The 57,671-nt window shown below is 41.6% G+C and carries 53 protein-coding genes and 1 tRNA gene (1 of these 54 cut by a window edge); 15 read left to right on the top strand and 39 right to left on the bottom strand.

The annotated features are described in order from the left end of the window. The 12 genes from H9Y05_RS00955 to H9Y05_RS00900 all read right to left on the bottom strand — a co-directional run. Positions 1 to 334: the start of a hypothetical protein gene (locus H9Y05_RS00955; RefSeq protein ID WP_163492288.1), read on the bottom strand. The gene continues 407 nt to the left of window position 1, outside the view; the window shows 334 of its 741 coding nt (coding positions 1–334); its start codon is at positions 332 to 334; its stop codon lies beyond the left edge, outside the window. A gap of 1 nt (position 335) precedes the next feature. Next, the gene (locus H9Y05_RS00950) at positions 336 to 3,386 is read right to left on the bottom strand and encodes a hypothetical protein (protein ID WP_216713249.1); all 3,051 of its coding nucleotides are present in this window, start codon (positions 3,384 to 3,386) and stop codon (positions 336 to 338) included. A gap of 15 nt (positions 3,387 to 3,401) precedes the next feature. After that, positions 3,402 to 3,803 carry a GPW/gp25 family protein gene (locus tag H9Y05_RS00945; RefSeq protein WP_216713248.1) on the bottom strand — a complete coding sequence of 134 codons (402 nt, stop codon included), beginning with the start codon at positions 3,801 to 3,803 and terminating at the stop codon, positions 3,402 to 3,404. Then, the gene (locus tag H9Y05_RS00940) at positions 3,800 to 4,099 is read right to left on the bottom strand and encodes a PAAR domain-containing protein (RefSeq protein ID WP_163492285.1); all 300 of its coding nucleotides are present in this window, start codon (positions 4,097 to 4,099) and stop codon (positions 3,800 to 3,802) included. The genes H9Y05_RS00945 and H9Y05_RS00940 overlap by 4 nt, the downstream gene beginning before the upstream one ends. Before the next feature lie 152 nt (positions 4,100 to 4,251). Next, positions 4,252 to 6,087: a type VI secretion system tip protein VgrG gene (gene vgrG, locus H9Y05_RS00935; RefSeq protein ID WP_216713247.1), complete on the bottom strand. Its 1,836-nt coding sequence runs from the start codon at positions 6,085 to 6,087 to the stop codon at positions 4,252 to 4,254. Between the two features lie 6 nt (positions 6,088 to 6,093). Then, the gene (locus tag H9Y05_RS00930; RefSeq protein WP_216713246.1) at positions 6,094 to 6,735 is read right to left on the bottom strand and encodes a CIS tube protein; all 642 of its coding nucleotides are present in this window, start codon (positions 6,733 to 6,735) and stop codon (positions 6,094 to 6,096) included. Beyond that, entirely contained in the window at positions 6,735 to 6,896 is a 162-nt protein-coding gene (locus H9Y05_RS00925) for a hypothetical protein (protein WP_163492282.1), read from the bottom strand. Before H9Y05_RS00925 ends, H9Y05_RS00930 begins: the two co-directional genes overlap by 1 nt. Then, a complete protein-coding gene (locus H9Y05_RS00920; protein WP_163492281.1) occupies positions 6,887 to 7,342 on the bottom strand; it encodes a phage tail protein in 456 nt (151 codons plus the stop codon). The genes H9Y05_RS00925 and H9Y05_RS00920 overlap by 10 nt, the downstream gene beginning before the upstream one ends. Positions 7,343 to 7,360: 18 nt before the next feature. Further along, complete coding sequence (locus H9Y05_RS00915; protein ID WP_163492280.1) at positions 7,361 to 7,810, bottom strand: phage tail protein; 450 nt, start codon at positions 7,808 to 7,810, stop codon at positions 7,361 to 7,363. A 35-nt stretch (positions 7,811 to 7,845) separates the two neighbouring features. After that, the gene (locus tag H9Y05_RS00910) at positions 7,846 to 9,711 is read right to left on the bottom strand and encodes a phage tail sheath family protein (RefSeq protein ID WP_216713245.1); all 1,866 of its coding nucleotides are present in this window, start codon (positions 9,709 to 9,711) and stop codon (positions 7,846 to 7,848) included. Positions 9,712 to 9,731: 20 nt separating this feature from the next. After that, positions 9,732 to 10,409 (bottom strand): hypothetical protein, encoded by a 678-nt coding sequence (locus tag H9Y05_RS00905; RefSeq protein WP_216713244.1) that lies wholly within the window; start codon positions 10,407 to 10,409, stop codon positions 9,732 to 9,734. After that, positions 10,406 to 10,939 carry a Pvc16 family protein gene (locus H9Y05_RS00900; protein ID WP_163492278.1) on the bottom strand — a complete coding sequence of 178 codons (534 nt, stop codon included), beginning with the start codon at positions 10,937 to 10,939 and terminating at the stop codon, positions 10,406 to 10,408. The genes H9Y05_RS00905 and H9Y05_RS00900 overlap by 4 nt, the downstream gene beginning before the upstream one ends. 289 nt (positions 10,940 to 11,228) lie before the next feature. Between H9Y05_RS00900 and H9Y05_RS00895 the strand changes: the two genes are divergently transcribed. The 5 genes from H9Y05_RS00895 (at position 11,229) to H9Y05_RS00875 (ending at position 14,312) form a co-directional block, all read left to right on the top strand. Then, a complete protein-coding gene (locus H9Y05_RS00895; RefSeq protein WP_216713243.1) occupies positions 11,229 to 11,873 on the top strand; it encodes a hypothetical protein in 645 nt (214 codons plus the stop codon). A 7-nt stretch (positions 11,874 to 11,880) separates the two neighbouring features. Beyond that, positions 11,881 to 12,543 (top strand): hypothetical protein, encoded by a 663-nt coding sequence (locus H9Y05_RS00890; RefSeq protein WP_216713242.1) that lies wholly within the window; start codon positions 11,881 to 11,883, stop codon positions 12,541 to 12,543. After that, positions 12,501 to 13,250 carry a sensor histidine kinase gene (locus H9Y05_RS00885; protein WP_163492275.1) on the top strand — a complete coding sequence of 250 codons (750 nt, stop codon included), beginning with the start codon at positions 12,501 to 12,503 and terminating at the stop codon, positions 13,248 to 13,250. The genes H9Y05_RS00890 and H9Y05_RS00885 overlap by 43 nt, the downstream gene beginning before the upstream one ends. An 11-nt stretch (positions 13,251 to 13,261) precedes the next feature. Then, positions 13,262 to 13,939 (top strand): response regulator transcription factor, encoded by a 678-nt coding sequence (locus H9Y05_RS00880; RefSeq protein ID WP_163492274.1) that lies wholly within the window; start codon positions 13,262 to 13,264, stop codon positions 13,937 to 13,939. A gap of 73 nt (positions 13,940 to 14,012) precedes the next feature. Continuing rightward, positions 14,013 to 14,312 (top strand): hypothetical protein, encoded by a 300-nt coding sequence (locus H9Y05_RS00875; RefSeq protein WP_163492273.1) that lies wholly within the window; start codon positions 14,013 to 14,015, stop codon positions 14,310 to 14,312. A gap of 1 nt (position 14,313) precedes the next feature. Here H9Y05_RS00875 and H9Y05_RS00870 read toward each other — a convergent pair whose 3' ends face one another. The 7 genes from H9Y05_RS00870 to H9Y05_RS00840 all read right to left on the bottom strand — a co-directional run bounded on the left by H9Y05_RS00870 (position 14,314) and on the right by H9Y05_RS00840 (position 23,175). Continuing rightward, positions 14,314 to 15,645 (bottom strand): DUF58 domain-containing protein, encoded by a 1,332-nt coding sequence (locus H9Y05_RS00870; RefSeq protein ID WP_163492272.1) that lies wholly within the window; start codon positions 15,643 to 15,645, stop codon positions 14,314 to 14,316. 118 nt (positions 15,646 to 15,763) lie between these two features. Beyond that, on the bottom strand, positions 15,764 to 16,873 hold the full coding sequence (locus tag H9Y05_RS00865) for an AAA family ATPase (RefSeq protein WP_163492271.1): 1,110 nt from the start codon (positions 16,871 to 16,873) through the stop codon (positions 15,764 to 15,766). Between the two features lies 1 nt (position 16,874). Continuing rightward, entirely contained in the window at positions 16,875 to 18,569 is a 1,695-nt protein-coding gene (locus H9Y05_RS00860) for a DUF4350 domain-containing protein (RefSeq protein WP_216713241.1), read from the bottom strand. After that, the gene (locus H9Y05_RS00855; RefSeq protein WP_216713240.1) at positions 18,566 to 19,441 is read right to left on the bottom strand and encodes a DUF4129 domain-containing protein; all 876 of its coding nucleotides are present in this window, start codon (positions 19,439 to 19,441) and stop codon (positions 18,566 to 18,568) included. The genes H9Y05_RS00860 and H9Y05_RS00855 overlap by 4 nt, the downstream gene beginning before the upstream one ends. Further along, positions 19,438 to 21,333 (bottom strand): stage II sporulation protein M, encoded by a 1,896-nt coding sequence (locus tag H9Y05_RS00850; RefSeq protein ID WP_216713239.1) that lies wholly within the window; start codon positions 21,331 to 21,333, stop codon positions 19,438 to 19,440. Before H9Y05_RS00850 ends, H9Y05_RS00855 begins: the two co-directional genes overlap by 4 nt. 102 nt (positions 21,334 to 21,435) lie before the next feature. Then, positions 21,436 to 22,491, bottom strand: a complete 1,056-nt coding sequence (locus H9Y05_RS00845) for an inorganic phosphate transporter (protein ID WP_163492267.1) — start codon at positions 22,489 to 22,491, stop codon at positions 21,436 to 21,438. 33 nt (positions 22,492 to 22,524) lie between these two features. Continuing rightward, positions 22,525 to 23,175 carry a DUF47 domain-containing protein gene (locus H9Y05_RS00840; protein ID WP_163492266.1) on the bottom strand — a complete coding sequence of 217 codons (651 nt, stop codon included), beginning with the start codon at positions 23,173 to 23,175 and terminating at the stop codon, positions 22,525 to 22,527. 226 nt (positions 23,176 to 23,401) lie between these two features. Here H9Y05_RS00840 and H9Y05_RS00835 point away from each other — a divergent pair. After that, positions 23,402 to 23,483 (top strand) — tRNA-Leu (locus H9Y05_RS00835). Between the two features lie 34 nt (positions 23,484 to 23,517). Here H9Y05_RS00835 and H9Y05_RS00830 read toward each other — a convergent pair. The 6 genes from H9Y05_RS00830 to H9Y05_RS00805 all read right to left on the bottom strand — a co-directional run bounded on the left by H9Y05_RS00830 (position 23,518) and on the right by H9Y05_RS00805 (position 34,381). Beyond that, a complete protein-coding gene (locus H9Y05_RS00830; RefSeq protein WP_163492265.1) occupies positions 23,518 to 24,465 on the bottom strand; it encodes an ROK family protein in 948 nt (315 codons plus the stop codon). Positions 24,466 to 24,467: 2 nt separating this feature from the next. Next, positions 24,468 to 25,115 carry an HD domain-containing protein gene (locus H9Y05_RS00825; RefSeq protein ID WP_317170270.1) on the bottom strand — a complete coding sequence of 216 codons (648 nt, stop codon included), beginning with the start codon at positions 25,113 to 25,115 and terminating at the stop codon, positions 24,468 to 24,470. Positions 25,116 to 25,199: 84 nt separating this feature from the next. Continuing rightward, positions 25,200 to 27,482 carry a T9SS type A sorting domain-containing protein gene (locus tag H9Y05_RS00820; RefSeq protein ID WP_216713237.1) on the bottom strand — a complete coding sequence of 761 codons (2,283 nt, stop codon included), beginning with the start codon at positions 27,480 to 27,482 and terminating at the stop codon, positions 25,200 to 25,202. A gap of 133 nt (positions 27,483 to 27,615) precedes the next feature. Next, positions 27,616 to 29,157 (bottom strand): thioredoxin-like domain-containing protein, encoded by a 1,542-nt coding sequence (locus H9Y05_RS00815; RefSeq protein WP_163492262.1) that lies wholly within the window; start codon positions 29,155 to 29,157, stop codon positions 27,616 to 27,618. Positions 29,158 to 29,294: 137 nt separating this feature from the next. Beyond that, on the bottom strand, positions 29,295 to 31,562 hold the full coding sequence (locus tag H9Y05_RS00810) for an aconitate hydratase (protein ID WP_163492261.1): 2,268 nt from the start codon (positions 31,560 to 31,562) through the stop codon (positions 29,295 to 29,297). Between the two features lie 56 nt (positions 31,563 to 31,618). Continuing rightward, complete coding sequence (locus H9Y05_RS00805) at positions 31,619 to 34,381, bottom strand: bifunctional aconitate hydratase 2/2-methylisocitrate dehydratase (RefSeq protein ID WP_216713236.1); 2,763 nt, start codon at positions 34,379 to 34,381, stop codon at positions 31,619 to 31,621. Between the two features lie 447 nt (positions 34,382 to 34,828). On the opposite strand from H9Y05_RS00805, the gene fsa reads away from it, so the two are divergent. Both fsa and H9Y05_RS00795 read left to right on the top strand, forming a co-directional pair. Next, positions 34,829 to 35,485 (top strand): fructose-6-phosphate aldolase, encoded by a 657-nt coding sequence (gene fsa / locus H9Y05_RS00800; RefSeq protein WP_163492259.1) that lies wholly within the window; start codon positions 34,829 to 34,831, stop codon positions 35,483 to 35,485. 26 nt (positions 35,486 to 35,511) lie between these two features. Further along, positions 35,512 to 36,708: a glycosyltransferase family 87 protein gene (locus tag H9Y05_RS00795; RefSeq protein WP_216713235.1), complete on the top strand. Its 1,197-nt coding sequence runs from the start codon at positions 35,512 to 35,514 to the stop codon at positions 36,706 to 36,708. On the opposite strand, the gene H9Y05_RS00790 is transcribed toward H9Y05_RS00795, so the two are convergent. The 11 genes from H9Y05_RS00790 to H9Y05_RS00740 form a co-directional block, all read right to left on the bottom strand. Next, complete coding sequence (locus tag H9Y05_RS00790) at positions 36,701 to 36,985, bottom strand: hypothetical protein (protein WP_163492257.1); 285 nt, start codon at positions 36,983 to 36,985, stop codon at positions 36,701 to 36,703. The two genes, H9Y05_RS00795 and H9Y05_RS00790, sit on opposite strands and share 8 nt — an antisense overlap. A 71-nt stretch (positions 36,986 to 37,056) precedes the next feature. After that, on the bottom strand, positions 37,057 to 37,815 hold the full coding sequence (locus H9Y05_RS00785; RefSeq protein WP_163492256.1) for an SDR family NAD(P)-dependent oxidoreductase: 759 nt from the start codon (positions 37,813 to 37,815) through the stop codon (positions 37,057 to 37,059). Then, positions 37,808 to 39,277, bottom strand: coding sequence for a hypothetical protein (locus tag H9Y05_RS00780; RefSeq protein WP_163492255.1), 1,470 nt, complete (start codon positions 39,275 to 39,277; stop codon positions 37,808 to 37,810). Before H9Y05_RS00780 ends, H9Y05_RS00785 begins: the two co-directional genes overlap by 8 nt. A 64-nt stretch (positions 39,278 to 39,341) precedes the next feature. Then, positions 39,342 to 39,932 (bottom strand): DUF3109 family protein, encoded by a 591-nt coding sequence (locus H9Y05_RS00775; protein WP_163492254.1) that lies wholly within the window; start codon positions 39,930 to 39,932, stop codon positions 39,342 to 39,344. 40 nt (positions 39,933 to 39,972) lie between these two features. Continuing rightward, positions 39,973 to 41,511, bottom strand: a complete 1,539-nt coding sequence (locus tag H9Y05_RS00770) for a YifB family Mg chelatase-like AAA ATPase (RefSeq protein ID WP_163492253.1) — start codon at positions 41,509 to 41,511, stop codon at positions 39,973 to 39,975. 734 nt (positions 41,512 to 42,245) lie between these two features. Continuing rightward, a complete protein-coding gene (locus H9Y05_RS00765) occupies positions 42,246 to 42,590 on the bottom strand; it encodes a translation initiation factor (RefSeq protein ID WP_163492252.1) in 345 nt (114 codons plus the stop codon). A gap of 13 nt (positions 42,591 to 42,603) precedes the next feature. After that, positions 42,604 to 43,398, bottom strand: coding sequence for a glycerophosphodiester phosphodiesterase (locus tag H9Y05_RS00760; protein ID WP_163492251.1), 795 nt, complete (start codon positions 43,396 to 43,398; stop codon positions 42,604 to 42,606). Further along, positions 43,388 to 43,879, bottom strand: coding sequence for a hypothetical protein (locus tag H9Y05_RS00755; protein ID WP_163492250.1), 492 nt, complete (start codon positions 43,877 to 43,879; stop codon positions 43,388 to 43,390). Before H9Y05_RS00755 ends, H9Y05_RS00760 begins: the two co-directional genes overlap by 11 nt. A gap of 75 nt (positions 43,880 to 43,954) precedes the next feature. Further along, entirely contained in the window at positions 43,955 to 45,553 is a 1,599-nt protein-coding gene (locus H9Y05_RS00750; protein ID WP_216713234.1) for a hypothetical protein, read from the bottom strand. Positions 45,554 to 45,649: 96 nt separating this feature from the next. Continuing rightward, positions 45,650 to 46,471, bottom strand: coding sequence for a universal stress protein (locus H9Y05_RS00745; protein ID WP_163492248.1), 822 nt, complete (start codon positions 46,469 to 46,471; stop codon positions 45,650 to 45,652). Positions 46,472 to 46,575: 104 nt separating this feature from the next. Next, a complete protein-coding gene (locus tag H9Y05_RS00740) occupies positions 46,576 to 47,466 on the bottom strand; it encodes a DMT family transporter (protein WP_163492247.1) in 891 nt (296 codons plus the stop codon). Between the two features lie 116 nt (positions 47,467 to 47,582). On the opposite strand from H9Y05_RS00740, the gene H9Y05_RS00735 reads away from it, so the two are divergent. The 5 genes from H9Y05_RS00735 (at position 47,583) to H9Y05_RS00715 (ending at position 53,888) form a co-directional block, all read left to right on the top strand. Next, positions 47,583 to 48,740, top strand: a complete 1,158-nt coding sequence (locus tag H9Y05_RS00735; protein ID WP_163492246.1) for a hypothetical protein — start codon at positions 47,583 to 47,585, stop codon at positions 48,738 to 48,740. A gap of 158 nt (positions 48,741 to 48,898) precedes the next feature. After that, on the top strand, positions 48,899 to 51,661 hold the full coding sequence (locus H9Y05_RS00730; RefSeq protein ID WP_235992061.1) for a 2-oxoglutarate dehydrogenase E1 component: 2,763 nt from the start codon (positions 48,899 to 48,901) through the stop codon (positions 51,659 to 51,661). Between the two features lie 25 nt (positions 51,662 to 51,686). Further along, positions 51,687 to 52,952 (top strand): 2-oxoglutarate dehydrogenase complex dihydrolipoyllysine-residue succinyltransferase, encoded by a 1,266-nt coding sequence (odhB, locus tag H9Y05_RS00725; protein ID WP_216713233.1) that lies wholly within the window; start codon positions 51,687 to 51,689, stop codon positions 52,950 to 52,952. 214 nt (positions 52,953 to 53,166) lie between these two features. Then, complete coding sequence (locus H9Y05_RS00720; RefSeq protein WP_163492243.1) at positions 53,167 to 53,739, top strand: zeta toxin family protein; 573 nt, start codon at positions 53,167 to 53,169, stop codon at positions 53,737 to 53,739. After that, complete coding sequence (locus tag H9Y05_RS00715; protein ID WP_163492242.1) at positions 53,736 to 53,888, top strand: hypothetical protein; 153 nt, start codon at positions 53,736 to 53,738, stop codon at positions 53,886 to 53,888. The genes H9Y05_RS00720 and H9Y05_RS00715 overlap by 4 nt, the downstream gene beginning before the upstream one ends. Positions 53,889 to 53,970: 82 nt before the next feature. Here H9Y05_RS00715 and thiD read toward each other — a convergent pair whose 3' ends face one another. Genes thiD through thiM form a run of 3 tightly spaced genes read right to left on the bottom strand, consistent with a single transcriptional unit; the run spans position 53,971 to position 56,222 of the window. Next, the gene (gene thiD / locus H9Y05_RS00710) at positions 53,971 to 54,807 is read right to left on the bottom strand and encodes a bifunctional hydroxymethylpyrimidine kinase/phosphomethylpyrimidine kinase (RefSeq protein ID WP_163492241.1); all 837 of its coding nucleotides are present in this window, start codon (positions 54,805 to 54,807) and stop codon (positions 53,971 to 53,973) included. After that, complete coding sequence (gene thiE, locus H9Y05_RS00705) at positions 54,785 to 55,429, bottom strand: thiamine phosphate synthase (RefSeq protein WP_216713232.1); 645 nt, start codon at positions 55,427 to 55,429, stop codon at positions 54,785 to 54,787. Before thiE ends, thiD begins: the two co-directional genes overlap by 23 nt. Further along, positions 55,422 to 56,222, bottom strand: a complete 801-nt coding sequence (thiM, locus tag H9Y05_RS00700; protein ID WP_205729593.1) for a hydroxyethylthiazole kinase — start codon at positions 56,220 to 56,222, stop codon at positions 55,422 to 55,424. The genes thiE and thiM overlap by 8 nt, the downstream gene beginning before the upstream one ends. A gap of 259 nt (positions 56,223 to 56,481) precedes the next feature. Between thiM and H9Y05_RS00695 the strand changes: the two genes are divergently transcribed. Continuing rightward, complete coding sequence (locus tag H9Y05_RS00695) at positions 56,482 to 57,177, top strand: bactofilin family protein (RefSeq protein ID WP_216713231.1); 696 nt, start codon at positions 56,482 to 56,484, stop codon at positions 57,175 to 57,177. Between the two features lie 159 nt (positions 57,178 to 57,336). Continuing rightward, positions 57,337 to 57,540, top strand: coding sequence for a hypothetical protein (locus H9Y05_RS00690; protein ID WP_163492237.1), 204 nt, complete (start codon positions 57,337 to 57,339; stop codon positions 57,538 to 57,540). Positions 57,541 to 57,671 lie beyond the last annotated feature (131 nt).

The raw sequence follows: 57,671 nt of genomic DNA, 5'->3' as shown, positions 1-57,671 counted from the left end.
CGGTGACAATGGTTTTCGGAGAAGTAAGCAAAAGCGAAGGCGTGTTTCTTTCCGTTGTCGTATGATTATCTGCTTTTTTTCGTTCGATTAACAAGTCTTCTGTCTCGTTGATCGCAAATACCCACGAAGGTTCCGCTCCGGATTGCGGGCAAAAGGACAACAGTACATTGCTGTCGTTCTTGGGGGCGAGTTTCAAGCCATCTTTCCCGTTTTTGGAATAACCGTCATCCAGGATGTTGACAGAAGAATCAATCAGATCCTCAAACTCCTGTTGGGAAGGTCGCTTTCCGTTGCTAAAAAAATCTTTCAATATTTTTCTTCCGCGTACAGCCATATCATTTGTGTTTTTTCTTATTGGAAATAATAAAGTTTTTACCGATGCTCATTTCTTCGATTCCGAATTCATCCGGGATAATATCATTGTCCCAGTAGAAGATATGATCATCCGATGGAACAAGTACACCATGTGCCTCTGAGGGATGAATTACGTAGTTTTCATAGAACACTCCCGATTTTTTACAGATGAAGTCATGCAGCATGAATTCCCCGTTGTTTTTTTCAATCCGGATGGCCGAAAAATCAGAGATGGAGATCAACGTCCCGAATTCTTTTATAATCGCGTCGTGCATTTTTTCCAGGTTAACAGCATACCCGAAGAGCGGTAATTGATCCATGTATCGCCAGGGGGCGATGAATTCATTTATTCGTTGTGCCAGCAATTTTCGTCGCTTTACTGAAAAATATCCCTTTAATTCGATTCTGCAACGAATAATAATTTCTTCATAAACAGGATTGAGAATTGTTATTTCCTTTACATAGGAAGAAGCCAGGTTTCGGATATAGCGTTCGATGTTAAACAGTAAATGCGGAGGTGTCAGCGGATGTATTTTCCTGTCAGCCATATTTTTTTCAGGTAATACCACAATGTGAAGTGTCGCGTCCGATCCTTTCCTGTTGACAATGCATTTTGCCTTTGCAATTTCCGGAAATGCTTGTATAATTAACCGTTCATAGTCTCTTGGAGTAACCGCTCTTCCTTTGTGCGCGGCATATTCAGCCATCCGCATCAGTTTTTTATGCGCATCTTCCCCGGACCGGCCATCGTAAAAAGGAGTAATTCTCCTGATTTTATTCAGCCCCGGAATGAGGACGTCTTCCGTTAGATCTCCTGTTTCACAGTTCACAATCAGGTCTTCCTGTTCGTATTCAGGAAGTATCATTTCCAATTGTGCAGCATTGGTGTACACCGCTTTGATATCCGGGAAATTGACATCATCTACATCGTTGTACCCGATGCGTATCCAGAGTAGCCCATTGCTGTCAAACAATTGCGGGGAAAGGGTTTCGGGAAGTTGCATCTGCATACATCCGCTAATGAGCAAAGCAATCGTTTCATCTTTTCGGGTAAACGAAAGGGGCATCCGCTCCCAATAATGCGGGTTGCCAATGTACAACCTGACGTGTCTGATTTTTTCCCGTTGCCGGCGAATGGAATCTTGTTGCAGATCCTCATGTTCGTTGGCATAAACATCAAAAAACAAAGTCAGTAACATGTTTTCCTGAACGTTTGACAACGCCAGCAGCAAGTTGCGTTCCTGCATTTCCGGGATAAACGAAACAGTTTCAGGTACATCATGACCACTCACAGCAATTTCATCCAGAGGAATGATGGCAGAAACGGAGGACCTGCTTTCGTCTGAATGTGTGCGTATATCAATAATTTCCTCTGCTTCGTAATTGAGTGAAATCCGTTTCAATACCGGTTGAACAGGAGGTTGAATCGAAGGATATTTGTTCTTTTTTCGGGCATTTCTCAGCATCTGTTCGGTAAAGATTCTCCGGTAGACACTTTCTCCGAAGCCCATTTCAGGATTGGAGAGCGAAAAATTTAAAAATCCGTTCCGGGATTGCAGAGAATAGCTGTATTCCTGCTCGTCGATGGTGATTGTTGCCATTTTTTCAACATCGATGGGACCTATGCTGCTTGTTGTTGCGAGCAAATCGGTCCCTTTTTCGGAAGCAAACAACGGAAATTTTGTTCTTCCCCGAACAGGCTTCCATTGAAAGTCAGATAAATAGTTGACGGCTAATTCAAATGAATGATTGGCAATGTTTTTTTGATAATCTGAATAATGTCCTTTCAACCCGGATGGATGTTCCGGCAATTGTTCCCATTCAAAGTTGAGGGTAACGGTTTTTGTCGGCTTGATATTTATCTCATAATTTCCCACCGTGAACCAGGCGCCCCGTTCTGTCGTCATTCCGAAAGGTACAAATGGCTTGGAGTTGTCAATTTTCCCGAGCTCATTGTAAATTTGCAGGTTGGTGACATTTTTTACTTCGGACCGGAGCTTAATATGGCTAAGCTGAATCATTTCCAGTGAAGCATTGACGTAGTCGTCGGAATCGAGATTCAGACAGACATTTAATGCCGGATATGCGGATTGGAATGAATGAACTTCGTACGAACAAGGTGTAAGGGCAGGAAAAGAATCCGGAAGAGTGAACAGGACTTTTAGTTTTCCACGTTCTTTTTTGACCATGTATTCAGGGATATATTCCCAGCCGGTTTCTGTACTGATGTATAATTTGAATGCAGAGGTGAGTGTACTGTTTTCACTTACTTGATCATTCCATTGATCGTTACGGGGATAAAAGGTAACTTTTACGGTGCGAACTCCCTCTCTCAGCACCAACAGAGGAGAGCTGATCCGGATGCCGATTGTTGTATCTTTGTTTTTATACGTTGTAATCTGGTCGTTCTGAAGTTCCAGTTCATTTAACCGGATGGACTTAATGAACGGAGAATCGGTGGCAGGGCGTTTGTCTTTGTTGAAGTGCAGTAAAAACAGTTTTTCGAGGCGTACATTGTGTACCTCTGCTTCTTCTGTCAGTTGGTAATAATAGGTTTTATTTTTTTCCCTGCTGACCTTGAACCGGGTGTTTTCAGGAATGACAACAGGCTCTTGTCCGTTGTTTTCAAACACCACCCATACCTTGTCTCCGATAACCGGAAGTGGTTGAACTCCCAAAACAGACCGGAGGTACCATTCCGGGTATTCCTGCCAGCGAAGATTGAATTGTTCGGCAGTTTTATTCAGGTTTTCAATGAAATTGATCAGAACACTCCAGGAAGGTTCCGTTTCTCCTTCTGATAGTCCGGCGTGGTATTTTTCGGCAATGGTCATTCCATCCCTCCAATCGGTCAGCAACGCATCAAAATAGGTTTCCGGCAGTTGATCAGAGAGTTTTCCTGAATAGTAACGAAGGAAAGAAGCAATCATGACAGACCGGTTCAACAACGTTTTGACGTTGTTATCCAGTACCGCAGGATATCTTAAAGATTGAATCCTGTCAGATCTGCTATGTCTGTTTAATCCATCCATTGTTCAGTTTACTTATTAGCGTATACTTTCTTTAAAGTAGAAAGGAAATACAAGGTTGTCCGGTGTATTTGTTGTTATAATTGTATAGTCCAGGTTGATCCATAAAATTCCTTCCAACGCATCTTTGATTTCTACTGATACCTGGTTCAGTACAATGCGGGGTTCTCCTTTTTTAACAGCTTGTTTGATGGTGTCCGTAATTAATGTTCGTTCCGAGAGTGTCATTTTTGAGAACACCCATCTGCGAATGTTACACCCGTACTCCGGACGAAAAATGCGTTCTCCCTGCGTGGTGGAAAGTAAAATCCGCAGACTTTCCCGGATATCGGTATTGCTTTCAACCAGCCTGACACCTTTTTTTTCAAACGCAGGGGGAAATTCCCAGCCAATTCCTAAAAAATCGTTGTTGTTCATCATCCTCCAATCATTACAGTAAAACATCCCAATACAATTGTTCCGCCATGCGCACATGTATCACCCATGCGTGCAGCTGGCTTCCCGCCGATCAGAACCGTGGCAGAACCTTTCACGATGCTGTCCGGCGGACCGGTACAAGTGCATAGATCTCCCATGACGGATGCCGGCATTTTCCCGATCAGTACGGTCGGAACACCCGGTCCCGTTACCGGTCCTCCGACATGCGGAATAGGAGGGAGTCCCGGAGTAACCATCGGGCATATGTGCATATCTGTTATTCGTGCTGCTGGTGGCATAGAGTGTTGTTTTATTTAGTTATTAATTATCAATGGTTCAATTATCAATTATCAATTATTAATGGTTCAATGATCAGTTATCAATGGATAAATTGATGATTGAAGTAGTTATTTTTAGTAAAATAGCGATTCGGTTGTTTTGTTATTGCGGATCAATTGATCATCACCATGGCACCTTTGACAACGGTTTGTCCTCCGGCGGATAATTCTGCGGAAGCGCTTCCTTTTCCTGTAAAGGCAATATCTGCCTTTGCTTCAATATTTGCTCCCTGAATGTTGACAGCAGACGGGCCTTTGATGGCCACTTCCGTTCCTGCTTCAATGGAAATATTCGTTTGTGCTTTTAATGTCAGACTTTTGGAAGATTCTATTGAAATACCGCTTGTTGTCATGGCAATTTTATTGCTGTTTTGATCCGTAAGTGTAATGCTCTTTCCATCATCGCTGATCACAAGACTATTATTCCCGGGTGTTTGCAGGGTAATTACCTTTTTATCTTCGTCAAATTCAAGTTTCAGTTTTGATTTGGTGACAATACTCCGTATTTTATTCTCCTTTTCAATTGTATTTGCGGGAGCCTGGTTACTGCTGTATACACTTCCCAGGACAACCGGTTTTCCCGGATCATTATCAAAGAATCCGATGACCACCTCGTCACCGACATCCGGGATAAAGAAAGCTCCGTATTGCTTACTTGCCCAAAAGGTGGCTAATCGTGCCCAAACCTTATTGACTTCATCACTTTTAAAGAGTGGAATCTCTACTTGTATGTTGTACTCTTTGGATGGATCTTCTTCTATCTGCGCTACTTTCCCGATTTGAAGTCCACTGATCTTGTTCGAGTTATCATTGGATTCTGTATTCTTAGAGCCTGCTGCTCCCGTTGTATTTTCATCCTGGTACCCCATGGAAGCTGTGGTTTGCCAACTTCCGTCTTTGATTTCATGCTCAACAGCACCGCAGAATGCTTTTCCATCCATGTGTTTACTCACATTTTCAATAGAAACCATACATCCGGCGGTAATGACAGCGGTACCTTTGCAGCTGATGTCGCCCTGTACCCGTTTGAGTGTTTCTTCCAATAATTTGGCCGCTCCCCATTTTTTCAGTGAATCATCATCAATGTATTCACTTGTTTGCAGTGTTAACTCGTTGCTTCCTATTTTTTCAGCCAGTTCATCTGCCGTGAGGCCTCCCTGGTCATTATCCGTGACGGTGTTGTTGTCCACACTGACACTAACGAGTTTTTGTTCTTTGCTGTTCCAGGCGAGTACCTGTACTTTTGAAAGCTGTTTGGAGGCCTGCATTTTCCCTTTGATCCCGATAATGTTGTCACCAAATGAGAATGTATAGACAGGACTTGCAGATACATCCGGCTGATCAATCGTTGCTTCTTTTCCTTCTGTTATGATACAAAACCCACTGATCCGTGCACGCTGAAGCATAAAATCCCAATCGGAGGTATTGTACTGTGGTAGTTCTGTGTGCGTAGTGGAGGTGCTGCCAATGGTTGCACTGACCGGTTGATAATTTCCGGCGATGGTCGTGATCACTTTTTGATCGCTTACATTGGAAAAAACAGTGGTTTTAGGTACAATCGTTGCCGGGTAAAAATAATCCCTGCATTCGATTTTCAGTGTCGCTTCTCCCTTTAGTTCAATTTCCAGTTGCTGGGAAATGATGATTCCTTCAAAAATACTTGCTTCGGTAGTTGTATTCAAGTAACCTGCTTCGATACGAATGGAATTTCCGGGTGTAAACTCTTCATTGTCGCTGTCCGTGTCTTCCCCGCTTTCAATGGTACTCCATGCCTTGAAGGTCAATTCCGCTTTACCGATTTTATTAACTTCTTTCCGTACCCAGACGGAAGACAACCTGTATTTGGAATCCAACTGATTCCCATTGATATAGATAGCTACGGTAAGAACTCCTTCTCCCGGTTGTTCATCGTAGACTGAAAATGCTGTAAAACCGCTGCTCTGACTCATAGGCTGTTATGTTCGTGATTTGGAAGGAAACGCAATGATTGTCCCGGGTAAAATACCGCGAATACTGTCCAGACCATTTTCCATGGCTACGTCGGCGCAATAGGAAGCATCTCCATAGATGCTGTCGCAATAATCGGCGAGGGAATCTCCGGAGGTAAAGGTGACGGTACTTGCCGCTTGTGTGTTTCCTGTTCCCTGGGAAGAACTGCTTTCAAATGATCCGACGAACGACAAAGAAATTTTCACTCTTAACGGAGTCCCGTCCGGCGCAAACAGACTGTAATCGTAATCAATTGACTCGGCTCTTCCATGGAAGATGAGCGTTCCCCAGACGAGTACCACATAACCGGGTTCTTTTGACTCTGTCTGGATGGTATAGACGGCCGTTTCGAGTTGTTCAATCCGTTGTAAAATGGAAGAACCGTCGCTGGCGGGAATAGCTCCGGTATCGTCCATGTAGATTTCGAATGACAGGGTTGAGGGTTCGTGATTTTTGTACCGTGAGATGTACTCATCACTGACCATGGACTGAATCTTTTCATAGGAAATCTTTTTCCCGATCTTCACAGATGCCGGATTGATTTGCGTGACAAACCCGGCACTTCCTCCACTGTCATAGGCACTGGTTATTTTGATTTTATCAGCCATCAACGTTCATGTTTTCGTATGTATTCCCGATGCAGATAATCTTTCATATCTTTCATCAATTCTTTTTTCAATTGTATCAATTCATCCTTGCGAACAGTATCTTTCACCTGGTTTTTAACCACGGTTGTTTTCACCTGTATTTCTTTAATGACTATTGGCATGGCACCCGCTCAATTGATGTGTAAGTTAATTCCAGCGTTTCGATCAATACATTGTTTTTTTCAGCGTCCAGCGGTTCAGTTTCCCACTTTACAGGGTAGGCATTGTGACAGTTCCATGAATAAACAGGAGTTCCGTCACTTCTTAGTAGATTAACGGTAATAGAGATGGTTGAAATCGGGAAGGAAATGCTTCCGTTAAAAAAAGAAGACAGCCACTTAACATCATCCCGGTTGAATGGTTTTAAGGCTCTTTTTAATACCAGATTGCCGTGTTTTATATTTTTTGGAACTACATATACGGCGTCGTTGTTTCCTCCTTCCGAAATTGTTTCCGTTTCGAGTTCGGTTGTTAACCCCGATACCTCTTTAAATGAAAACTCGGTTCCCTGCATGAGTACCTGGAAGTAGAATGCAACAGGCAGATCCCAATTGAATGTAGCAGCCATCTTCTTTTTTTATCTATTTTAACTATTTGCGATTGTGAGACCTTCGTGTGCGACCTCTATGGTTTCTACAGCGACTTCATTACCATCCGACTTCATATCTGTCCCGGTAATTTTAGTCGGCCATGCATTGTTAAGTGTCCAGACCATTGTCGGATTTCCGCCTTCGTCCAGCAAGCTGATGACAACGGTTTTCCGTTCAATGGTATTCATGTTGATTTGACTGAACCAATCCCAGAACGCATTGTCTTTCACGAACACACCTTTTTTCAGCGTTACGTTTCCTGACTTTTTGATTCCGGGCATTTTAATAGTCGAAAACTCTTTGCTGTTACCGTGGCGGTACTCAATAATCTGTGCTTCGATATCCAATCCGGAAACTTCCTGGAAGGCCACTTCCGTATCTCCTAATTTTACCTGAAAGTAAAACTTCGGCAACGGCCATACATTATCTTGTGCTTCTCCTGCCATAATTTCTGTTTTTTAATGATTATTAATTGAATGAATTAGCTTTTCTGCATTTGTTGCTGGAACGTGATTTCAATGAATTCCGCCGGACGGACAATTGCAACCAGTACCGTGATGCGCATGATTCCCTCCAGTATATCTTCAGGAGTCATTGTTTCTCCCAGTCCGATGTGAACACTGAACGCATCATCCGGAATTGCTCCTGCAAGTCCTCCGCGTTTCCAGATTCCGTTGAGGAAATTGTTGATCATACTGCGGACACTTACCCATGTATTGGCAGTGTTAGGATCAAAAACGAATGCTTTTGTTGCGTTTTTAATGGATTCTTCCAACATGATCATTGTACGGCGTACATTGATGTATCTCCAATCCAGTGAGTTCCCGTCCAGTGTACGTGCTCCCCATACTTTGATTCCTTCTCCTACAAAGTAACGGATGGCATTCACCGCTTTTCCGTTCAACGGTACATTCAGATCTTCCTGGTTGACATGCGAAATATTTACCGTAGGGCTGATTACATTTGAAAGTCCGATGTTTGCAGGTGCTTTCCAGACCTCTTTTGTACTGTCGACCAGGGTATAAATTCCAGCCATAGCAGAGGAAGGTGGAAGGAGGTTCAGTTGCTGTAATTTTTCTTTGATGATCGATGCATAGATCGGGCTTTGTTTGGAGAATACCTTGTGAAGTGTAATCTCTTCATTTGCATCGGTTTGTTTTTTATCGGTAATTGCCGTAACCACGCGTTGCAGGTCTGCAATATACGATTTGAGATAGATGGAATGAACACTCAACAGCGGTTTCAACGCTTCCCAACTACCAAGCAAATTTTTGAAACTGATCTCGTTTTCCGAAACGATGGAGGTGTTCAGCCATGGATAGTAAGCGGCTCCGAAATCGAGGAATTCTGTCCCGATTGCTTCCCGGAAACTTGTTACTACATCTCCGTCCTCGTGATTTCTGTCCTGATGTCCCTTGTAAACATCGAGTATGGCTACACGATTTTTCATGTCACCTCCGCAATGTCTCAGAACTGCTGTCTGAATGTCGTAGCAATCCTGTGGGTTTTCCAGGTAAGCTGCTTCAGGAACAAGTACAATCGTTGGTTCCTGTTCTTTTAATAGTAAGGAGATTCCTTTTTCCAGTTTATCTTTTTCAAGATCCTGTCCATACTTTCCTACAGAAACGATGTAGCAAGGCCCGCCTCCGTTTGCAAAGAAAAAACGCAGGTGATAGTAGAGGTTGTAGTTGTCTTCTCTGGAAAGGGTATAATATTGTGATGGAACGGATTCAATATCTATTGCTAATAACAATTCATTGAATGCCTGATCAATCTTTTTTACAGCCTCCGTTGTTGCAATGTCATCCTTCAGTGAGGCGATCAAACTTCCGGTTTCTGTTACAATTACGTTTTTATCGTCATAAACCTCTGTTAAGCTATCGCTGAACACTTTTAATAACTCTTGAAGTGAATCAACAGCTTCCTTTACTTTAGCTTTTGCATTGTCAATTAATGGTTGATAATTCTTTTCACTGGTTGTATCTTTTGCTTTTGCGGCATTAATTTTCTCCAGATCCGCCACTGTTTTTTTGACCAATGCCAGTTTCCCATAGAGGAACGTTAGAGTTATTTTAACGGTATCCTTATCCACGAAAATACTGGTGATAAGATCCGGATCACTATTTTTTTCCAGTTTGAATTCGGGTTTAGGAGCTCCACCGAAGTACTGCTCATATTCCGCTAAGGAACTGATACGCCAGGGAGTGTCTAAGAGAGATTTACTTCCGTTTTTGGCGATTTCCGTGTACCCGATAAATGCAGGTACTGCTGTTGCCACTTCTACAACGGAGTTGGGGAAAGCGTTTTTTTCAACGACGTATACCCCGGGAGTTTTCATTGCACACATATATTCATTGGTTTTAATTATTATACTGTATAAAAAGCCGTAATTGCCTGATGCGGATCGTATAGTGATGCACTATTTGGCTTAGGAATAATCATGTTGTTTAACAAAATTCGTTCTCCATATGTTGATCGTTCGACAAGACTGAATTGCGATTTGTTTTTCCTGCTGAGGTTTATTTTTTCCTTGCTGATGCAACGGATTACTTTTTCTCCGTTTTCCCAGAAGGTAAATTGAGGCGCTTCAAATTCTACCAGTTTCGCAGCGTCTATGATTTCGATAAGTTGCTCCTCTTCGAGTTTTTTTGGAAATAAAATGTATTCGTAGTACTTCGCTACCGCGCTGATCCGGATGTTGACCAGTTCCTCCTTCGTGGAAATCCGAATTTTTTTCACAAGCGCATCTTCAAGTACTTCGTAATCCGGACAATTGACATCCAGTGCCTGTGAAACGAAATGATAAGCGGGATTTGTCGGTTTAATCAGAAATACCAGCGCCTCCGAATCACTTCTCAACTCATCCCTTTTTGCTGCTGTTCCGAACAAGTTCCAGGTGTTATTCGTGCGTTTCAACTGCAGGTTATATTTCGTAAATACATACGGATCTTCCGGTTGTAATTCCACCGGAACCGGTTGTTCGTCATAGTAGTCATGACCGACACGAATCCGAAGGATGGTTGTATAGCTTTCAGATGAACTCATAAGTTGATCTCCCGTTCTTTAACTGCAGTATCCAACTGCATAATGGAATCACCATCGATTTGTAATGTTTTGACTTTACAGAGAACAGAAGGGTAGTAGGTACCACCGGAAATACTCCAGAGATTCGATAATTCCTGGAAGGAGGTATTGACCGGTTCCAGTGTATATTGAGCCCCGGACTGATCAAATGAAATGATGTGATTGGCTTGTAAAATGCGCAGCATCTCGGCAATCAGTTTGAGCGATTCGGCGTATTGCTTTTTCGGAAAGACCACGGCGATGAGAATGTAAAAATTGATCTGCCAGGATGGATTTCCGAGACTACTGTGACTTGTAGAAAGGCTTTTCCTGTTAAATGAAATTCCGGCAGAAGTATCCCGTTCAATATTGGCGATTGAAATAGCAATGTGTCCTTCTGTTGCATTGCTGTCAACAGATTGTATTTTTACAAGATCCTGTTTGAGGTGGAAAGATAACTTGATATTATCATTGAGGATTGTACTGATCTTATGTAGAATCGCTGAAATCATCGTAGTAATTGTTCTGGATTGTAGTCTTCTGCAAAAATGAATCAAAACTGATTGATGGCTGAGGGAGGAAATACCTGATTTTGTAAAATGAGTGTTTACCCTGTCAGCCTGTTATTTTTGACAGAGACAAAATTTAATCGGGATTTAACAAACTAATTATGTGCTATTCGCAGTACTAAAATCTTGATACTGGGTATTTTTATGTTTAAAATTTTAACTTTTCCTTTTAAAATTTTAACTTTGGCACGATTGAAATTACTTAGATTTATTAACATCAATAATCCAAACTATGAAATTAAGTACTACGCCTCTCTCCTTAACGGAAATAAGTGATTGCATTAAAAACTGGGAGAAAATCAGAACGACTTATGAAGGAGTTAAAATGTTCCTGAATGCGGCCCCCTCTTATGTTTTTCAGAAAAGCAATCCTGAACAAGTAGAAAACTTTCACGTTTATCCGGGCGTTCATCCTGAAACAAATGCATGTTACATTTTTCTTATTTCGGAAGACAAAGACAAGAAACAGGATAGTAAAAAAGAACTTTACGATGCAATTATCCAATGTCCGCTGGGGCAGCTTTCAAATACTCCCCCGGATACAATTCCGGAGAAAGAAGCACTACACAGAATTGAAAGCTGGGCAAAAAATCGTCTCGATTGGGCGAAGATTCAAATGAAAAGCGCAACAGGAATGTTTATGGCGTATAACATGCCGGCATCTTATGTTCAGACAGATGTTAAATACGAAACATTTTTTGCCCTGAAAGACAAAGAAGATGCGCCGGATAACCGTGTCGCAGATTTGGTGACAGTTGAATACGAAGCTGTTCACAAGGTGTTTTATGATGTGGTGCGGCCTGTTCCCCCGTTTGATTTTGCTCCTATGAGCAGTTTTTATTTGTTAACGGGTGATTTTTTAGGTAGCGAAAATTAAACCTTGCATGAGCTTTTTCAGGCTGTTGAGTTTATTGACGTCCCTGGCCCCTGTGATACTGTCACTGGGGCTGATTCTCGGGGTGTATTATTATCCTTTTTTACAATCCAGATACAGGTACTTTCTGTTGTACATGGGAATCTGCCTCGTTACGGATATCGCCAGCCGTTTTGCCGGAGCATTGATGGGTAATAACCTGATCTTTTTTGTCGTATTCAGTTTGCTGGAGTTGCTCTTCTTCTCTGCTTTTTACCGAAAATTCTTTTTTGGCAGAAACAGGGTTAAACATGTGCTCCTGACAGCCGGAGCGGCTGTATATATTTTAAGTGAGGTGTACCTGCTTTTTCAAGTTACACCGGAAGAATTTCAGATGTATTCCAAGACCTTGAGCTCGTTTGTGATTCTGTTGATGGCGATTGACTTTTTATTTGAAATTTTGAAAAAAGAGCAGATTGATCCTGCTTTATTGAAATACAATTCAGTATTCATTATTTATTTTTCCGTCAGCCTGATTTTCTTTCTACCGGTTAACTTCCTGATTAATGTGCCCGAATCCTTTAAGTTTTATTTCTGGTGCGTTCATCTGTTATTGACGATCTTGTTGTATACATTCATACTTATAGAGATATGGAAAAATGGCTCGAAGCAAAAACAATTGCGACGTGGATAATCATCGCATTTGTCGCGGTTGCCATTCTTACGTTTTCAATCATCAAACTTGTTTATGTCAATTTTAAGAAACAAGTTGAAAGCCAGTTACAGGCATCACAGCTGAAATTGGATTACCAGCGTAAATTAATCGAAACAAGTGTCATCGTCCAGGAACGGGAACGAAACAGGATTGCCGCGGATTTGCACGATTCTCTGATCGGCAAACTGACCGCGCTGCGCCTGAAAAACCAACTGCAATACGATGCCCGACAATCGGACGCAATCCTGGAAGAAAGCATTACGGAAGCACGGAGAATCTCACATGATTTAAGTCCCCCGATGCTTGAGTTCATGGAATTGGAAGACGTGGTCGTGAATATCCTCAGTGCCTGGAACAGTCACTTTTCTATTTCGTTTTACAAACGGATTTTATCAACTGCTGCCCCTTCGAGTGAATTAAAACTTCAGATTACACGAATCATACAGGAGTTGTTGACAAATACCTACAAACACGCTGCTGCAACCGGAATTTTTATCGGTTTGAAGGTGACAACAAAGAATGTCTGTATCGTCCTGCGGGATAACGGGAAAGGATTTGATGCGCAGCAGGGACCGAAAGGATTGGGATTAAAAAATATTGAATTGAGAGTGATGTATCTGAATGGTGTTTATAAAGTGAAATCGGGACGGAACGGAACGGTTTCAATTTTTGTTTTTCACCTGTAAATTCAAACTGTATGGAAAAAATATCTGTTGCAATAACCGATGATGATAAGTTGATTTCTCAGCTTCTGAAAGACTTTTTGGGAAATTCAGGGACATATGATATCCTGTTTACAGCTTCCGACGGAGAAGAACTGATCGAACAACTCAACCGACCCGATGCCATTATTCCGCAAGTATTGCTGCTCGATTTGAAAATGAAAGGAATGAACGGTATCGATACCATTCAACACCTGAAAGTTCACTTTCCGGCAATTAAAATCATTGTCATCTCTTCTTTTTACCAGGATTCATTTATGGGATTTCTGTTCAAAACAGGAGCAGCGGCATTTGTTCCCAAGGAAATCTCCCCGGATCACCTGCGACAGATTATTAATACCGTACACCACCAGGGAATTTATTTCACCGATGACCAGGTAGCGAAAGTACGCGAGCAAATTTCTTCCAAATCCCCCAAACCGGCATTGAATGACGAATCTGAATTGTCAAAACGGGAAGTCGACGTGCTGAAACTGATTTGCTTGCAGAAAACCGCTAAAGAAATCGGAGAACTGTTGTTTATCACCACAAAGACAGTAGAGGGGCACCGAAACAGTTTATTTACCAAAACAGGAGCTAAAAATGTGGTGGGATTGGTAATTTACGCATTGCAGAATAACATTATTGAAATTGAAGACATTGCTCCCATTTAGGGAGCATAACTGCGAGATTCCGAACGAATGAAAAGAATTGCTCCTGCATATTCTTTTTTGTTATATTAGCATTATGATTTTAGCAGCGATTATTGGCGTGTTATTTTATCGCGCAGCGGTACAGCACGAACTGAACAAGGCCTTATGGGTGATTATTGGCATTCTGTCTTATTTTGCAGGACAATTTATTGCCGGATTTATTATCGGAATAGTCTCTCCCGGTTTATTGGATGATACGCTTTCCATGATTGTAGTCGGATTGATTTCGGGAATTATCGCTGTGGGTGTCACGTATTGGATGCTGCTGAATACCGCTAAAAAGAACGTGATTCAAAAAGAGAAAGAACAAAAGGATCTGATCGATAATTTCTGATCTACAGCATTCCTTTTGCTTTTAATTCCAGGTATTTATTAATGGATTGCAAGGACAGGTTTTCCGGCAGTGTAAGTACTGTCTGGATCCCGTTTTGCTTCAATTGAAAGGCAATTTTAGACTTTAACTCAGACATCTGTTCTGCGACAATGGTTTGGTAAATCTCCCGCATACTTTCCGGTTTTTGCAATGCTAGTGTTTCCAGGTCGCTGTTTTGAAACAGAACAGTCACCAAGACATGTTTTTGATTGATTTTTCGCAAGACAGGTAAGGCACGATTCATGGCTGCTTCTGTTTCAAAATTCGTAAACAGAACGATCAACGACCGTGTCTTTACCGTTCTGCGAATGGTTTGATACAGCAACTCGTAATTGGGTTCTTTAAACTCCGTTTTTTGGTTGTACAACGCTTCCATGATGAACCGCATTTGTCCTTTACTCTTTTCAGCCGGAAGTTGGATCCCCATCTTGTCGGAAAATGTAATCAACCCTGTTTTATCACCATTTCTCAACATGATGTTACTCAATACAAGAATGGAATTGATGGAATAATCCAGCAGTGACAATCCCTCGAATTCCATTTGCATCGAGCGACTCTTATCCAATACACAGAATACACTTTGGGATTTTTCTTCCTGGTACTTGTTGACCATCAGGTTCGCCGTCCGGCTGGTCGCTTTCCAGTTGATCGTTTTTACCTCGTCCCCCTGCACATAATCTTTAATTTGCTCAAACTCACTGTTGTTTCCAAGCCGCCGTAACCGCTTGATCCCTGAATTGATTTTTTGCTGATGAAAAACAAGTAATTCATACTTCTTCAACTGCAACACGGAAGGGTAGACACCAATGGTTTGACTGCTGGGGACTTCGTGTCTTCGCATAACCAGGTGAAACAGAGATGAAATGATAAAAAAAGCATCGTTGAATTGAACAGTTCCCCGTTGTTTGGGGATATATTCGTACGAGAATACCCGCTTTTTTCCGGATGCGATGATCGCTGAGAAAAACAGTTTGCGTTCCTGCATTTCTACCGGAAACCCTTCGTACAGGCGAAAGGAAATCGGCTGATTGGTGGTATTGAGTACTTCCAGTTTCACCGTATTCTTGTCTCCCAGGTTCAAGCGTTCATTCACCTGGCGTTTCAATGCTACGGGAGAAGTCGACGAGAACACAAGAATTGCATCGATCAGTGTAAGTCCGATTAGTGACAACAAGCCGATTTGTGCCGGATACAGCAACCATTCCGCAACCGAAGACAAGGCAAATAAAAGCACTCCTGCAAAAAACAACAGAAAGAACAGCCTGCTCAAATATATGTTTCTAATAACTTTCAATTATCAATGTTTAATTATCAATGACTCAATTATCAGTTATCAAAACCTCATGACAAGAAACCCTGTTGCCGGCATTTGATAATTTATAATTTCTCACTTTCAACTCTCCACTATCTCACTACCGCGGCACTTCCACCTGTTCAATAATCTCTGCGATTACTTCTTCCGTTGTTGTTCCGTCCATTTCGGCCTCAGGAGTTAAGATCAAACGGTGATTCAACACGTGAGGAGCCAGGAATTGAATGTCTTCAGGTGTTACAAAGTCACGACCTCTGATTGCTGCCAGTGCTTTGGACGATTTCAGCAAAGAAAGAGAAGCGCGGGGAGAAGCTCCCAGGTACACATTCCCGTGATTTCGTGTCTTGTGAACAAGTGCGGCAATGTATTTCAACAGATGCTCTTCTACAATAATTTGTTCCACAATTGATTGCACTTTGTGAATATCCGTTACGGAGAACACCTTATTGATTGCACTCAGATCAGTTGATTTAATCTGGTTTTTGTAGCGGAACAGAATTTCTTCCTCCTGGTTCAAATCCGGGTAGGTGATCTTAATCTTGAAAAGGAAACGGTCCAACTGTGCTTCCGGAAGATTGTAAGTTCCTTCCTGGTCAACCGGGTTTTGTGTAGCGACCACCAGGAACGGGAAATCCATTGGATAAAGCTGCCCGTCATACGTGATCTGGCGTTCCTCCATTACCTCGAACAATGCCGATTGTGTTTTTGCCGGAGCCCGGTTAATCTCATCAATCAGAACCACATTCGCGAAAACCGGTCCTTTGTTAAAGATAAAAGAACTGTCTTTCATGTTATAGACACTCGTACCGATCACATCTGAAGGCATCATATCCGGCGTGAACTGAATCCGTGAAAATTGAATATCCAGTGCTTTGGCAATGACTTTTGCAGAAAGGGTTTTAGCAATGCCCGGTACTCCTTCCAGTAAAATATGTCCGTTGGAAAAAATTCCCGTCAGCAATAATTCTACCATTTCATGCTGTCCGATAACATAGTTAGAGAATTCCCTTCTCAACTCATTTACCTTTTGAGCAACCCATACAATTTCAGCGTTTTCACGTTCAAAACCATACCCTGTAGAAGAAGATTCTGAAACCGGTTCAACAGGGTCTTCATTCACAGAAGGTGTGCCTTCCGGCTCCTGGTTCTCTTTCGGCATGAAGGACGAATAATCGTTTTCCTGTTCGTTGTTGTTTACATCTTCATTCATCTTATTTCATTTTATTGTGGGTTTCTGCAAAACGTTGTAATTGTTTCGCATCTGCCCGGTTTAACTCCCAATAATTCACTTTCAGGGTAACAGACTCAAAATGGAGTTGCACTTCCTTTCGATCCTGGTAGACAGACCTTAATTGTTCTAAATTAAACACTTTTTCCTTTCCGAAAAGCGGTTGAATACTTATTTCCCGGTTGGACCATGAAAGGTATGGTTTCATCAGGCGCATGACTCCGAATATGATCGGAATTGCTCCAATCGGCCAGAGAACAACACCAATAGCGATGGCATGCGTCAGGTAATAAGTTCCATAGGTAATCAGTCCTAATCCAACCAGAATCAGCAGCCCGGAAATCCATTCATTTCGGTACACCTGGTAAATTTTTACATCCAGTCTGTCCTGAATTTTTGTAGAAATCAGTCCTGACTTTCGATAGAAATTCAGGATCATTTTTCGCAACTCGGACAATTCATACTCAGAAGTATTGTACTCCCTCAATGCATTCATTTTTCGCAAAATTTCATTGATTTCAGATGGTTTTACATTGCTTTTCTGCGCCAATGATTCAATTTCTCTTTCTGTGACTTCTTTGGAAAGATCAATGTGGAAATGCTTGTGTATAATGCCGTAAAAATTCGCTCGCTGGATACGGACCATTGCAAATGGATTTCGCTGGTTGAAATAAATAGACGTGATCGTGTCTGCAAAGATCATGGTCATGTTGCGTTTTTTCGGAATGAAAGGAACGAACGGTTGCATTCGTTTAGCTCTGAACAGAACAAACAGGATTAACCCGGAAATCAACAGTAAAAGTGCAAGAATCCGTTGCCTGTCCTGGAAGATAAATTGCAGGTAACTGTCGTCCCGTTTTCCGTCTTCGCCATAGTATTCTTTCATGAAATCATATTCATACGGTTTGTACCGCGCAAATTCTAACCAGTAAACGGATTGATCTTTCGGAATTTCATTCAACCAGGTTTTTGCATACGCATAACCGGGGGTTGTCAGGTATTGATAATTGGTAAATAACTCCGGAGTTGTGTTTAAATAGATTTTTCCTGCACCATAATCAATCACACCACTGTTCATCAATGTACCATATCCGCTCAAGGATTTAAACGGAACTGAATCCACTGTTTGGGTAAATTTATAGCCGATCCATTTCTTTGCTACGGGAATAGCCTGATGAAGTGCTGTAAAAGGATATGTTTTAGTTGCTGTTGCAACAGTAATGGTTGTGTCATAGTAATACCCCATGACCACATCATCAAATAGGTATTCGTAGAGTAACCCGTCAACTTTTTCTGCTGAAATGAATAGTTTTGCACCCCTTCCGACTTTTGACAGCAGAGAATCAATTTCTTCTTCATACAAAGCAAAGTAATCCCCGATAAACAGGAAGGTGGGCTGTGTTTCTTTCGGAATAGTATCAATGCTATACAGGTAATCAATGGTAGAAATGGATTTGTTTTTCTGTAAATGCAGGCGCAATGTCGCACTCCAGTGAAACAATCCCTTCGGATCTTTACTGTCCGGAATATAGGCATCATCCCAGTTTGTGTAGGTCGTTGCGGTTGTGCTGTTCCCTCTGTTTTTCGATGCATTATTGCCCCCGGATGATAACCACACAATGAGAATAACCATCACGACGACAAAAGCAATCAATCCTATTTTAAACGTTCTGCTCATGCTTCAGGGTTTAAGGATTGATAATAATTTTCCAGCGTAGGCTTTAATTGCTCATAATCGCGACGGGTAATTTCATAGTCACCGTACCATACCAGGTCGTAAATACGCACACATTCACCAAAGTTGTCATATCCCTTGGATTTCCGTGTTTCCAGCAAGTAATCGTAATTGGTTTTTTCCGGTCTCCAATTGATGTGTTGCTTATTGATGAGTTCTTTCAGGATAAACATAAAATGAATGCGGACACACTCCCGGTAGTTGCTCCCCATAATTGCTTTCTCTAATTTTAATTCCAGCTCGGATTTGGTAATAACGGTAGGGTTCCATTCATCGTCCACATGGATGCGCACCTTTGCATCTCCCGGTTTGATCTGACGGATGATCAGGTACAAAATAAACAGCAATACCCCGATGACGAGAATCAACAAAACAACCTTCCAGAACTCCCAGGTTCCGATGGAAGGCATATCAAAATCAGGAAGGTCTACATCCGGAAGATCGATGTCCGGCATGTCGATGTCCGGCAACTCAATCGGATCCGGAGGAATCATGTTCGGATTGGGTTTCTTTACGACTCCGTTACTGTATTCACTCCCGTACTTTTCCCCGCGGCTTTCCCCCAGCTGTTCATCGGAAAGGATGGAATGCATGGGGTTATTTCCATCCGAATAGAAGTCCTCTTCTTCTTCCCAGCTTTGTTCATACAACTCACTCGGGTAGGATGAATTCCACTCTTTTGGACCTTTAAATTTTTTACTTTTTTCGTAAACGTTTTGCTGCTGTTGTTGTTTATGATAGCGGTCAATTGTGTTGTCCTGCGAAATCAGCAAGAATGGAAAAACGAAAAGTATGACAAGCAGCAAGTTTCTCATTCCTGGTTACGTTTACGTTTTCCAAACGATTCAAATTCTTTTTTCAACCCGATTGCTTCTTCTTTTTCTGTAACGTTGAAATAAGAAAGTCCAATCATCATGGCAAACAATGGTAGGGTGAACAGTACAAAAAACAGGTAGACCAATTGTCGGAATGAATTGGAATAATACATGTAATCTTCAGTGAAAAATATTGCTGCCCTGTTGATAAAATCAGTGACCATATCCAGTAAATCACCTACTAATGGTTCGTTGGTCCATGTTTGATGGATACTGAGCACCAACGCAATCGGCTGAATAAATAACACGAGCATCAACGAGAAAAATAAAATGATAATGATACTGGATCCGTATGCCTTTTTTCCGTACCGGAATGCTTTTTTCAATCTGTTAGTTCCATCATCTAAGCCGGCAACGGCAACATTAATTGTCAGGAGCGGAAGTAAAAACAACAAGATAAATTTGGCTTCAATCGGAACAAAATAGAACAACCAGTAAAAAAGTGCGAATGAAAGATAGATTTTCCAGAATCGCTGCCTCAGGTACCTGAAATAGTCCGGGTAAGAGACGCTAACTTTCGGAGATTTAACAGCCCAGAATACAGCCGAAAAAATCAGTGCGAACAGTAGTGACCAGGCAACTCCTGCCAACAGATCTGTGAGGTGGTATTTACCGAATCCGAACATGATTTGAGACAGTGCATACCAGTCGTACCAGTGCTGACTGAGCATTCTGTCCATGTGAACCTGCCCCTGGATGTATACAACAATTAAGGCAAGCGGAAGAACAATTGTCAGAATTACGGTCATGAATTTTTTGAAATACAGCCAGTACGCCTGGAATGCATCTTTGATAACTTCTCCTTCGGAACGTAGTTTGTGAAGAATCAGTTTCCGCTGAGGCCGGATGTCCGACATGTCTTCCTGGTTGACGAGGTGTGGATGCTTCCGGGCTACAAAAAACGGGTAAATGACATAATAAACAACAATGAGTGCAAATGAGAAAAAGATAATACACCATTTTGACCATTCGGGTAGTAACTGGTAATTGCGTGTTACGTAACTTTCGAGGAAACCTGCCGCAATGATAAACGGAATCAGGCTCAGCATGATTTTCAATCCCCGGATAGTAGAGATTTTCAATGATTGCATCCGGGTAAAACTTTTGGGGAACAGTAATCCGTTTCCTGCGGTAATTCCGGCTCCTCCTGCGAGTACAATGGCTGAAATTTCAAATGCTCCGTGAATCCAGATTCCCAAAAAAGAGGTGATCAATAATCCTTTGGTATGAAAGAAGTACTGGAAAGAACCGAGCATTACACCATTTGAAAACAAAAGAATATGGGTTCCGATTGTTGCAAAAAATCCTGCAAAAAAGGTGAGTAACGCTACTTTTAAGTTGTTGGTAGTAATGTAAATAAACATGGAAAGCTGCGACTGGCTTTCGTAGACGGCCAGCGGATTTCCGTTCGAAATGTTATCAACGGTCATGTCCACATACATGTCACCGAGAACAATGCGGGGAAAATCAGGATTGAAATAAGTGGTGACAACCCCGATGGCTGCATAGGCCAGAAAGGATATCAATGCGAAAAGCAATGTTTTTCTGGAGCGGTAAATTTCAATGGGAATTGAAACGGTGATTACTTCCAGGATCTTTTTCCACGTTTCACCACCTTGTTTGTGGACACCGGAAAATACTTTCTGAGCAAGTTGATTGAGGTATACGCGAACAGTTCTTCTGTTGTAGAATGTTTGCGCATATCCCAGGTCTTCAGTGATGTCGAGGTACAACTTACTTAACTCTTCCGGATTTTTCTGTGAAGAAGTGTAGGCTTTCTCAAAACGTGACCACTTTTCCTTATTTTGCTCTATGAATTTAGTTTCCTTCAATCAGTGTTCTTTCAAAAAGAACATAAATATAATGAAGAGATTGAGAATAGAGTGATTTTGGAGGAAATATTTATTTTCCTTTGAAAATCCGGGTGAATCCTGTTATTGGAATGCAGTTACGACCAGGTAGACAATTCCCGCAACGATTGCTGAAATCGGAATGGTTAAGATCCACGCCCACAGCAATTTTACGGTTACTCCCCATCGCACGGCCGATGTTCTTTTTGTAATTCCCACTCCGACAATACTACCAGTAATGGTATGTGTGGTAGAAACAGGGATTCCCAGGTGCTCTGCAACATATAATGTGATGGCACCGGCAGTTTCGGCACTCACTCCTTCCAGAGACGTTACTTTTGTGATTTTAGATCCCATTGTTTTCACAATTTTCCATCCGCCGCTCATTGTTCCCAAACCGATCACAATGAAGGATGTTAACGGAACCCATCCCCATTCTTCTACGAAGTGGGCAAATCTGTCCGGAGAATCAATCCATTCAGCATCTCCTGCCTGTACGTGGTAAAAGATTACTGCAGCACCGATGATTCCCATTACTTTCTGTGCGTCATTGGCTCCGTGTCCCAAACTAAACAAGGCCGACGATACCAACTGCATTCTTCTGAACCATACATCTGCTTTGTGCGGGGTTGTCTTTTTGCAGATGTGCATAATGATAACGGTAATGAGATATGCCATGATCATTCCCAACAGCGGGGCAACGAAAATAAACAATACAATCGGGAATACTTTTGCGACATTGATGACTCCCTGAAGCGTATCGTGTGTTATATAGGCATGTGTCAGGGCTGCTCCCATGAATCCTCCGATCAATGTATGTGATGAGGAAGAAGGAATTCCGAATTTCCAGGTTACTAAATTCCATGAAATGGCTGCGATAAGTCCGGCAAAAATCACTTCCAGTGTGATGTAGTCTTCAATAACCGTTTTGGCAATGGTGTTACCGATTTTAAATTCTCCTACAACGTATAGCGAGATAAAATAGGCCATGAAGTTGAAAAACGCAGCCCATAAAACTGCCTGAAAAGGCGTTAGAACTTTGGTTGCAACAATTGTGGCAATCGAATTGGCAGCATCGTGAAATCCATTGATGTAATCAAAGATAAACGCTAAGATGATGATCGAAATAAGTAATGTCATGAGTGTCTGATTACTTCAAAAAAAGAAACGTGATTAAGAGTATTTCACCATTACGGACTCCAGTACATTGGCAACAGCTTTACTCTTGTCTGTTGCTGTTTCAAGGGAGAATAATACTTCTTTGTATTTAATGATAATTTTTGCGTCTGTTTCTTTTTCAAAGATGTCTGCAATGGCTTTATCATGAATTTTGTCAGCTTTTACTTCCAGTTCATTGATTTTCTTACAAACAACAGCGATGTGTGTCAGTTTTTTGCTTCCTGCAAGACAGTCAATTCCTTTCTGAATCAGTTTACATGCTTCTACATTTATTTCGGTCAGTTTTTTAATTGACTTTGTAATGTCTTCCACCTGGTAAAAATTCATTCTGTTTGCGCTGTCAATCAGGTAATCAACCACATCCCCGATGGCAATGTTCAGCGCGTGGATGTCTTCCCGGTCAAAAGGTGTCAGGAAGTTACGGCTCAGTTCGAGGTTAATTTCACGGATGATTTTGTCGGACTCGATATCCAGTTCATTCATCTTGTTAAAAAATGCTTCCCGTTCTTTCTTGGGGGCATTCGACAATTCGTCCAGTTTAACAGAGACCTCCACAAGGTTGGTTGCCGCTGATTGTAATAAGGGAATGAATTTTTTGTCTTTCGGAACTAAGAACTGAAGAATCTTATTAATTGTGTTTGCCATGTCTATATTAATTACGTTGCGAAATTAACCGCCTAATATTAACCTAATGTTACCAAAATCTTATCAAAACAATTTTTAAAGAACACGGCAATTTTTAATTAGTTGAACAGGTAGTTTGCTGACAAATAGGGTGGTAGGTTTAATTGTGCTAAATATTCTCATTTTTTTTCAAAAATAATGCAGAGATATTTAAAAAATACTTATTTTTGCACCCAGATTTTGATATGCCCGGGTGGCGGAACTGGTAGACGCGCTGGATTCAAAATCCTGTGCCTTCGGGCGTGCCGGTTCGATTCCGGCCCCGGGTACCGCCAAAAGGAAGTTCGTAAGAGCTTCCTTTTTTTATTTAGTGATACCATTGAATACAATTGCAGCAGTACCCAATACAGCTGCATTTCTATCCTGCAATTCCGAGATTTTCACTTCTACTTTATTCTGGTAGATTTTTAACGCAGCCAATTCCATGTAGCTTTTTACTTTGTCGGAAAACGTCTTTCCTGCCTGTGCGCATCCTCCGAATAGGATGTATGCTTTCGGGTTGGAGAAGCAGAGGAAATCAGCCAGCGCATTTCCAAGGATTTTGGCAGTGTAATCCAGAATTTCTCTTGAAAATTCATCTCCGGCAACAGATGCTTCTGCGACGTCTTTACTGGTAGGGTTTTCAAGGGTTAACAAGACGGAATCTTTTTTGTAGTCAGATTCCAGTTCGCGAATACTTCTCACTACTCCGGTAGCCGACGCATAAGTTTCCAGGCATCCCTGTCTTCCGCAGCCACATAACCGACCGTTATCAACAACACGAATGTGTCCGTACTCTCCAGCCAATCCATCTTCGCCGTAAACAATTTTTCCGTCAATCACTACACCGCTTCCAAGGCCTGTTCCAAGTGTTATGGTGACAAAGTTCTTCAATCCGATGGCGGCACCAAACAGCATTTCTCCAACGGCTGCAGCATTGGCGTCATTGGTCATAATGGTTTTCTTGTTGAATTTTTCCATGAAGATTTTAGCCATCGGAACAATTCCTTTCCAATGTAAATTCGGAGCAAATTCAATGTTTCCCGTAAAATGATTGCCGTTGGGTGCACCAATTCCGATCCCGATCAACTGTTCCCGGAATGAATGCTCTCCTAACGTGTCAAAAATGAAGTCAGCTAACGATTCCGGCCGCTCATGACTTTTTGTTGAAGTAACTCCTTCAAAAAGAATAGTGCCTTTATGATCTACAATCCCAAATGCGGTGTTTGTTCCGCCGATATCTATCCCAAGAGCTAATCCAGGTTCCTCCATACTTAAAAATCATTGTTCCACTCACGATAAAACTGAGTGAGGAAGTTTTTCATATATTCCGTTCGGTTTTCAGCAATCAGTCTGGCGGTGTCGGTGTGCATTTTGTCGGATAAAAGTAACAATTTCTCGTAGAAATGATTAATTGTTGTTGACTTTGCATTTTTATATTCGTCAAATGTGTTGTGCAGTTTGTGTGGAAGCTCCGGATCGTAAATGGGATTTCCCACATGTCCTCCATATGCAAATGTCCGGGCAATTCCAATGGCACCGATTGCATCCAGCCGATCTGCATCCTGCACTATTTTTGCCTCAAGAGAAGTAGTTGTGTCTTCTACATTCGCACCTTTATAGGATACACTGTTGACAATGATTCTTACTTTTTCAGCTGTTTCGGAAGATCCGCCTGCGGAGATAACCGCGTTATAAGAAACATCCCCGCCTAATTGCTCGTTTCCTCCGTTGAATTTGTAATCGGAAATATCATGCAATAATGCCGCCAATTCGATTACTTCTTTGTCTCCGCCTTCTTGTGATTGAAGATACAATGCATTTTTGCGAACACGATCAATGTGATACCAATCATGTCCCGTTGCAATATCGCTATTTTGCGATTTAACAAAATCAGTGATTCGTTCTACTAAATTTTTCACACTATAGTCAGCTAAATTAAACATCCAAATATAAAAAAAGAGGATGCTCATTCGAGCATCCTCTTCCTGCTATTATAAAAAATATTACTTGATCACTTTCAATGTGTGCGTTGCATTGTTCGCACCGTTGAATGTTACAAAGTAAACACCTCTGTTCCAGGACAATGTGTTTACAGTTGCAACAGAACTGATCACAGCTGTTTCTGAAATAACTTTACCGTTGATATCCGTAATTGTATAGGTCACATCCATGTTACTGTAGTTATTGATCGTCAACAGCTCATTAACAGGGTTTGGATAAGCAACGATTGATTGTCCTAATTCTACGCTTTCAACAGACACTCCTGCTAACGCAACACATGCAGATGTATCTGCGCATGTCCCATTGTCGATGATTACCGCGTATGAACCAGCAGTAGTTGCAGTGTATGTGCGGTTTGTTGCTCCGGAAACAGGTGAGTTGTCAGCACAATTGATCCATTGGTATGTCATACCTGTAGCTGTAGCTGTAGCAGTCATACCCGCAGTTGTAACTGCCAGATTTGGCAAGTTAGCACCTGCACATACGATTTCAATTGCATCTGTACCGCAAGGTAACAATTGGTAACCGGAAGTATACGGACTTGAAGAATCAAACTGGGATCCGATTCCTGTTACGTTGAATGGTCCTTGCGGAGCCGGTGTTCCTCCTAAGTTTGTAGAAGTCAGGATACGGATCTGGAATGTTGTCGTTCCGTCTGTTACATCCAGGTTTGTATTTGTTGTCGGGAATGTCGCGATTGGTGTAACCAGTGTTACATTTTCCAATGTTACATATTGATTTTCCGTAGACTCGTTCAATGCTGTAACTACGATTGGAGCGTTTGTAGCGACACCGCTTTCCAACAATGTGATTGCGTGTGCACGTACTTGTAACAGTCCGTTGAATTGATCAATGATTCCTTTTACCTCGATAGAATCTCCGGCCATAGGAGTTGTATAGCCACTTACGTCATTTGTAGCGAAGATGTACATTCCTTCTCCTGAACCGTCGATGATCGCCATGTTGTATCCTGAACCAGCTCTGAAGTCCATACAGTGAAGAACACCAGTAATTGTTACCAATACATTCAATGAATCTGCTGCACCGTTTGCATCTGTCCCATTGATTTGATCGATTGTATAATATACATAGTCATCTGCGAAACCTGAAACAGCTACCGTATCGTTATCCGCACCTGTTGAAGACGCGATAATGTTTCCGGAGAGTGGTCCGTAAATTGCTGCGTTTCCTCTTGCGTGAACTGTTGTTGCAGCTACTGTTCCTGAAACAGGAGTCAATGTAACGGATGCTGTAAATGTTGTGTTGTCCAAAGAAACTTCAAAACCTGTCGGTGCAGTAACCGTTATGTCATCTGACAATGCGATTCCGGAAACCGTAAACGGTTGAGAAGCGGAAGGTGTTCCTACCTGGTGGTTAAATCCAGTCAATGTAGCTGGTGTAGCTGTGATAACAGGAACAGCTGAAGAACAAGATCCCGGATCTGTGATTGCTACATCTAATGTACATCCTGATTCATCCGCATCTGTGATTGTTACCGTAACGTTTCCTGCGCCTGCAGAACCGTCTTGTAATTGGAAAGACGTTGCAGCACCGTATGTACCTGTTGTGGGTGTGATTGTCCCGGAAGAAACAGAAACAGTATAAGTTGCCCCAAGCTGAGATCCTGTAGGATTCAATGAGAATGAAATGTAATCATCTGCAGGATCAGCAGTTGTTGTATTGTCATTACAAGTTAATGCAGTAAGATCTGCTGTTGCAATGTTACATCCAGGTGCAACATAAGGAGACCATGTAAAATCATCAACCATAATTCGCTCAGAAGCGGAGTAATTCAGATTTGATATTCTAATAAGAATATTATTGTTACTGTTATTGATTGTACCATTGAAAATTTTATAATTACTTGAATTATCTAGGGCCGCATTATTAATTAGTGTAACAAATGTCCATGACGTACCACCATTCGTAGAATATTCAATATCAAATTGCGGATTCGGACTATCATCCCAACGACGAATATTGACACTAAAAGTAGAAACACCTCCGGAACTGATTGTCGCAACAAAAGAAGCGTCATCCGCATTTCGAAGTCTATATGCGTAAGTACCATTTGCTCCAGGTAATCCTCCTCCAAGAGCAGTTGTCTCTCTTAGGCACTGTGTGCATGTTGATGAAAATGTACCGTCAACATAAGTATGATTGTCTCCATATGACCCAATTGGACTAGTACCATTTGTCCATTTAGCTGCGTCATCAAAGTTTACCGTTGTTTGTGCTGTGGTAATCATTGGCAACGCAAAAAATGCAAGTAATAATTTTTTCATTTTTAATGTTTTAAATAATATGCGGAGCAAAGTTACGAAAGAAGCCCCCTAAGAACCTACTTTTGGATGTAAAGGAATTATTAACAAATAAAAAAAAGCAACCCGGAGATTGCTTTTTTGAAGGTGTATTTTTCTATTTTGTCATTTGCTCATCTTCCTCTTTGTCCGGAGGAAATAATTTAGGTAAATCGGTTTTGTTCTGCAATCGGTCCATCATGTCTTCCAGTTGAGAGATGGAAATTTGCTTCGCAATGAATTTCTTATCCTTGTCTAAAACGAATAGGCGAGGTGTTGAAAAAATATCATAGGTCAAATGAATATTCATAGATTCCAAAGTGGTAAATCTCGGAATTAACATCCGTGCATCTTCTTTTCCTATTTTCAAAATCGTTTCTGTAACGGCTACGTTCAGAAAGTTCAGTTTGTTTTTAACGATGTAGTCTTTCCACTTTTTGTAATCATCACCTGAAGCTTTCCCGATGGCAAGTACTTCAATGTTTCTTCCTTTGAATTTCTTGTCGTACAATTCGGCTAATTTCGGAGTGATTTTTTTACAATGGCCACACTCCGGATCCCAAAAATACAGGATGGTGTATTCCGCGTTGATTTTGTGTAGATTGATCCAATTTAGTTTGTCCCACGGTCTGTCCAATGTGTCCGGCAGAATAATGTTTGGTGCTTTCACACCCATCACCAGGTTTTTTTGAACGGTAATCTTCTCACACAATTCTTCCAACTTGTCTTCTGTCATCCAGGAAGCAGGAGATTTTCCCTCTGCATTGCGTGTACAATAATATTTGTCTGCCATCATCACGTACACTTTATCCATCCCCATTTGTTTGCTCTTCCCGAATGAACTTGTTACGTATGAAACAACGTATTCGAATGCTTTGGATTTCGGATCCATTTGATCAATTACACGATAGGCATATTTGAGAATGGTATCCCAATGTTGTACCAGCATTTTATTGCCGAAAAAGTATTCTATTTTATTACCGAAAACAGATGTGTTGACCAACCCGTCCACAGAAAAGTCAGTGTTGTCAAAATAATGATCTCTGTAGTAATGATACCTGAAGTTGGAGTCAATGATATTTCCTTTTGCATCTACCGGTGGTTCCGGAATTTCAACTTCTAACGTCATTTTGATCATTTTCCCCACCAACATATTCGGATACGTTTTTACCAGGTTGTGCTGATAGGCAATTACTTCTTTGTTGATCGCATTGATTTGGTCTTCCAGTCCTTTGTATTTCGGATCTGTTTTTTCCAGTGTATTGATTTCCGTCGCTAATTTTTGCGCGGTCGTTTTGCGCTCGCTAATAAATTTTACATAGTCATTAAAAATCCTGTTTTCTTCGGATTTTTTTACTTTCATTGTTTCTACAAAATTTGGTTTCTGTGTTTCAATGTGCACTTCTTCCTTGTTGTAGATAAATTCGAATAATTGCTGTCCGGGGAGAAGAATCCCAAGCATTCCGGGTTGCTGTTTTGCTCCGTCAAACTCAACATATCCACCTTTTATTTCCGCGGTATCAGCATAGAATAACTTCGTGCCGCTATATTTTACAAGATGTACGGTCGTATCTGCCTGTCCGACGATTTTAAATTTTAGCTTCTGACCAAAGGTCACTACGGAAGTTAATACAATGAATATCGTTAGAATCGCTTTCATGTTGTTTTTGAATTTGTTTTGAAATTATACATACAGACGCAATATTTATTCCAAAGGGGATGAAGTTAACATTTATTTAACTATATAAAAAACAAGGCGGTCATTTAAACCGCCTGTTTCTGTCTGATACGTATGGATTACTGATTTTGCAATTTAATCAGATTCAAAGCAGAACCTGCTTTGAACCATTCAATTTGCTGATGGTTGTAAGTATGATTCAATTTGATTGTTTCTTTTGATCCGTCCGCGTGGACAATTTCCAACGTCAGTTGTTTTCCCGGAGCAAAATCAACCAGGTCAATGAAGTTAAAAGTATCATCTTCTTTGATTTTGTCATAATCTGCTTCATTTGCAAACGTCAACCCCAACATCCCTTGTTTTTTCAGGTTTGTTTCGTGAATACGTGCAAATGATTTAACGATTACCGCTTTTACCCCCAGGTGACGAGGTTCCATTGCTGCGTGCTCACGGGAAGATCCTTCACCGTAGTTCTGGTCACCGACAACGATGGATGGAATTCCTGCTGCTTTGTACGCTCTTGCTGTTGCCGGAACTTCTCCTTTTGCTCCTGTCAATTGATTGACAACTTCGTTTGTTGCCCCGCCGAATGCGTTAACAGCTCCGATCAACATGTTGTTGGAAATATTATCTAAGTGACCACGGTAACGCAACCACGGACCAGCCATGGAAATATGATCCGTTGTACATTTTCCGAATGCCTTGATGAGCAATTTTGCACCGGTAATGTTTTTACCGTCCCATGCCGGGAATTCTTCGAGTAATTGTAAACGTTCCGAATCCGGTTTTACATCTACGACAATACCTGATCCGTCTTCAGCCGGTGCCTGGTATCCGTTGTCATCGACATCAAATCCTTTCGGAGGTAACTCAAATCCTGTCGGTTCGTTTAATTTTACCTGCTCACCGTTTTGATTGGTCAATGTGTCTGTAATCGGGTTGAAATCCAATCTCCCTGCAATGGCAATAGCTGCGACCATTTCCGGTGATGCAACGAATGCGTGCGTGTTCGGGTTTCCGTCTGCACGTTTTGCAAAGTTGCGGTTGAAGGAGTGAACAATGGAATTCTTTTCTTGTTTTTCCGCTCCTTCACGGTCCCACTGGCCGATGCACGGTCCACATGCGTTGGTAAAGATGCGTGCCGATTCAAATTTCTTAAATGTATCAATGAATCCGTCTCTTTCGGCCGTATAACGTACTTGCTCAGATCCCGGGTTGATTCCCAGAATTGCTTTTGGTTTTACTCCCTTGCTAACAGCATCTTCTACAATTGAAGCGGCTCTTGATAAATCTTCGTAGGATGAGTTGGTACATGAACCGATCAATGCCCATTCAATGTCTAACGGCCAATCATTCGCGATTGCTTTTTCTCTGAATTCAGCAACAGGTGTTGCCAAATCCGGAGTGAACGGCCCGTTTAAATGCGGTGTCAATTCGGAAAGATTGATTTCAATCACCTGATCGAAGTATTTTTCAGGATTTGCGTATACTTCTGCATCCCCTGTTAAGTGCTCAGCTACCTGATCTGCAAGCGCAACTACTTCAGCACGACCTGTCGCATTCAGGTATCTTCTCATGGAATCATCATAACCGAACGTTGATGTCGTAGCACCGATTTCAGCTCCCATATTACAAATGGTTCCTTTACCGGTACATGACATTGCCTCAGCTCCTTCTCCGAAGTATTCAACAATTGCGCCTGTACCTCCTTTCACTGTGAGGATTCCCGCTACTTTCAGAATCACGTCTTTCGGTGCGGTCCATCCGTTCAGTTTTCCTGTCAGCTTTACACCGATCAGTTTCGGCATTTTCAACTCCCATGCCATTCCTGCCATTACGTCAACTGCATCAGCTCCACCGACACCCACAGCAACCATTCCAAGTCCACCGGCATTTACTGTGTGGGAATCTGTGCCAATCATCATTCCTCCCGGGAATGCGTAATTTTCCAGTACAACCTGGTGAATGATTCCGGCTCCGGGTTTCCAGAAACCGATACCATATTTATTACATACAGAACTCAGGAAGTTAAAGACCTCACTACTTTTGTTCAATGCGTCCTGCAAATCCTTGTCAGCGCCGATTTTTGCCTGAATCAGGTGGTCTGCATGTGCAGTGGAAGGAACAGCCACTTTCGTTTTTCCTGCCTGCATAAACTGCAACAACGCCATTTGGGCTGTTGCATCCTGCATTGCGACTCTGTCCGGCGCGAAATCCACATAAGATTTACCCCGCTCATATTCCGTTGTTGCATTTCCATCCCACAAGTGGGCATAGAGAATCTTTTCAGAAAGAGTTAAAGGCTTTCCTACAACTTTTCGTGCTGCAGCGATCCGTTCCGGATAACGCTCATACACTTTTTTAATCATGTCTAAATCGAATACCATATCTCTTCATTTTAAAATAGTTTGTTTCCAATCAATACAACAATAGCAACAGTTTATTAATTAGCTGCTATCGGTTTGAATTTCGTCAAATTAATGCCTTCCACTGCAGCTTTGTATTCTTCCACACTTGGAATGCGTCCAAGAATAGCAGACAGTACTACTACCGGAGTGGATGCCAGCAATGATTCCCCTTTTTTACGTTCCGAATCTTCAACAACTCTTCCCTGGAAAAGACGCGTAGATGTTGCCATCACAGTGTCTCCTTTAGCTGCTTTTTCCTGGTTCCCCATGCACAGGTTACAACCCGGACGTTCCAGGTACATGATGTTTTCGTATTCTGTGCGGGCAGTGCTTTTCGGGAAAAGGTCACTAAACTCAAATCCGGAGTACTTTTGTAATAATTCCCAGTCTCCTTCCGTTTTCAATTCATCAATAATATTATACGTCGGAGCAGCGACTACCAATGGTGCATTGAATTCAACTTTTCCTTTTTGTTTTTCAATGTTTTTCAGCATTTGGGAAACGATTTTCAAATCGTCTTTGTGTACCATACACGAACCGACAAATCCAAGGTCTACTTTTTTGTCTCCCCCGTAGTAGGAAAGTTCCCGAATCGTATCGTGGGTGTATCGTTTAGAAACGTCGGCATTGTTTACATCCGGGTCAGCAATCATTGGTTCATCAATGATGTCCAGGTCAATGACTACTTCCGCATAATACTTCGCATTTGCATCCGGGGTTAGTGCCGGCTTTTCACCGGATTTAATTTCAGCGATTCGTTTATTTGCTTTATTGATCAATCCCTGAAGTACCTGGTTTTTATTGTCCATTCCCTTGTCAATCATGATTTGGATACGGCTTTTTGCGATTTCCAGTGATTCAATCAGAGTGTCGTCCTGTGAGATACAGATGGATGCTTTTGCTTTCATTTCGGCTGTCCAGTCTGTGAATGTGAATGCCTGATCTGCGAGTAATGTCCCGATGTGAACTTCAATGATTCTACCCTGGAATACATTTTCACCATCAAATTGTTGTAACATTTGCAATTGCGTGGCATGAACAACATCACGGAAATCCATGTGTTCTTTCATCGATCCTTTAAATGTTACTTTTACAGATTCAGGAATCGGCATTGATGCCTCACCCGTTGCCAATGCCAATGCAACCGTTCCGGAGTCTGCTCCGAAGGCAACTCCTTTTGACATACGTGTGTGCGAATCACCGCCAATAATGATTGCCCATTCATCAATGGTGATATCATTCAGTACTTTGTGAATAACGTCAGTCATGGAATGATAAGTGCCTTTCGGGTCACGGGCAGTGATCACTCCGAAATCATTCATAAACTTCATCAGCTTCGGGATATTTGCCTGCGCTTTTTTATCCCACACAGAAGCGGTGTGGCATCCCGACTGGTAGGCGCCGTCAACGATTGGTGAAATAACGGTAGCCGCCATGGATTCCAATTCCTGGGCAGTCATCAATCCTGTCGTGTCTTGTGAACCTACGATATTGACTTCTACGCGCACATCAGAACCTGCGTGCAGGACTTTCCCCGGAGTTACACCAACCGCGTTTCGGTTGAATATTTTTTCAACCGCTGTCAGTCCTTGTCCTTCGTGTGAAATTTCTTTTGAAGGTGCAAATACTACCGGAGCTTCAACTCCCAACGTTTTTGCAGCAATGGTTTGGATTTTTTTACCAAATACAATGGCATAAGAACCACCGGCTCTGATGAATTCCATTTTTTGTGGCGTCAATGCTTTTGAAATATCAATTAATTCTGTGTCGCCGTTGTATAATTTCTTTGTTTTTGTATTGATTGTAAGAACAGTACCTGTTGCAACAGAATAAACCTCTTCCAGTACCGGGTCTCCATTTTCATTTCGAACAACATTTCCGTCCGCATCAACTTTCTTCATCCAGTTTTTAAGATCCAAGCCAATACCTCCGGTAACGTCAACCGTAGTCAGGAAAATCGGAGAAATTCCGTTTGTTCCGCCAACAATTGGTGCAATGTTTACAAACGGAACATAAGGACTTGCTTGTTTTCCTGTCCATAGTGCCACGTTGTTTACACCTGACATGCGGGAAGAACCAACTCCCATTGTTCCTTTTTCAGCAATTAACATCACACTCTTATCCGGATGTTGTTTTTGCAATGCTCTGATTTCTTCCTGTGCCTGAGGGGTAATCATGCATTTACCGTGTAATTCACGGTCGGATCGTGAGTGAGCCTGATTTCCCGGAGACAGCAAATCAGTAGAAATATCACCTTCGGCAGCGATGTACGTTACGATTTTAATCTCTTCCGGCACTTCCGGTAATTTCGTAAAAAACTCTGCTTTTGCATAGCTTTCCAAAATAGCTTTGGCAATTGGATTCCCGCTATTGTATGCTTCTTTCAATCGATCGGTATCTGCATCATACAGGAACACTTGTGTTTTTAGTACTTCAGCCGCTTGTTTAGCGATGGACTCATCATTGCCAAGTGCTAAATCCAACAATACTTCAATTGAAGGGCCGCCTTTCATGTGTGACAGTAATTCGAATGCAAAGACAGGAGAAATTTCTGCCACCACTGATTCACCAAGAATAATTTCTTTTAAGAATATTGCCTTCTCACCGGCAGCACTCGTAGTCCCGGGCAAGGTGTTGTAGATGAAATGGTGAATAGAGTCTGCTCTGTGGGGGTGTTCTGAATCCTTAATTTGTGCGATAATTTCACGCAATAATTCTGCTCCGTCAATTGGTTTTGGATGTAGTCCCTGCTCTTTTCGTTCGTCAATTTCTTTTATGTATTCGCTATAAGTGTTCATGTTGGGCAATCGTTTCTGTGTTTAAAGAAGTTTTAATTAAAATATTATTCCTGCTATGCGTGTTCTGAAGCGTTTACGTTCCAAAAGAGTGTGGATAGAATTGTACATGAGAATGCAAGAGGACGATGTGTCTGTGCTTCTTTGTTTTTGTCTGTGTCAAACACCATTTTTTGTGTAAATCGATCAAATTTTTAAGTCATGCGAAATTAACCATTTTCGATAATTTTAACAAGTTCATTCATGGAAAGTTTGTATAAAAAAAGCTAAAAAAGTTAATTTAGAATTATTCAAAACAAGGTAGTGATAGACAGGGGGGAACGATTGCTTGTTTTTCCGCCGGATTACAAGGAGTTTTCTGTTGAAATAGCGCAAAAACTGACCTGTTGCCTCGACCAATTGAAAAAGTTTCTCTACTTTTGTTGCAGCTAAAAAATAAAAAAACACCTCATGAAATTTTTCATTGACACTGCAAATTTGGACGAAATCAGGGAAGCAAATGATCTTGGGATTTTGGACGGAGTAACAACCAACCCATCGCTGATGGCAAAAGAAGGGATTACAGGAGCGCAAAACATCCTGAATCACTACGTTGAAATTTGTAAGATCGTGGACGGACCTGTTTCCGCTGAAGTGATTTCAACTGATTTTGACGGAATGATCAAAGAAGGTGAAGAGTTGGCGAAATTGCACGCAAATATCGTGGTTAAAATCCCAATGATTCCGGAAGGAATTAAGGCAATTAAATATTTTGCATCCAAGGGAATTAAGACAAATTGTACGCTGGTGTTCTCCGCGGGACAAGCGTTGTTAGCGGCAAAAGCAGGCGCGACGTATATTTCTCCGTTCCTGGGACGTTTGGATGATATTTCGTATGACGGACTGGAGTTGATCGCGCAAATCCGTACAATTTACGACAACTATTTGTTTGATACGGAGATTTTGGCAGCATCTGTTCGTCACCCGATGCACATCATTCATTGTGCGGAAATTGGTGCAGATGTAATGACGGGGCCGTTGAAAGCCATCAAAGCATTGGCAAACCACCCGCTGACAGATAAAGGACTGGAGCAATTCTTAGCTGATTACGCGAAAGGAAATCAGTAACAGTTTTTGTGGAATAACATACTGAGATGAATATCCCGAAGCTTAAGATAGAACGGTTTCAGCTGTTATTTTATGTATTCATCTGTTTATTCCTGGGGCTTTTTCTCACTGTAGAAACCGTAAATGGTAAGCTGTGGACAAATGATTTCGTTGTCTACTACGGTGCTGTGCAAGATTTTTTTAACGGAAATGATCCGTATGTGACCAATTACGGATTGGATACAGGGTATTTCAAGTACCCGCCTTTTACGCTTTATTTATTCGGGTATAATTTCTGGTTGCCCTTCCCTGTGGCAAAGATCGTTCACCTGGTATTGTCGTCTTTTGCCTTGCTGTATTCCATACCGGTACTCGCTGCAATGATCCGGGAAATGCTTGGAATACGCAGAAATTATGCATGGGTGTTATACCTTGGATTTTTCAGCGTCACGATCCACCTGGTACGTGAATTTCACATGGGGAATGTGAATCTGATCCTTTTGGGGTTGTTTGTCTACGGATTGTCACACCTGAAATCGACTACTGTGTGGTATACCGTTATTAGCTGGAGTCTGATGATCATTATAAAACCGATTACCATTGTGGCACTTTTCCCGTTGTTGTTCTTTCGTCAATGGAAGTATGTTTTTTATAGCGGGTTGTGTGGTATTTTCTTTTTTCTGTTCCCACTGGTGCATTTGGGGTGGGATGCCGGGATCAAATTATGGAGTGATTGGTTGACTGCTGTTTCCGGGCATGGAGAGTACATTGTCGGTTATAATTCGTTACGGTTTTTGGCGCTGACTTATTTTGGTGTTTCTTCCGAATGGGGACCGTCATTGATATTTCTTTCAGTATTATTGTTGCTGATGTTGGTAGATGTGAGCAAGCATAATCATCAACGACAATTGTTTCGATGGATGGTTGTGTTCATGGCGTTTGTACCCAATTTCTTTGTAACGGATACGCAACATTTTTTACTGTCTGTCCCGCTTATTCTATTTTTGATTTACGAATTGATTACCCGAAGATCTGTTGTTGCATGGAGTGTTTTTGTGTTGGGGTTCGGATTGTTTTCGCTCAATTCGAATGATCTTTTGGGGAGCCACATTTCAGATTTTATGTACATAAAAGGAATGCTGGGAATTGGTAACCTGTTGTTTATCGGGCTGTATATTTTTGTGTTTATGAGCAATGAAAAAAGAAGCCGCGTCTCTCAGGTAGTTACTTTCGGATCTATTTAATGCTGATGACTTTGATCAACCCGTCATTCGGATAAGCCATCATACAATACATGGCTGTGTCGTCACATTTTTTCAGGTGTTTGTAGGTCGCTGTTACAGAAATTCCATGATTGTATCCTGCCAGCTTTTGGTGGTTACAGACTTTATATTCTTTGTCACTGATACGAAGATACGTACCTGTACAGTTTCGGATAATCGTCGCATTGTTTTTACCGCTCTTTTCACAGGAGAAAAGGAGTGTCAGGAGGAGTAATACTGCAAAAGAAGGTGACTTCATACGGAATCAATTTTAATTCATATAATTAAGATAAACGCTGTGTTTCCTATTTTATTTGGAAGAAAAGTCGGTTATTCCTTGTGGAAGACCGTTGCGCTTGCCTGTGCGGTGGGCATAATTGTCAGGTCATTGATTGTGACATGTTGCGGGCGGGTAGCAACAAAATAAATGGTGTCGGCAATATCAGCTGCAACAAGCGGTTCGAATCCATCGTATGTGGCGTCTGCCTTGTGTTGATCTCCTTTGAAGCGAACCAGTGAAAATTCCGTTTCTGCTGCTCCCGGGGCAATGTTGGTTACTTTAATGTTGTAATCTACCAGGTCGATGCGCATGGCTCTCGAAAGTGCATCAACAGCATGTTTTGTACCGCAGTAAACATTTCCCATCGGGTAAACTTCTTTTCCCGCAATACTGCCGATGTTGAAAATATGCCCTTTCTGATTGTTTTTGAGAAAAGGAATGATGCTTTTTGAAACATACAACAAGCCTTTGATATTGGTATCGATCATTCGCTCCCAATCATCAATGTTTCCCTGGTCTATCGGCTCCCTTCCGACAGCCAGTCCTGCGTTGTTGATCAAAATAGAAATCTTGTTTTTAACTTCTTCCGGAAGCGATGAAACGGCTTGTTCCACTTCGGACAGGTTTCTCACATCAAAACAGAGGGAAATGATATTCGTTCCGTCTTTTCTTAATTCATCCTGAAGTTGTGTCAGTCGCTGTTCTCTTCTTCCCGTGATGATCAGGTTGTATCCTTCGGAGCTGAATTTTCTGGCGCAGGCTTCTCCAAACCCGGAGGTTGCCCCTGTTATAAAAACATAATTATCCATTTTTTAATCGTTTTGGATTGAATATTATTAACGTTGCCAACATCATGGCTAATTGAACCGGGACTTTGTATCGTATGATGGCACCCAGAACCGGGGTTGTCCAACCGATGAGCAAAGTCAGTATGAACGAAAATACAACCAAAGCGGCAATAAGGCTTAATTCTTTCCGGTTGATTTTCCGCCGGAAGAAGAAGAATGTCAGGATAAATAAAAGGCACAACCCCCATCCGTCGATGAGTGAGAAGTATTTAAAAACAGAAGCGGGAGGGTCTCCCGGATATGGTCGAATCGTTACGTTTTGTACTGCTTCCGGAATATTTTTCAGGAGCTGGATCCCCGATTCTTCTATCGGGGTGATTTCAATGTAGCTGCCACTGAATTCACCATCGTAATACATTTTCCAGGGAATCTCGTTGGGTTGAATAATGCAGCGTTTTTTATCTTTTTTTGCATTGGGAAGAATGTAATCACCCACGATTTCTTTTGTCAGAATAACGGTTGAATCAACCTGGTTGACGATCACATGTGGCATATCTTCACCTGCGATGATGTAGATGCAGGTATCTGCGCGGGCAAAAACTCCACCTTTTCCGATATTGATAAAATCAAATTGCTGGTCGGACAGTTTTTTTACGACTGGTTGAAGGGGAGTAGTTAGCAACGAAACAAGCGATCCGGCGATTAAAACAATGGTGATAATGAGTGCTGTTCGGGTTTGTTTCAGGTAATAAAAGAGTACGAAAATGAGAACTGCAGGAATAATGCAAAGGAAAATGTACGGCTTTATCCCAACCAGGCATAGAATTGAAAGAGCGATAAGCAGTACCTTTTTCACCAGGGAAGTGATGCTTAAAATGGAATAAATAAACAACCCGATAGAGAAGTAAATAAGTGGCTCTTTTAACAATCCTGATGACCAGAACAGGGCGTTGGGCATTAGCAGCAGCGCTAAAAAAACAACCGTTGTTTTCAATTGGGTATACGGAATGATAGCCAGTGTAATAAAACGCAGTCCTAAAAGAGAGATGAAGGAAACGACAAACAGATGAATTGCTGTTTGGTTAAATGAGATAAAGTGAATCAGTGAATGCAACCGCAATAAATTCCGCGTATCATTGAACCATTTGCTACTGCCTGCGTCCCATTGGGTTGTTTCACTCAGGTATTGAGCAACCAACGCTTTGTTGTCCAGGCCGGTTAGAAAACGAAGGTAAGCACCCGGAGATTCATAAAAAGTAGCATTCAAAATCTTACTTTCCACCATGAATGCACTGGGATCTGCGGTTAGTTCACCAACTCCATAGTGATAGGAATAGATGTAGAGAAAAAACATCCCGACAGCTACTTTAATCACGAATCCTGCAGGCAGTAACCACGGAGAGGAGTGAGGTATCCTTAGTCCCGGCACGTAGCGCAGTATGGCAGTGATAATTAGAAAGATAAAGATGATGTATGCGATCACTTTTTCTGTGTTTTGGCAAATATAATGTTTAACGTGAACAATGAATCAACCCGAAACAGACTTTTTATTCTTGCTCATTCATGGACTTTTTCCATTCTTCATCTACTTTACACAATTCTTCATAAAAGGGAACGCCCCAGGCGCGAATGATTGGTTCTTTCAGGAAGCGATAGACCGATACATCCAGTTTGTTTCCGCAATCACATGCAGGTGCACAAATAGGCCATTCGTCATAGTTAAGGGCTGTAAAATCATTGAATTTCTTTACCCGGATCGGGTACAGGTGGCACGAGATTGGTTTCTTAAAAGTTGTTTTTCCTTCCAGGTAGGCTTTCTCGATTGCACATTTTGTAATGCCGTTTTCATCGAAATAAACAAATGCACATGCTCCGCCGTTGATCAATGTTGTTACCGGTTCACCATCCTGGTCCATGTAAAACACACCGGTCTTGTTGACTGCTTCAATTCCTTCGGGGCGCATGTACGGGAGGTAATTTTCCAGGTCTTCTTCCATCTGGTCTACTTCTTCATACGTGAGCGGAGCCCCCGCATCTCCTTCCACACAGCAGGCACCTTTGCACGCATTCAGGTCACATACAAATTTTTGCTCAAACAATTGGGTGGATACTAATTTATCGCTAATCTCGACTAACATCTCAAAACTTTGTACAAAGGTCAGAAAAATAAATGAATTTTTAACTTCCCCAGTTCATTCGATCGAGGTTCCTGTACTGAATAGCTTCAGCAATGTGACGTGTTTCGATTGTTGTGCAGCGTTCGAGATCGGCAATGGTTCTGGAGACTTTCAGAATCCGGTCGTAAGCCCTGGCGGAAAGTCCGAGCCGGTCCATGGCATGTTTGAGTATGTTTTTGCTTTCTTCCGAGAGTTTGCAATGCTCTTTTATTTGTTTGCTTTCCATTTGGGCGTTGCAATAAATCCCCTTGTCTGTTGAAAAGCGCCCTTGCTGAAATAACCGGGCGTTGACAACACGTTCCCGGATGCTTTTACTCTGTTCTCCGTCTTGTTCCATGGCCAGTTCGTCAAAGGAAACAGGCGTTACTTCAATGTGCAGATCAATCCGGTCGAGTAAGGGGCCGGAGATTTTGTTCAGGTAATGCCGGACGGTTCCCTGATTGCAGGAGCATTCTTTTTCAGGGTGGTTGAAATATCCGCAGGGACAGGGATTCATAGCTCCAACCAGCATTACGCCTGCGGGAAAATCAATGGTGTAACGGGCTCTTGAAATGGTGACAACCCGGTCTTCTAATGGCTGCCGCATGACTTCCAGTGCGGATCGTTTAAATTCCGGAAGTTCATCCAGGAAAAGAACACCGTTGTGTGCCAGTGAGAATTCTCCGGGTTGCGGGAAGCTTCCTCCTCCGACCAGTGCAGTGTCGGAAATTGAATGATGTGGTTTTCGGAAAGGGCGTTGTGTGATTAATCCTTTTGCCTCTTTAATTTTTCCTGCAACACTATGTATTTTGGTTGTTTCCAGTGCTTCCTCCAGACTCATGGGAGGTAGAATAGTGGGAAGTCGCTTGGCCAGCATAGATTTTCCCGCTCCCGGAGGACCGATCAGAACGACATTGTGTCCCCCGGAAGCGGCGATTTCAAATGCACGTTTAATTTTATGCTGTCCTTTTACATCTTTAAAATCCACCTCAAATTCGTCCAGCATATTGGTAAAGGTCTTTTCCATGTCAATTTGGGTCGGTTCAACGGTTGCTGTACCATTAAAAAAATCAACAACTTCCCGGAGTGATTTCATTCCGTAAATTCTTAATCCGTCAACAACTGCGGCTTCCTGCGCATTTTCCTCCGGCAATATGATGGACTGAAATCCTTCTTTTTTAGCCTGTAGTACCATTGGAAGAACACCTTTTACAGGTTGTAGATTGCCATCGAGGGATAATTCTCCCATCAGTTGAAATGAATGCAATTGTTCCGGGTTGATTTGCTCGCTTACAGCAAGTATTCCGACCGCAATCGGCAGGTCGAAGACCGTTCCTTCTTTCCGGATATCTGCCGGTGCCATATTGATGGTGACTTCCCGTTGGGGGAATTTGAGGTTGTTGTTGGCAAGTGCCGCTTTGATTCGCAGGTGACTTTCTTTCACAGAAGAGTCCGGGAGTCCGACTAGAAAAAAATTAATTCCCTGCCCTAAATTTACTTCAATGGTAATGGTTGTCGCATCAATTCCAATCACGGAACTGCTATAGGTTTTTACTAACATAAAAGGTATGTTTTTCGGTTAAATTATACCTTAAGATAATTAAAAATAGGAGATTATGAAAGTTTTTTGTGAATTTTGAGTGCTGAATTTTTGAATTATGAATGATTAGTTGTCAATTATCAAATGTATGGATTTCTGTTTTTGGGATTAAAAATTGATAATTAACTCATTGATAACTGATAATTAAACCCCTACACTTATTACTCTCCACTTTTAGCTTCTCACTTCCACTAATCACTATATGGTGTTATGAATGATTGATGAATTGACTTGTTGACAGTATGACTGATTGATGAATTGACGATAGGACTTGTTGATATGATAACTATAAATGGCCTTACCAAAAATAACAGCTCACTTTCCACTATCAAACGTATGGATTTCTGTTTTTGGGATTAAAAATTGATAATTAACTCATTGATAACTGATAATTAAACCCCTATACTTATTACTCTCCACTTTTAGCTTCTCACTTCCACTAATCACTATATGGTGTTATGAATGATTGATGAATTGACTTGTTGACAGTATGACTGATTGATGAATTGACGATAGGACTTGTTGATATGATAACTATAAATGGCCTTACCAAAAATAACAGCTCACTTTCCACTATCAAACGTATGGATTTCTGTTTTTGGGATTAAAAATTGATAATTAACTCATTGATAACTGATAATTAAACCCCTATACTTATTACTCTCCACTTTTAACTAATCACTCTCCACGCCCCCTTACCCTCCTTTTCGCTTTGTCTGGTATCCCTCTGATTCCAGAATCGCAATGATTTTATCCCGGAAATTTCCCTGAACGAGAATTTCACCGTCTTTTACACTGCCACCGACTCCGCATTTGGTTTTGAGTAATTTGCCTAATTCTTTTAAATCATCTTCCGTTCCGATAAACCCTTCAATCAGGGTTACTTCTTTGCCTCCCCGTGATTTCTTATCGATGGAAACATACAGCTTCTGTTGATTTTTAGGAAGTGTTTCAGCTGTTTCTTCTGATTCAAATTCATATCCGAAATCCGGATTGGTAGAATATACCACATTGATTCGTTCTTTCTTATTTTTTCCCATAACGATGCATATTTTACGATGATTTTTCAATCAGTGCAGCCTTGATGTCGTCAACAAGTATTCCTTCCGGATGCTTTTTCAGCGCCTGACGAATAGGTTTTGGTGCACGGATGTCAAACAAAATTACTTTTTTATTCTCAGATTGTATGCGTGTCACATCATCTTTCCCGGCCGCGGAGTTGCGAATCATGATTCCGTGGAAATTCAGGTTGTAATGCTGAAGCTCCTGGAATTCGGACATCGATTCGATATCTGAATAAACGGTCCAGCCTTGTGCTGCAAACCCGTTCAACCATGGTTTGTGGTTGGTTGTTACTATAAAATGAACCGTTCCCCACGCTTCAATGATGGGATGTAGCGCATCAATGATTCGACTCTGATCAATCAAGGCTTCGGTACACCCATTGTAATGCCGGATGTCCAGGTAGAGTGTTTTTCCGGAATACAGCCCGAAGTTGAGGTCCGATAGCCGTACGAGTCGTTCTTTGTTGACCGTTTTGAACCGCACTTTCTTGAGTGTTTCGAATGTTGCTTCTGAGATACAGCCAGATCCGGTTGTTTCGGTTTCTAATTTCCGGTCATGGAGCAACCACAATTCGTTGTCCGCAGATAGTTGAAGATCAATTTCAACGCCTAAAACCCCTGCTGTTCCCAGTGCCAGTTCAACTGCTTCAAGGCTATTGGCATGATAAATAGAAGACGGATTTTTCAAGCCGTTTCCCGCATGTCCGATGATTTCAACAGGATGTACGTCCTGCTTGTTGCAGGAAAACAGGAATACTGTTATGATGAAGAGACTAAAACGCATAGATGCAATCAATTTGCAGGGTGAATCCCAATGTGCCGGATGTTACTGGCTGCTGATAAATGGTACTTCTGCCACGTTCCCACAATCCGCCGATAAGTAGTGTTTGTCCGATTTGCCAGTGTTGCCCGTATCTCCATCTGAGCCCACCGTTTAATTCATGATAACTGACAGTTCCATCGGGAATTTTACTGTATCGGAGGTATGCATAGCTGTATTGAATAACAGGTCCGAGGTTGAATTTTTCCTTATTTAATGCACGGTAATAAACGCCGCCTTTCGCCTTTGGGAAAAAGCGAGATTGAAACACCGTTCGATTGACGCCATATTCGAAGCCGGCAAAAAATGAACAGGTATATACATCCCTACCATATTCAATGCCATGAAAAAAATCGGTCTTTGTATAATTGAAGGAGGTGGAAATGGTGTTTTGACCAAAACTTTTCCCCCATACAAACAGCAATATGACAATTAATTTTTTCACAGGACAAAATGAAACAAAAAACCCGTTGTGTCATAATACAACGGGTTTAAAATTACTAATATTTTACGTAGAGAACTAATCCATAATGATTGTTACCATTACATCCTCTTTTCCTTTCTTGTAGCACTCTACTGAGAATGTCTTGTCGTTTACTTTTACGATTCTACCTGTGTTAAACTGAAACAATTCAATGCCCTTAGCGTCCCGGGTGTCAAACAACGAAATTTTTTCCGTTTCTCCGGTTTCCCGGTCAACCTTAAATCCGGTAAAAATCCCTCCTTTCCCATCGCGATGTGCTTTCGGGAATTGATTCATTGGTAATTGAATGTTGTTGATGTTGTCAAGGAACAGGAGATAGTCTGTTTCTCCGGAAGTGATGAGGTAATATCCCATACCACCACGTGCACTTCCCCCGACTTGATTTTTCGGGAATTTTTTCATCCATCTCAGATCTCCGTCAGCACTGATTCCGGCACCGATGATTTCCTGGTAGTAATAGGTGTATGTTGTTGTTTTTGTCTGTGGATTATAACTTGAAACAACATAATGTTTTTCACCATAAATGGTAATTCCTCCATCTTCACCATACGTAATTTCACGGAGTAACATGTTGGTCATTTTTAAGTCCTGTGTAGCATCTTTCTTTTCCATTTTTTCCTGTGCGCGATCTGAAAGGTACATTTTCATTACATCTACAGGTACTTCGTAATATTTAACATCCGCGATGTTGTCTCCCTGAAGTTTTGAAAGGAAGAAACCGTCGATTCCACCTTTTTTACTGTTTCCGTAAAATCCGGCAACCACAAGCTCACCATTTTTACCTTCGAAGAAATCAACGTCATCAGTAAATTTATCACCGATTTTGATCGGAGTGTGTGTCATGGTTTCGTCCGGACTGATCTTAATCAACTCCAGGCTGTAATTCGGCTCACCTTCTTTGGTGTATCTTTTCCTCAAATCATCGTTAAAAATTTCAGAAAGAATGTACGTATTTCCATCTGAATCGACAGAGTAGGACAGGTTGTTCATGCGTTTTTCTGTATACGGCATTCGAATGTCTCCCGACCATACTTCATTCATTTCAAAATCGTATACATGCATACCGATGACATCTTTATTGACATTGTCATTCTTACTTTCAGGATACTTTCGGTACTGGATGATCATTTTTTTATCATCATACGATTTAGTGAAGTGAAATTTACCACCACCGGATGAAGCACCGAAGCCGAAGAGAGACCCGGCATTGAATCCACCGGTTACTTTTCCATTCACTTTGATCAATCGTTTTCCTTCTCCGATAAATTTACAACCGTCAAAGTCAATTTCTCTTACAAATAATTGTTCGGTAGTAGCTTCTTTGTCCCATACGGAATAAAAGAAATAAAATTTACCGTTGATTTCTTCATACGATTCAGTAGTGAATCCTGATGTCTTATCTACTTCTACCCGCTTGATTTCATTCATCTTGTTTCCTCCGAACTTCTGAAATGTAAAGACGCCTCTACCGTATTTAACAGACAAGATTTCATTGTCTTTAGAAAAGTAATATTTGGATCCGTCAACTACTTTATACGGATTGCTTACCGTATAAGTAAAATCTGTGGAAGTGTTCAGCTGACCAAAAAGAACTTGCGATGCACATAGAACAAGTGCAAGAAGGGATTTTTTCATAATAAATTTGTTGATAGTAAATGATTTTTACGAGGGCGAATATAACAAAAAAAAGCGCATCTGTGTGCGCTTTCCTGTTTGAATATGTTTAACCCCTTAACCGTTAAAGTCAACAGCTAACGAAGAAATTCCTTCAATCGGGTTCATGATCAATGTCGGGATCTGAGCCTCATTGTTTAACAATGCCACCTCGTGATTTGCAGTCAACACACCAAGTAAGTTGTTTTTATTCAGGTTCATAAATGCAATCAGGTCTCCGCCTACTGCTACCGCATGTTTCACAATTTCATTATCAAAGTTATGACTTGGAGCTACGGTTGTTGTTACATCAATTCCGCGCTCACTGAAGAATTTGCTTGCAAAAAGAATGTTTGCTTTTACCTGTTTTTTCAAAAATTCGTCTGACTCATCCGGAGTTATTACGTGTACCCGTGACTTGAAATATGTTGCAATCTCAGCAACGACAGCCAGTTTTTGCTTGGTTTCTTTATTGAGATCCAGTGGGACGATAATGTCGTCGTACCCGGAATCTTTCGGACTTTTTTCCTGTACAATAATAAACGGTACGGAAGAACTGTTAATTACTTTCAATGCATTACTTCCCGTGATGTGTTGCCATCCCTGAATGCCGTGTGTTCCCATGAAAATCAATTCAGCATGTTTCTCCGCCGCAAAATCTCCGATGTCTTCAAAAATACTTCCGATCCGAACATTCGGAATCAGCTTCACAGAAGAATCAAATTTTGCTAAGACATTGGTTAGCTGTTGTTCAGCTTCTTTTAAATCTTTTCCTTTTGCGACTACATGAAGCACATTGATTTCAGCGTTTACATGTTTTGCGGTAGCGATAGCGTGTTCCAATGCAGTGTCTGCAACATTTGAAAAATCATGGGGAACGATGAAGTTTTTTGTTTTCATAGAAGAATATTCTGGTTTATAGTTTCATTTTCGGTGTAATATTAGTAAAAAAACACATTCTACAAGCACATTACACAGAAAAAACACACTGCAAGATAAACAAATTATCTCACTTTCTGACTGTATTTTGCTTTAATGACGGAATTGGCAATAACAACCAGTATGATCAACAGTGAGCCAACATAGAAATTAGGACCTAAAACCTTGTATTCTTGTAATAACACGATGGCTAACAGAATGGTGTAAACCGGCTCCAGGTTGATGCTCAGGGAAACGGTAAAGGCCCCCAATCGCTTTACGACATCAATCATCAATACAAACGCCAGACTGGTGCAAACAATTCCCAGGAAAAGCAGCCACCAGAAGTCCGATTGTGTCATGCTGACAGATTCCCAGGTGAGTTGCCCACTGGTATACATAATTACAGTTAGAAATGCAATTCCGGTGAGCATTTCATAGAATGTAATTTGTGGGGAGGGGATCGTTTTTGCCAGTTTTGCATTGGATACTGAGAAAAGTGCAGCAAGAAAAGCTGCCGTTAATCCATAGGCGAGTGCTTCATATTCATTGGCACTAAAGTCAGATGAAACAAAATAGATTCCATAGATGACGATAAGTCCCAATAAGAATTCAATCCAGGAAAATTTGCGCTTCATGATGAGTGGTTCTAACCAGGTGACATGTAACGTTGTGGTAGAAAGGCACAAAATTCCAAGTGATGCAGTCGATAAATCAATAGCTTTGTAGAAAGTGACCCAATGAAGACTGGTAATAACACCTACCAGGATCAGTTTCCAGATGTCCTTGGGGCGCTGTAAGCGAAACGAAACCTTGAATATCGGGAGTAAAAACAACAATCCGAAGGAAGCAATAATGACCCTGTACCAGACAATTACTTCCGGAGAAAGATCGATCAGTTTTCCCAGAATTCCGGTGAATCCCCAAACAAAGATGATGACGTGCATCAGGATGTGATATCGGTATTTTGTCATCATATTCAGCTGGATTTTCAGGATGCAAAGCTAATGAAAAGTTGCCGTTCGCCCTATAAAATTCATGGAGGATTGTTACTTTTTTCAGTGTGCACATTATCTGGTTAAATCACGGACCTATGCATTCATTTGTTGCTCTCTTATTATTGGTCGTTTTGCCACTGGTTGTTACCGGTCAAAAACGAACGGTGGAAACTATTTTAAACCAACAGGAAGTTAAAAAGAAAAGGTACCGGCTGGATGCAGGTTACCTGGATGCGATTGTGATCAATATGTCCTTCGGAGAAGCGGCGGTTGTCTCCATGATGGACAAGGCGAATTTAAAAGAAGCGACCGTTTTTCAGGTGGATATTGTTTATACGGATTATCCGAAAGGAGTGGACTTGAACAACCTGAATAAACAACGTATTCTAAAGGCACTTGAAGCAAGAAAAGACCTGGTGATTGATAGAAATGTAGCCTGGAAATTGATCCGGCAAATGGATTGTGGAAGTGAAGCAGAAGCAAAAACATTGTTTCACGGTGTTGTGATTCACTATAAAAAAGGTCAAACAGAAAAAGTACGGGAAACAGATCAGGTATTTTATGACTCAATTTTACCTAAAAGCGATTCTGTTCCGGCTAAAGCAGAGCAATTGAAGCAATTCAGGGATACGACTGTTACAGCAGTGTTCAGAAGGAACAAGCAATGGAAAAACGCAACTGTTGTTGCTGATGTGACCGGAAGTATGTCTCCCTATATCAGTCAGCTCGCACTCTGGTTTCTCTATAAACTGAATCACAAGGAAGTGACAAACCTGGTTTTGTTCAATGACGGGGATAATTTGAAAAATGAACTGAAAGTGCCCGGAAAGACAGGCGGTATTTATACAAAATCAACCGATAACTACCGCGATTTCGTGGAGCTGTTGCAACTGACAACTTCTATGGGGTTCGGAGGGGATATGCAGGAAAATGCAGTGGAGGCGATCCTGAAGGCTCAGGAATTGTATCCGGATTCAAAAGAAATAATTTTTATCGCGGACAATTATGCCCCGATACGGGATGCCGGACTCATTTCCAATGTAAAAAAACCGGTTCGGGTAGTGTTGTGTGGTACACACCTGTTTGCAAATTCACAGTACCTGAACCTGGCCAGGAAAACAGGAGGCTCTGTTCATTCGATGGAACAGGATCTGATTGATTTGTCCAAATTAGTAGAAGGGAAGGTGTTTACCTTTAACCGGCAGATGTACATCATTAAAAACGGGGAGATCATCCCCTATGAACGAACGTAAGTGAAACCAAAAATAAACCGGGAGGTCGGAGAAATCCGGCCTTTTTTGTTTTTTACGTAATTAATTAACGAAAAAGAAGAAGTTGGTATTGAATTATAACATTTTGGTGGAAATCTTCAAAATATTTATCCTTTTTTATAAGACTCCAATCGATTAATATGTCTAACTTTGTCGTTCCAAAAAATGCGCACATAGACATGGATAAGATTTCATACGTTGGGAATGCAGATGTAAATGCAATTGATCATCTGTACAAAATGTATCAACAAGACCCTGAAAGTGTTGATATAGGTTGGAAACGATTCTTTGAAGGATTTGAATTTTCCAAGACTAACTACGATTCAGACAACGAAGTTCCAGAAAATTTTCAAAAAGAACTAAAGGTATTAAACCTCATTAACGGTTACCGTACACGCGGGCATTTGTTTACACGGACAAATCCTGTACGCGAACGCCGTAATCACCAACCGACACTTGATTTGGTTAACTTCGGGTTGGAGGAAAGCGACCTGGATACCGTTTTTAAAGCGGGTGAAGAAATCGGACTCGGAGCAGCTACGCTGAGAGCAATCATTGATCATTTGAAGAAAACCTATTGTCAGTCAATCGGGATTGAATTCATGTACATGCGCGAACCGCACATGATCAAATGGATGTTGAATGCCATTGAACTTACAAACCGTCCGACATATACAAAAGAACAAAAAGTTGAGATCTATAAAAAACTGGTGCAGGCTTCCGGTTTCGAGAATTTCTTAGGAAAGAAGTTTGTCGGTCAGAAGCGTTTTTCCGTGGAAGGATTGGAATCATTGATTCCCGCATTGGATGTGTTGATCAAAAAAGGGACAGATCTGGGGGTTCAACATTTCGTTATGGGAATGGCGCACCGCGGACGTTTGAATACATTGGCGAATATTTTCGAAAAACGTCCGAAAGATATTTTTGCAGAGTTTGAAGGAAAAGAATTTGACTTCAACGAAGAATTTGACGGAGACGTAAAATACCATCAGGGATATACATCTTTTGTAGAGAGAAACGGGAAAAAAGTGAACCTGACACTTTCGCCGAATCCATCGCATCTGGAAGCAGTAAACCCGGTTGTTGAAGGAATTTCAAGAGCAAAACTGGATGAAAAATATGCTGGCGACCTGAGAAAGGTATGTCCGGTATTGATTCACGGGGATGCGGCAATTGCAGGACAAGGAGTTGTTTATGAAACAATTCAGATGGCTGCATTGGACGGATACAAAACAGGTGGAACCATCCACATTGTAACAAATAACCAGGTTGGATTTACAACCAATTACCTGGACGGGCGTTCATCCACGTACTGTACAGATGTTGCCAAAACAACACTTTCTCCTGTATTCCATGTGAATGCAGATGATGTGGAAGCTGTTATACAGGCAATTGAAATCGCTGTGGCATACCGTCAGGAATTTGAGTCGGATATTTTCATTGACTTGTTGGGATACCGTAAATACGGACACAATGAAGGAGACGAACCGAAATTTACACAACCGAATTTGTACAACATCATTGCGAAGCATAAAAATCCAAGTGAATTGTACCTGGATCGTTTGATGCCGGAAGGAATCATTACAAAAGAAGATGCCGATAAGCTGATCGCCGGATACCAGGAGTTTCTGGATGCGGAATACGATGAGTCTGCGAAGCAGACCAAAGCAACGGTGTTCGATTTCATGAAAGACGAATGGGAAGGCTTAGGGCGTGCGAGACGCGAAGATTTTGAATCTTCTCCCGAAACAGGAGTCGCAAAGAAAAAATTGTTGGAATTGGGTCGTAAACTGGCGACACTTCCGGAAGGAAAAAAATATTTCAGAAAGATCCAGAAAATCTTCAATGACCGATTGGAGGCAATTGAATCAGATCAGTTGGACTGGGGAAGCGCGGAAATGTTGGCGTATGCTACATTGCTGGATGAAGGACACCCGGTGCGTGTTTCCGGGCAGGATGTAGAGCGTGGAACATTCTCCCACCGTCATGCTGTTGTAAAAACAGAAGACAATGAGGAAGAAGTGATCACATTGAATTTATTGAACGAGCAACAAGCGCCATTTTACATTTACAACTCATTCCTTTCTGAATATGCAGTCTTAGGATTTGAATACGGATATTCGATGGCAACTCCGAATGCACTGACGATCTGGGAAGCGCAGTTCGGTGACTTCTTCAACGGAGCACAGATTATGGTCGACCAGTTTATTACTGCCGGAGAAGACAAGTGGTCAACACAAAGCGGATTGGTGATGTTGTTGCCACACGGATACGAAGGACAAGGAGCTGAACACTCTTCAGGTCGCATGGAGCGTTTCCTGCAGCAAGCAGCAGATTTGAACATCCAGGTGGTGAATACATCCACTCCTGCGAATCATTTCCACTTATTGCGCAGACAATTGAAACGTTCGTTCAGAAAACCGTTGGTGGTGTTTTCTCCGAAAATGTTGTTGCGTTACCCAAGCGCTGTTTCTTCACTGGATGAAATGGCAAAAGGAAGCTTCCAGGAAGTCATTGACGATCCGAATGCAAAAGCAGCCAACATTGATACGGTTGTATTGTGTTCCGGTAAATTCTATTACGAAGCATCTGAAAAAGCTGCTGAAATGGGAGTAGACAACATGGCGTTTGTCCGTGTAGAACAATTATACCCGTTCCCGGAAAAACAAATTGATGCGGTATTGAAAAAGTACAAAAACAACAAACGCATCGTTTGGGCACAAGAAGAACCTGAAAACATGGGAGCATGGCAATACATGTCAATGCGCATGCGCGATAAGAACCTGATCGGTGTTACACGACCACCGTCAGCTGCAGCAGCAGAAGGTTCAAAAGAATTACATTTAAAACGATTGGCTGGATTGTGGAAGAACTTGTTTCAGTTCGCATCCGTTAAAGCATAATACAAATTAATAAAAACCAAGGACAATGTCAGTATTAGAAATGAAAGTACCAAGCCCGGGAGAATCGATTTCCGAAGTGGAAATTGCTCAGTGGCTGGTGTCAGATGGTGATTATGTAGAAAAAGATCAGGCAATTGCGGAAGTAGATTCTGATAAAGCAACATTAGAGTTGCCTGCGGAAGCAAGTGGAGTAATAACATTAAAAGCTGCGGATGGTGATGTGGTAAAAGTTGGACAAGTTGTATGTCTGATTGACACATCTGCTGAACGTCCTGCAGGGTCTGTGGCTCCGGTAGCAGTAGAAGAGAAAAAAGCGGAAGCTCCTGTTGCAGTTCCCGTACAGGAAACAAAGAAAGAAGTAGTTCCGAACCCGGATCCTGTTGCAAAAAATTATGCAACGGGAACAGCATCTCCGGCAGCAGCTAAAATTGCAGCAGAGAATGGTGTCAATACATCAAGAATCAACGGAACGGGAAAAGATGGTCGTGTAACAAAGCAGGATGTACTGGCAGCGATGGCAGGAGGTTTTGCAGCTGATTCTGTACAAGGTTGGGGTGGAACACGTGATCAAAGCCGTGAGAAAATGTCCATGTTGCGTCGTAAGATTGCAGAACGTCTGGTTTCCGTGAAAAATGAAACGGCGATGTTGACGACGTTCAACGAAGTAGATATGAAACCGATCATGGACTTGCGAAACAAGTACAAAGATCGCTTTGCAAAGCACCACGAAGTGAATTTGGGATTCATGTCCTTCTTTACAAAAGCAGTAACAGAAGCATTGAACTTGTTCCCTGCGGTAAATGCACAGATCGATGGAAACGAAATGGTATTTCACAACTATGCGGATATCGGTATTGCGGTATCTTCACCGAAAGGATTGATGGTACCTGTTGTGCGCAACGCAGAACAAATGACATTGGCGGAGATCGAATCTGAAATCAAACGTCTGGCGGTAAAAGCACGTGACGGGAAGATTACTCCGGATGATATGGCAGGTGGGACATTTACCATTACCAACGGTGGAGTATTCGGTTCCATGATGTCTACACCGATCATCAACCCGCCGCAATCTGCCATTCTGGGAATGCACAACATTGTTGAGCGTCCGGTTGCCATTGACGGGAAAGTGGAAATCCACCCGATGATGTATTTAGCGTTGTCTTACGACCACCGTATCATTGACGGAAAGGAATCGGTAGGTTTCCTTGTAAAAGTAAAAGAAATGATTGAGAATCCGGAGCGAATGATTTTCGGAGGAAAAGATCCATACGAAGTATTGCTGGGATTGTAATTCAATTATTCAGGATAATGGAAAAGCGACGGGGAACTGTCGCTTTTTTTGTTGATTGATGTTTTTCAGGATGGGTGTTGTCTTCTCCTTTTGGAGGGAATGAAGGAGAAAAGAACAAATAAACCTGCAGGTAGTGGGAGGTAGACAGAGAAGTTCATACGCTTTCTGACTTCCTCTTAGAAAAGCTTACTTAATATTTCCTATTTTTGTGGATGTGTCAGACAAAAAGTTATATATTATTTCCGGATGTAACGGAGCGGGTAAAACAACTGCTTCATTTACGATCTTGCCTGAAATTTTAGAGTGTAAGGAGTTTGTCAATGCGGATGAAATTGCCAAAGGACTGTCTCCTTTTCAACCAGAAAAAGTAGCAATAGAAGCAGGAAGGATCATGCTGAACAGAATCAATGAACTGTTTGCTGACCATGAAAATTTCGCATTTGAAACAACCCTTTCAACAAGGAGTTACCGGAATAAAATAACGGAAGCCCGAAAGAACGGGTACGACGTAACACTCTTGTTTTTCTGGCTCCAATCAGTTGAATTGGCAAAAGAACGCGTAAAAACGAGGGTTTCTGAAGGCGGACACAACATTCAACCGGAAGTAATTGAACGGAGGTACCTGAAAGGGATCAGAAATCTTTTCAACATATATTTGCCTATCGTTGATAATAGTTATATCTTTGATAACTCGGAAGGAGTGCATGAGTTGATTGCCGAAAAGGAATTTGGAGAATTGATCATCGCTAATGACGAGAAGTTTAATTTGCTTAAAAGTTATTTATGACGAAAATTGAGCGGCAAAAAGAAGAGAAAGGAAAGATCCTGAAAGGATTGGAAAAAGTTTACGAAAAACTGTTGGAATTTAAAAAGCAGAAAAACAGTGAATTGGTTGTCCTGAAAAATAACCAGATCGTACGAATCAAACCAGAATAAGTTTATTGGTGAAAATAGTGTGAAAGCGACGGGTTTTTATCTCGTCGCTTTTTTGTTTTCAAAAGGAAATAATGCAGATCCATCAGACAGTTTTCAGAATTAGTTTTTTAGGATCAAAAAAGTGATTCAATGGCCCGTTTCCTTTTCCGATGATGAGATCTTTGCTCGTTTCAATGGCTTGTTGAATGTAGGCTTGTGCTTGTTTAACACTCTCACTGAGCGAATATCCCTGTGCCAGGTAACTGGCAATTGCCGAAGAGAGGGTACAACCCGACCCGTGGGTGTTTTTAGATGCAATGCGCTGCGATTTGAACTGCTCTGTCGGTTGATTGCTTCGTACCAGGAAAGAAGTCAGTTCTTCCTGCTGCAGATGACCGCCCTTTACCAGTACAGCCTGCGTTCCCATTTCTACAATCTGTTTCCCGGCTTCCTCCATTTGTTCAACGGTACTGATCTTTTTATTGACCAACACGCTTACTTCATCCAAATTGGGAGTGATCAATGTGGCCAATGGGAATAAATGAGTTTTACAGGCATCAATCGTTTCATCTTTGATCAGTTGATGTCCGCTGGTGGAAATCATCACCGGATCAAAAACAACCGGACCGGTATAATTTCTCAGATGTTTCGCAATGATTTCGACCAATTCAACGCTGTGAACCATTCCGATCTTAATTGCATCCGGATAAATGTCGTCCATAATGGATGTAATCTGTTGATCAATTGCTATTCCCGGAATTTCAAAAATAGTTTGTACGCCCTGTGTGTTCTGAACAGGTAAGGCTGTCAGTACATTGGTCGCATAACAACCCAGTGAAGAAATCGTTTTGGTATCAGCCTGGATTCCTGCTCCGCCACTTCCGTCAAACCCGGCGATGCTCAATACTGAAATGGTTTTATACTGTTTGTTGTGTGTCATGAATAATCTGTTTTAATTGATATGCCGCTTCAAGCGGTGCTTTACTTCCGCAGATGGCTGAAACGACTGCTAAACTGTCTGCTCCCGCTTCGAGTACGGCTTTTGCATTGTGCGAATGAATGCCTCCGATGGCAATCAGTGGAATGGAAGTCTGTTCTTTCAATTGTCGGATACCGTTTAACCCCCATTCAGTAATGGTATTTGTCTTTGTCGGGGTTGAAAATACAGGACTTACCCCCAGATGATGCACAAATTTCAACTCGTTACTGTCCAATTGTTCAATCACTTCCAGTGACCAGCCGATATGCACAGGATGACCTGGTAATTGAGTGATTTCAGAAGGTCGCATATCCGATCTTCCGACATGAATTCCCCAGGACTGAACCTCCATTGCAACATCAACAGCGTCGTTAATAATTAGCGGAATGTTGTGTGCATCCGTTAGTTCTTTTAACTGCTTTGCCTTTCGCAGATACGCGTCAAATGAACAATTTTTTTCTCTCAGTTGCACGATGTCTACCCCTCCTTTTATTGCTTGTTCCGCTACTTCCAGCCAATGTAAATGGGTGCAATCTTTTTCTGAAAGCACCAGGTACAATGGGTATGGAAAGGCATTATTCATATTTAGACATTCTGATGTGCTTTAAAATGGTTGTTTCATCCAGATTGAACAAGATGTCGTACAATTCCATTTGCAAGCTTCCCGGTCCTTTTGCTTGCTTGAATGCCAGTTCTCCTGCCAGGCTGAACAAAGTTACTCCACTTACAGCTTCCGTAAACGGATCACTGTTTAACCCGAGAAAACCACCGATTACAGCACTAGAAGAACATCCTAATCCCGTTACTTTGGTCATCATGGGATGACCGTTTTTCACCGCAATAATCAACGGTTCAGTTACAATATAATCCACTTCACCCGAAATGCACACGATTGATCCGGTTGCAGCTGTTAATGCCTTGGCTGCATCCAGTGCCTGATCACTTGTATTGGTGCTGTCGACACCTTTTCCACTGTTCATTGAAAATTGATGCAATGCCATAATTTCAGATGCATTTCCTCTTATGACAGTCGGACGGTAAGCAATTAATTGTTCCAGTGTCTCATTTCTGAATACCGATAATCCTGCTCCTACAGGATCCAGGACCCACGGTTTTTGTAATTCCTGTGCTTTTCGTGCCGCTTTTAACATGCTTTCCGCCCAGTAGTCATCCACGGTTCCTACATTGATGACCAGTGAACTGGCAACTTCTACTCCCGCTTCCACTTCCTTGTGTCCGTGTACCATCATCGGAGAAGCTCCGATTGCCAACAGTGCGTTGGCGGTAGTATTCATCACTACGAAATTGGTAATGTTGTGCACCAATGGATTTTTCGCTCGTAAGTCATGTAATGACCGGATGATTTTTTGTTCCATTCTCAATTATCTGTGTTTGTATTAAACAAATGTAAGTGAGATTTAACAAAATTGCTACGTTTTTTGTGAATCATTGTCAGGCTGACAACTGTTGTATTCGACCTGTTGGTTCCGAGTAATTTATCAATGAATTGTTTTTTTAGGACGTTTATCTCTGAAAAAGCAATTGCAGTTCTGCTTTTTTGAGTAAATTTAGCGGTGTTTGGTAAGAGACCTTCGTCTCTGAACATAATACAGCTAACAATTAAATCGTAGAAAAATGAGACTACTTAACACGAAGAGTGTTCTAAAACAGGAAATTACTCCCGAAGAAATTAAAGCATTAATAACAACTTTTCCTCTCAAAGATCCCGGAATTGTACATGCCCATCTGGATGGGATTGCCTATTTTGAAGAAGATACAATCGTGTGTGAAGGCGACCTTATCATTGAAGGGAATTTTGACATGTATGAAAGTGGAATTTGCAATCTGATTGTCACCGGAGATTTGATTGTCAATGGAACACTCGAACATTTTGATGACCCTTCAACACTGATACTTGTCGGAAACAACCTGAAAGTAGAAAATCTGATCACTGCAGGAACGCTGATTGTCTGTGGAAACGTTGAAATTGAAAATGCATTGATCGGAGACTACAATGATTACAGTGCAACGATTTACGGAAATGTACAGGCAGCATTCTTTTACCCGGAGGAGCACTTCTTTGAAATTCAAGGTGAAATCCGTTTTGATCGTGCGTATGGAAATACCTGGCGGGTAAATAACAAAGAAAATAACATTCAATTTATGAGTAATTTTGAAGCATATAAAGTTCTTCAGGAAGACCTTTTGAGCGAGTGTCAGCCAGTAGAAATTATCAATGAATTGTCTGAAAAAGATATATTCTTTGAACGAATCAATACACAAAATTTATACAAGCGATTACGAGCAAAACAATCGATATTTAAAAACTAATACATGAAACTGGTAATGATCATTGATGAAAATTTAACGGTGAAAAATGAAATTGACTGGAATGAATGGGGGGCGGGTCATTCATTCATGTAACTGGGGATGTAAGAGTCACTAACTTGTTTTGGGCAGGTTGTCCGGAAATGATCGTTATTAGGAAACGTGGAAGCCCGGAATGCAATTGTCGAATTTCAGGGAGATAACGGAGGGAGTTTGATGGTGTTTGGAAAGGCTGCGGCGCAATTAATCTATTGTACAACCTACTTCAAGATGGAATTTCCGGGGCACCCAAATGCATATATCATTGCTGAAGGACATGATTTTATGTTTGATGTTGATCTGGATGAATTGATGTTTATGAAGTAAAGGATTATTTGAGGCTGAGGCAGGGAAAGAATTTTTTTAATAACAAATGCGTGTTTTTGCATTCATTCAATTCAGAATCAGACCATATTTTGTTTCTAAATGGCTAATTATTAGATGTATGTTTTTTAAAA

This window comes from Taishania pollutisoli, from assembly GCF_014518315.1.
Lineage (GTDB): Bacteria > Bacteroidota > Bacteroidia > Flavobacteriales_D > Crocinitomicaceae > Taishania > Taishania pollutisoli.
This window is presented reverse-complemented; position numbering and strand designations above follow the sequence as displayed.

What these genes read in the sequence shown, in the direction of transcription:
- H9Y05_RS00765 (WP_163492252.1), bottom strand. Translation starts at nt 42,590, where the DNA reads ATGGGAAAAAATAAGAAAGAACGAATCAATGTGGTATATTCTACCAAT.
- H9Y05_RS00805 (WP_216713236.1), bottom strand. Translation starts at nt 34,381, where the DNA reads ATGAACACTTATAGCGAATACATAAAAGAAATTGACGAACGAAAAGAG.
- H9Y05_RS00715 (WP_163492242.1), top strand. Translation starts at nt 53,736, where the DNA reads ATGACGAAAATTGAGCGGCAAAAAGAAGAGAAAGGAAAGATCCTGAAA.
- thiM (WP_205729593.1), bottom strand. Translation starts at nt 56,222, where the DNA reads ATGGAACAAAAAATCATCCGGTCATTACATGACTTACGAGCGAAAAAT.
- H9Y05_RS00795 (WP_216713235.1), top strand. Translation starts at nt 35,512, where the DNA reads ATGAATATCCCGAAGCTTAAGATAGAACGGTTTCAGCTGTTATTTTAT.
- H9Y05_RS00750 (WP_216713234.1), bottom strand. Translation starts at nt 45,553, where the DNA reads ATGAAAAAATCCCTTCTTGCACTTGTTCTATGTGCATCGCAAGTTCTT.
- thiE (WP_216713232.1), bottom strand. Translation starts at nt 55,429, where the DNA reads ATGAATAATGCCTTTCCATACCCATTGTACCTGGTGCTTTCAGAAAAA.
- odhB (WP_216713233.1), top strand. Translation starts at nt 51,687, where the DNA reads ATGTCAGTATTAGAAATGAAAGTACCAAGCCCGGGAGAATCGATTTCC.
- H9Y05_RS00760 (WP_163492251.1), bottom strand. Translation starts at nt 43,398, where the DNA reads ATGCGTTTTAGTCTCTTCATCATAACAGTATTCCTGTTTTCCTGCAAC.
- H9Y05_RS00810 (WP_163492261.1), bottom strand. Translation starts at nt 31,562, where the DNA reads ATGGTATTCGATTTAGACATGATTAAAAAAGTGTATGAGCGTTATCCG.
- H9Y05_RS00950 (WP_216713249.1), bottom strand. Translation starts at nt 3,386, where the DNA reads ATGGATGGATTAAACAGACATAGCAGATCTGACAGGATTCAATCTTTA.
- H9Y05_RS00930 (WP_216713246.1), bottom strand. Translation starts at nt 6,735, where the DNA reads ATGGCTGATAAAATCAAAATAACCAGTGCCTATGACAGTGGAGGAAGT.
- H9Y05_RS00740 (WP_163492247.1), bottom strand. Translation starts at nt 47,466, where the DNA reads ATGATGACAAAATACCGATATCACATCCTGATGCACGTCATCATCTTT.
- H9Y05_RS00945 (WP_216713248.1), bottom strand. Translation starts at nt 3,803, where the DNA reads ATGATGAACAACAACGATTTTTTAGGAATTGGCTGGGAATTTCCCCCT.
- H9Y05_RS00730 (WP_235992061.1), top strand. Translation starts at nt 48,899, where the DNA reads ATGTCTAACTTTGTCGTTCCAAAAAATGCGCACATAGACATGGATAAG.
- H9Y05_RS00885 (WP_163492275.1), top strand. Translation starts at nt 12,501, where the DNA reads ATGGAAAAATGGCTCGAAGCAAAAACAATTGCGACGTGGATAATCATC.
- H9Y05_RS00860 (WP_216713241.1), bottom strand. Translation starts at nt 18,569, where the DNA reads ATGAGCAGAACGTTTAAAATAGGATTGATTGCTTTTGTCGTCGTGATG.
- H9Y05_RS00745 (WP_163492248.1), bottom strand. Translation starts at nt 46,471, where the DNA reads ATGAAAACAAAAAACTTCATCGTTCCCCATGATTTTTCAAATGTTGCA.
- H9Y05_RS00865 (WP_163492271.1), bottom strand. Translation starts at nt 16,873, where the DNA reads ATGAATGAAGATGTAAACAACAACGAACAGGAAAACGATTATTCGTCC.
- H9Y05_RS00890 (WP_216713242.1), top strand. Translation starts at nt 11,881, where the DNA reads ATGAGCTTTTTCAGGCTGTTGAGTTTATTGACGTCCCTGGCCCCTGTG.
- H9Y05_RS00855 (WP_216713240.1), bottom strand. Translation starts at nt 19,441, where the DNA reads ATGAGAAACTTGCTGCTTGTCATACTTTTCGTTTTTCCATTCTTGCTG.
- H9Y05_RS00880 (WP_163492274.1), top strand. Translation starts at nt 13,262, where the DNA reads ATGGAAAAAATATCTGTTGCAATAACCGATGATGATAAGTTGATTTCT.
- H9Y05_RS00775 (WP_163492254.1), bottom strand. Translation starts at nt 39,932, where the DNA reads ATGTTAGTCGAGATTAGCGATAAATTAGTATCCACCCAATTGTTTGAG.
- H9Y05_RS00790 (WP_163492257.1), bottom strand. Translation starts at nt 36,985, where the DNA reads ATGAAGTCACCTTCTTTTGCAGTATTACTCCTCCTGACACTCCTTTTC.
- H9Y05_RS00925 (WP_163492282.1), bottom strand. Translation starts at nt 6,896, where the DNA reads ATGCCAATAGTCATTAAAGAAATACAGGTGAAAACAACCGTGGTTAAA.
- H9Y05_RS00905 (WP_216713244.1), bottom strand. Translation starts at nt 10,409, where the DNA reads ATGAGTTCATCTGAAAGCTATACAACCATCCTTCGGATTCGTGTCGGT.
- H9Y05_RS00695 (WP_216713231.1), top strand. Translation starts at nt 56,482, where the DNA reads ATGAGACTACTTAACACGAAGAGTGTTCTAAAACAGGAAATTACTCCC.
- H9Y05_RS00770 (WP_163492253.1), bottom strand. Translation starts at nt 41,511, where the DNA reads ATGTTAGTAAAAACCTATAGCAGTTCCGTGATTGGAATTGATGCGACA.
- H9Y05_RS00840 (WP_163492266.1), bottom strand. Translation starts at nt 23,175, where the DNA reads ATGGCAAACACAATTAATAAGATTCTTCAGTTCTTAGTTCCGAAAGAC.
- H9Y05_RS00910 (WP_216713245.1), bottom strand. Translation starts at nt 9,711, where the DNA reads ATGTGTGCAATGAAAACTCCCGGGGTATACGTCGTTGAAAAAAACGCT.
- H9Y05_RS00875 (WP_163492273.1), top strand. Translation starts at nt 14,013, where the DNA reads ATGATTTTAGCAGCGATTATTGGCGTGTTATTTTATCGCGCAGCGGTA.
- H9Y05_RS00735 (WP_163492246.1), top strand. Translation starts at nt 47,583, where the DNA reads ATGCATTCATTTGTTGCTCTCTTATTATTGGTCGTTTTGCCACTGGTT.
- H9Y05_RS00830 (WP_163492265.1), bottom strand. Translation starts at nt 24,465, where the DNA reads ATGGAGGAACCTGGATTAGCTCTTGGGATAGATATCGGCGGAACAAAC.
- H9Y05_RS00900 (WP_163492278.1), bottom strand. Translation starts at nt 10,939, where the DNA reads ATGATTTCAGCGATTCTACATAAGATCAGTACAATCCTCAATGATAAT.
- H9Y05_RS00815 (WP_163492262.1), bottom strand. Translation starts at nt 29,157, where the DNA reads ATGAAAGCGATTCTAACGATATTCATTGTATTAACTTCCGTAGTGACC.
- vgrG (WP_216713247.1), bottom strand. Translation starts at nt 6,087, where the DNA reads ATGAGTCAGAGCAGCGGTTTTACAGCATTTTCAGTCTACGATGAACAA.
- H9Y05_RS00940 (WP_163492285.1), bottom strand. Translation starts at nt 4,099, where the DNA reads ATGCCACCAGCAGCACGAATAACAGATATGCACATATGCCCGATGGTT.
- H9Y05_RS00845 (WP_163492267.1), bottom strand. Translation starts at nt 22,491, where the DNA reads ATGACATTACTTATTTCGATCATCATCTTAGCGTTTATCTTTGATTAC.
- H9Y05_RS00895 (WP_216713243.1), top strand. Translation starts at nt 11,229, where the DNA reads ATGAAATTAAGTACTACGCCTCTCTCCTTAACGGAAATAAGTGATTGC.
- H9Y05_RS00920 (WP_163492281.1), bottom strand. Translation starts at nt 7,342, where the DNA reads ATGGCTGCTACATTCAATTGGGATCTGCCTGTTGCATTCTACTTCCAG.
- H9Y05_RS00785 (WP_163492256.1), bottom strand. Translation starts at nt 37,815, where the DNA reads ATGGATAATTATGTTTTTATAACAGGGGCAACCTCCGGGTTTGGAGAA.
- fsa (WP_163492259.1), top strand. Translation starts at nt 34,829, where the DNA reads ATGAAATTTTTCATTGACACTGCAAATTTGGACGAAATCAGGGAAGCA.
- thiD (WP_163492241.1), bottom strand. Translation starts at nt 54,807, where the DNA reads ATGACACACAACAAACAGTATAAAACCATTTCAGTATTGAGCATCGCC.
- H9Y05_RS00915 (WP_163492280.1), bottom strand. Translation starts at nt 7,810, where the DNA reads ATGGCAGGAGAAGCACAAGATAATGTATGGCCGTTGCCGAAGTTTTAC.
- H9Y05_RS00820 (WP_216713237.1), bottom strand. Translation starts at nt 27,482, where the DNA reads ATGAAAAAATTATTACTTGCATTTTTTGCGTTGCCAATGATTACCACA.